The following is a 57,671-nucleotide window of genomic DNA, read 5'->3' as shown; positions in this document are numbered from 1 at the left end:
AATGAGCAGCGCATGAAACGTTGGGATAAAACGATTAAGGTTTCAGAAGAAGCTCAAGAAAAAATAAAGTCATACAAAGGAGATGTCACCTGGTTGGTGCTTACTGAAAGTTGGTGCGGTGATGCGGCACACGTAATTCCTGTTATCAATAAAATAGCAGAATTGAACGCCAATATCCATTTAAAATTAGTGTTACGTGATGAGAACGATGCACTTATGCAACAGTTTTTAACCAATGGCGGGAAATCAATTCCTAAGTTGATTATGATTGATAATACTTCTGGAGAGGTTCTCGGAACTTTTGGTCCAAGACCTGATGCAGCGACGCAATTGGTAAAAGATTACCTAGCTGAACATGGTACGATTACTGAAGAATTTAAGGAAATCTTGCAAGGGTGGTACAATAAAGATAAAGGTCAAAATACCATTTCAGATTTATTGAAACTTGAGGGACTTTCCTAAAAAGTTGACATTGATAAATTCTGAGAGTGTATCATCATTAGAGCTTGGCTTCACTTTGAAAAGATCAGAATTATTACTTTAATATATTGAAGGGAGGGGCTAATTTTAGTTCTTCCCTTTAAAATGATAGGTGATAGAACCAATCTGCTTGGTTTTGGAAGCATCAGGGCTAAAACGCGCCTCATTGGCATATTGCAGTGCACTTTCAATCAGACAGGCGTTTTTTGAAGTGGAAGAGGTGTTGAGATAAGCATCAATGACTTCGCCCAAATTATTTACGGTAATATTAATCACTATTTTACCGCTTTCTTCACAGAGATATACCGGAGGTGGCAGATGTTTGTCTTTCCGATTAACCAAACTGTAAGAAACACTGCTATTGGTATTCCACGCAGAATTATTTGATAAGTTATTGGTGGAATTGTTACCAGTTGATTTGGCTGATTGACGCTTTTCAGCAGAACGCATCGCGATCACGTTGTTGATCTTACTGTAAGATGACAGTTCGTTTTCATTGAGGGAATAATCTTCAGCCGTAGGTTTGTTTTCTACATCCGTAACCTCCTCAGGTGTTTCAGTGTCCTCGGTTTCTGTTTTTTTCGCATTCTTATCAAAATCGTCTGAATTGACCGTTTTGAAATTCTTCATAATCTCCTTAAACTCGTGTTCGGAGTTGTAAGCTTTGTTGGTTTCTGAAATATTAGGATCGCTCAATGCCAACTCCTCTAGTATTTTCTGCTCCTCTGGTGTTAGAGGTGGCGGCAACTCATAATAGCTTTCAGCCATTACTTCCGTTTGCTGTTTGATACCAAGCGCGAACATAGCAAGCACTAACGTACCACTGATTAAAGTGGTAATTATTAAAGCTTTATGTTTATCTATAAATTCCAAAAATTCGTTTTTTTAATGATTTCCAATTGTATTGTGCAACAATATATACGTCAAATTAAGTAAAAAAGTTTAAAAGACCATGAATTCAAGAAAAAGGGAGACACTTGAAAGTTTCTCTTGCTGTTTGTATCCGAAGCGTTTTCTATTAAAATCGAGACCTATCAACCATGAGTTTTTAAAATTCTCATCAAATGCTCTGTACCCAATTCCCACTTTATACATGGTTCCCTTCTCAAAACTTTCTCCAGCTTTAATGAATTTTCCATAACCACCTCGTATAAAAAGGACATCGTCAAAATCGAGAATATTATAATTAAATCCCAAATGAACGGGTAAAAAATTTAATTCTTGTCGCAAATAATAATCATATTCAATGTTGACGTCGATACTGGAGCGTCCATCAAATTGATAACCTAAAGAATTGTTGAGGAACAAACCATTCACCTCAATAAACGTATGTCCTTCATTATTGCCAATAGTGTACTCTTCATTATTTGTGAGGGTTGCTGCCACTGAAATTTTATAATAAAGACCACTGGATTTGATATCTTCCTGTGCAAATAGATCTAACAAAGAACAGCAGAACATACAAGTCAGTACAAGTGTTTTCATTAAGCGGTATTAGGAACTATTACTTAATCAAAAACTATTCCGAAGGCAGGGCTTTGATAAACTCTTCAACGCTTACCGCATTTTCAACATCAAAATCGCCAATTTTAGTCCGTCTTAAAGCCGATAAATGAGCGCCAGAATTAAGTGCTTTCCCAAAATCATTAGCTAATGACCGGATATAAGTGCCTTTACTGCAAATTACCCTGAATTCGACTTCTAAATTGTTGATCCGTGTGATTTCAAATTCTGAAATATGAACTTGTCTTGAAGGAATATCTACCGCTTCTCCAGCTCGTGCAAATTCATACAGGCGCTTGCCATCTTTTTTAAGCGCTGAAAACACCGGTGGGAATTGAGCAATCTCACCAATAAATTGTTGGGTAGCATTACGGATTAATTCCTCGGTTAAATGTTCAGTAAGATAGGTGTGGTCAATTTCAGTTTCTAAATCGTAAGATGGTGTTGAGCTTCCTAAAACAAAAGTGCCCGTATATTCTTTGATTTGTGCTTGGAAACTATCAATGTTTTTGGTCATTTTTCCGGTACAGATCACCAGTAAGCCTGTAGCCAAAGGATCCAAAGTTCCAGCATGACCTACTTTAATCTTTTTGATTTTGAAGGTGCGACGTATTTCCCAACGCAGTTTGTTCACCACTTGAAATGAGGTCCAATGCAAAGGTTTGTCAATTAATAGAACTTTTCCTTCCTGAAAATCTTCTACTTTAATCATTTGTAGACTGTTGTATCGCGGTTATTTCTGAAATATTTTCATTCTGAATTTCGTTGTTGGGAACATTCCAGAAATACACTAATAAAACGATCCCAATCACAATTCTGTACCAACCCCAAGCTTTAAAACCAAATTTAGTTAGCACAGCAATGAAGAATTTTATAGCAATCATAGCAACAACAAATGCAACAACATTACCAATTAAAAACAGCATGATGTGAAATTGATCTTGCAAAATCATTTCGTAGCCTTTCATTTCATTTATGGTTCCTTTTCCCCAGGTTTTTACAAATATTGAATATACGGTCACGGCTGCCATTGTTGGTACAGCTAAGAAAAACGAAAACTCGGCCGAAGCTTTTCTGCTCAATCCTTGCGACATTCCGCCAATAATTGATGCTGCAGAACGGCTTGTGCCAGGCATCATGGCTAAACATTGCCAAAAACCAATGATCAGTGCTTTTTTAATAGGGATATCTTTTTCGTCTAAAATTTTTGGATTTTGAAACCATTTATCTACAAAGATCAATACGAAGCCACCCAAGATCAATACGCTCGAAATGGCAATTTGATTTCCTAATACCGATTCGATTGCATCATCAAATAAATAACCTAAAACCAATGCAGGAAGCACTGCAACAACTAATTTGAGATAAAAATCGAGATTGGAAAAATCGAAAAACTTTTTCCAGTATAAAACAACCACTGATAAAATGGCGCCAAACTGAATGGAAACCTGAAACATTTTTAAAAACTCCCCTTCAGGTAAACCCATTAAAGCTGCTGTAAAGCCCATGTGTGCTGTTGAAGAAATAGGTAAATACTCAGTAAGACCTTCAATAATAGCTATAATTATAGCGTCAATTAAATTCATAGAATAATTAGTTATCAAAATTCAAACCTAAATCCCGAAGATGGAAATAGGCGTGACATTAGAATTTGGAATTTAAGATTTGGAGTTTTGATTTTTGTTTGGATCCAATAAAATGGCATATACTTGAACGCCAAATCCAATCAACACCAGAGTAGGTGCTAAACGAATGCGTCTCCAATTAAAAATTTCAGGGTTAAAAACATTCGGGTCGTCACTACCGCCACCAGACATTAGTATAAATCCCAATGCAATAATGCCCAATCCAATGAGCATAAATTTATAGTTTTTCTTGCCGAAAATAAAATTGTTATTAGCGCTTTCTTTGTGTTTTTTTTCTTTCATGACGATTGCAATAATAATAGCCTGCAAATTAACGGTTTTATTTAAACCTTTTCGTTAATAGTATCTAAATACTTCGGGTTTGCTGAGGAATTTGAAAAAGCTTATAACTTTATGATGTAATTATTTCTCATGACTTTAAAGCCTATAGATGGTTGTTGAGACATCCATCCAAATTCATATAAAAACTAGCTGTGTATATTAATTATTAAGAATTCAGTCTTGATTCTTGAATCTAAAAGCGAAGCGGTCTTGCTTCTATATTAGTAATACAAGGCGTCCGTCTTCAAGTTCAAGAAACGTTGCGTAGCAATAAAAGTACTGATCCAAGTAATGAGAATTCCCAATAGGAAAATCGCTAAAAACAAACCACCAATCAATATCGGGTTGGAGAGTAGTTGTAATTCCACAAACGTTTCATTGAGGTAATAGAGCACGATGCCCATTCCAATTAAGGCAATAATGGCTCCAATAACTCCCAATTGTACACTTTTATAAACGAAAGGCCTGCGGATGAATGTTTTGGTCGCGCCCACCATCTGCATGGTTTTAATGATGAATCGCTTGGAGTACACTGCCAATCTGATGGAGCTGTTGATCAATAAAACCGCAATCAAAGTAAAAATCGCACTGATGACCAAAACCCAAAAGGTGATTTTCTTGACGTTGTCATTCATCAATTCCACCAAATCATTATCATACCGAATTTCTTCAATAAATTTCTTCGTGGACAATTCTTCGGTGATGGAAGCAAGAGTTTCTGTGGTAACGAAATCGGCTTTCAAATGGACGTCAATAGAATTCTGTAGCGGATTATAACCAACGAAATCCATAAAGTCCTCGCCAGTTTCTGCTTTCATCGATTCGGCAGCTGCTTCTTTAGAAACATACTCTGTGCTTTTGGTGTATTCTGCCATTGCCAGACTTTTTTCAAGCTGTTTCACTTCAACTTCTTTAGCAGAATCGTTTAGATAAATGGTCACGACCACTTGCTCTTTAAAATGGTCAGCAACTTTTTTGGCATTTAATACCAAAAGTCCCAAACAGCCCAATAAAAAAAGGACCAAGGCAATACTGATAACCACAGAAAAGTAAGACGAAATTAACTTCCGTTTTTGATATCTGTCAAAAGATGAACTCATAGGATTTTTAGTTGAAGTTGTAAAAATATGAAAGAAATCTAATCTGTTAAGGTTTACAACGTTTAAACTTTCAACATTGTTATAATAAGTTTAAATTTGCGGTCTGAATAATGCGAGAGATCAACGATACTACGATTTATGTACTACAATTTTAACGAGATAGAAAAAAAATGGCAAGACTTTTGGGCGAAAAACCAAACCTTCAAAGCCACAAATAACAGTGAGAAGCCAAAATATTATGTTTTGGACATGTTTCCTTACCCAAGTGGTGCGGGGCTTCATGTGGGACATCCGTTAGGGTATATTGCCAGCGATATTTATTCCCGTTACAAACGTCACAAAGGTTTTAATGTATTGCATCCTCAAGGTTACGACAGTTTTGGATTGCCAGCAGAGCAATATGCGATTCAAACTGGACAGCATCCTGCTGTAACTACTGAAGAAAACATCAAAACTTATCGTAGACAGTTGGATCAAATCGGATTTTCATTCGATTGGAGCAGGGAAGTACGAACTTCAGATCCGTCGTATTATAAATGGACGCAATGGATTTTTATCCAATTGTTTGAATCTTGGTATAATAACACATCCAATAAGGCAGAACCGATCGATACATTGATTGCGATTTTTGCTTCTGAAGGAAATGCCAATATTAATGCGGTTTGTGATGATCATATCGAAAAATTTTCAGCATCAGACTGGAACACTTTCTCGTCAGAAAAACAACAAGAAATTCTTTTAAAATACAGACTGACCTATTTGGCAGAAACTGAAGTCAATTGGTGTCCTGCTTTAGGAACTGTTTTGGCAAATGACGAAATTGTCAACGGCGTTTCAGAACGTGGTGGCCATTCTGTGGTCAGAAAGAAAATGACCCAATGGAGTATGCGAATTTCTGCCTATGCCGAACGCTTGCTGCAAGGTTTAAATGATATTGATTGGACGGAATCGTTAAAAGAAAGCCAGCGCAACTGGATTGGGAAGTCTATTGGAGCTACAGTAACATTCCCCATCCTATCCTTCCCCGAAGGGGAAGAGAAATCTGACGTGATAGCCAAGCCTGGTTATATGACTGGTGGAAATAACGCCCATCTTTTGCTGGAAAAGGCGAAAGCGATGAGAAATAATCCCACAGAAGCAGAGAAAATACTTTGGTCGCATTTAAGATCTAAAGGTACTGGTGACAAATTTAGGCAACAGCATCTCATAGATGATTTTATTGTTGATTTTGTCTGTCTGTCTAAAAAATTGGTTGTGGAGATTGATGGTGCAATTCATGATTCACAAATAGAAGAAGATGCCTTAAGAACACAACGATTAAATGATAAAGGTTTCAAAGTTATAAGATTCCGTAATGACGAAATTTTTGAAGACTGCGATTCAGTATTAAAAACGATAGAAAGTCATTTAAAAGCCTACTCTGTTCCCACTTCGGGGGTTAGGGGGATTCAGGTATTTACGACGCGTCCCGATACTATTTTTGGAGTTTCTTTTATGACACTTGCTCCAGAACACGATTTAGTTTCGCAGATTACCACTCCAGAACAAAAAAATGAAGTTGAAGCTTATATAAAGTCGACTGCCAAACGAAGCGAACGCGACCGTATGTCGGACGTCAAAACCATCACTGGTGCTTTTACAGGTGCTTATGCCGAACATCCCTTCTCAAAAGAACCCATTCCAATCTGGATTGGCGATTATGTATTGGCAGGTTACGGAACAGGGGCGGTAATGTCCGTACCTTGTGGCGACCAACGGGATTACGATTTTGCTAAACACTTCAATATTCCAATTCCGAATATTTTTGAAGGGATTGATATTTCTGAAGAAGCTTATGTGTCTAAGGACAATGTGGTGATTGCAAATTCTGATTTTCTTAACGGTTTATCACTTAAAGAAGCTACTAAAAAAGTCATTTCAGAACTTGAAAAATTAAATCAGGGTGAAGGGAAAATCAATTACCGATTGCGTGATGCGGTTTTCTCCCGTCAGCGCTATTGGGGTGAACCATTTCCTGTGTATTACGTGAACGGCATGCCACAAATGATTGATAAAAAACATTTGCCAATCCGTTTGCCAGAAGTAGAAAAATATTTACCAACTGAAACCGGAGAACCACCTTTAGGGCGTGCGGATATTTGGGCTTGGGACGTAGAACAAAGTGAAGTGGTCAGCAATCAACTGATTGATCATAAAACGGTTTTCCCTCTCGAATTGAACACCATGCCAGGTTGGGCGGGAAGTTCTTGGTATTTCTTCAGATATATGGACGCTCAGAATGATGAGGCATTTGCCAGTGAAGAAGCGTTAGCCTATTGGAAAGACGTCGATTTATACATTGGTGGCAGCGAGCATGCCACAGGTCATTTACTTTATTCTCGTTTCTGGGTGAAATTTATGAAGGACCGAGGTTTTGTAAGTATTGAAGAGCCCTTTAAAAAGTTGATCAACCAAGGAATGATTTTGGGGACGAGTGCTTTTGTAAGAAGAGTGGATGGTTTTATTTTTGAAAAAGGTAAGCTTGGTGTCACTGCATATCATGCCGGAGGTTATGATATTAATACTAATATTTTACTTTCGAATGGAAAAGCAACTGACCAAGAATATTTGAAAGAATTACTTCTTAAGTTTAAACCAAATGATGAAATAGCTTTAAAAGCATATAATCAAATTCTTGAAAATATTGAGGAATATAAAATTACTATTCGACCTGGTATTCATGCAGATGTTTCTTTTGTAAATTCTTCAGATGAATTGGATATCGAAGCCTTTATTAATTGGCGACCTGAGTTTAAAGATGCTGAATTTATAACAGAAGAAGATGGGTCATTCAAGGTTTCTCGCGAAGTCGAAAAAATGTCCAAATCCAAATACAACGTCGTCAATCCAGATGCCATTTGTGAGCAATATGGTGCCGATAGTTTGCGCATGTACGAAATGTTCCTAGGGCCATTAGAACAAGCAAAACCATGGAACACCGCAGGAATTTCAGGGGTTAATGGGTTTCTCAAAAAACTTTGGAAATTATACCACCAAGGGGAGAATGGCAGTTTTTACGTCAACAGTTCCCCTCCTTCGGAGGGGTTAGGGGAGGAATTAAAAACACTCCATAGAACCATTAAAAAAGTTGAGGAAGACATTGAAAGTTTCTCATTCAATACCTCAGTCTCCACATTTATGATTGCCGTGAATGAATTGACGGCTCTAAAATGTACCAGTAAAGAAATTTTGGAACCTCTGTTGATTTTATTATCACCTTATGCGCCACATATTTCAGAAGAATTATGGAGTCAGTTAGGACATAATGAATCTATTTCTACTGCAGCATTTCCAAAATTTGATGCAAAATATTTAGTGGAAAGCAGTAAGAAGTATCCAATTTCCTTCAATGGTAAAGTGAAATTCACGTTGGAGTTGCCAATGGACATGACTAAGGAAGATATTGAAAAAACAGTGATGGCACATGAGAAAACCATGGCACAACTGGAAGGACGCACGCCTAAAAAAGTGATTGTGGTTCCTGGAAAGATTGTAAATATTGTAGGATAGTAAATCATGAAAAATTCTCTTCCTTTTTAAGGAGGAGTGGCTTCTGTTTCAGAAAAAAGACAGAAGACGAGGTGGTATATCTCTCGTTGCAGGCTTTGGAAGTAGATACTTTTAATAAGTAGAATTATCAAAACAACTGACAAAATTTCCTATTGTCAAATTGGCTTGCTTTTTGTTATATTTAGATAGAATTTAAAATAAAAATCAACATGGGAGGAATAGGAATGGGCTATTGGATTTTAATTGGAGGCATCGCGCTAGTAAGCTGGCTTGTGAGCAATCAATTAAAACAAAAATTTAAAAAATACTCGCAAATCCATTTAAGAAATGGCATGAGCGGGAAAGAAATTGCTGAGAAAATGTTAGCCGATAATGGCATTACTGATGTAGAAGTTATTTCCGTAAAAGGACAATTAACTGACCATTACAATCCAGCAAATAAAACCGTTAACTTAAGTGAGTCTGTATATTCACAACGTAACGCTGCCGCTGCTGCAGTTGCTGCCCACGAATGTGGTCATGCGGTGCAACATGCACAAGCTTATAGTGCTTTGAAATTACGTTCGGCATTAGTTCCGGTGGTAAGTGTTACTTCAGGAATGTCACAGTGGTTAGTCATTGGGGGCTTGATTCTTGGTGCGGCTGCAGGAGCTGGATTTGGCTATTATATCGCTATCGCCGGATTGGTGTTTATGAGTTTTGCAACACTATTTAGTTTTATCACTTTACCAGTGGAATATGATGCGAGTAATAGAGCATTGGCTTGGTTAAAAGGAAAAAACATGCTGACTCCAGAGGAATACAAAGGATCTGAAGATGCGCTTAAATGGGCTGCAAGAACCTACTTGGTTGCTGCTATTGGAGCTTTGGCTTCGTTGTTATACTGGGCAATGCAAGTCTTTGGCGGAAGAGATTAAGTAGAATACTTTTCTAAAAATATAAAAACCGAATTTACCTTAATCAGGTAAAATTCGGTTTTTTGTTTTTAATAGATTAATGACTTTGGGCTTATTTCACAAATTCAAGATCATTAAAAGATCCCTTCATCGTTATGGAAGTTTTTCCATCGACGGTAGAGGCTACAATATTGAACTCTGCAGAAATCAAACTTTTTTGCGAATTTGAAGGGTGTTCTCTGTTGTTGGTAATTTTTAAGGAGCCACTTTGTGAAAAATACTGCGCTGATGGTTGGTTATCCTTAATTTCTACATAAGTTCTAAACTTGTCCGAATCAACATCTCCCATCTGTTTAACGGCGCCACTTTTAAATCCCCCGCTACTATTTAAAAATAAAGTAATCTGTTTGCCGTTTTTATCAGCCATGATAATTTTTAAGGTAGTGCCATTGGTACCCTTTACCACATCATAAACTCCAAGTTTGAAACTGTAATTAGAAAATGTTCCACCATTAATCGTGGCTTGGAATTCAGGGCCTTCAGAAGCATCGTTGTTAACATCATCACTGCTACAGGACATGATGATCATTGATAAAAATAGGGTGTAAATAAGGCGTAGGCTTTTCATAGTGTAGGTTTTAGGTTAGACAAAAACATAGGCCCTTATAGTAAGGACAAGATTTTCTATAGGTTGATTTGGGTGTGTTCTAAAACTTCAATGCTTCAGAATCGAGACCAAAGTAGGGAATTTTCCTAAATCTTTAACAATTGATGATTTTTTAGGTGTTTTTATTTTAATACCAGACTATAGGCAACCATTAGGAATGTTTTGATGATATCTATTGATCATAATTGTTTCAAGAACTTTGTGTTCAACAAATTATTACAATGCCAAATTGAGATGAATGTTTCATTCTTTATAAGACAAACTTATAAATAGTAACGCCGTTGTTTGGTATGTTATTTTTCCTATTTTTATCCTTTAATTTAACACTTCTACTTATGGAACAACCTACTGAAAGCCCTTTTAATAATTTTGATACTAAATTATTGGTACACACTTCTGATGCAGAGCGTGTAGATTTTTATAAGAAAACCTACGGGCACGTTGCTGGCGGCGTTTTGGTCTTTATCATTTTTGAATATTTATTATTGCAGAGTGAAACCATTGTCAATTTTGCCTTGTCAATGACCGAAGGTTATAAATGGTTGATCATGTTGGGAGGTTTTATGTTTATTACCAGTTATGCGGAAAGAATGACCATGAAATCACCAGATAAGAATAAGCAGTATTTGGCCTTCGGACTTTATGTTTTGGCACAAGCTTTTATTTTTGTGCCTTTAATTTATATTGCGGCCTTTTATATGGATTCCGGTCCTGAGATTCTGAATCAAGCGGCTATAGTAACCTTGGCATTGTTTACGGGTTTATCTGCCGTTGTGTTTTTAACCAAAAAGGATTTTTCATTTCTTAGAACGGGTTTGACCGTCGGCTTTTTTATAGCTATCGGATTGATTGTTGCCGGAATTTTATTCGGATTTAACTTAGGATTATGGTTCTCAGTGGGCATGTGCCTTTTGGCGGGTGGCTCTATTTTGTACCAAACATCCAATCTCGTGAACAAATATTCTACTGATGATTACATTCCTGCGGCATTGGGATTGTTCGCATCCTTAATGTTGTTGTTCTGGTATGTACTTCAAATTTTTATGTCTCGCGATTAATTTAATCCAAATCTCATAAAAAAACTCCTGATGATTTCAGGAGTTTTTTGTTTTGGAATAGAGCGTTTTTAAATTTGAATCTGTCTATCAATTTGCTGGTTTAAGGAAATAAAAGTTTCAGTTCTTGACACGCCGGCTATGGATTGTATTTCCTTATTAAGCAAATGCATCAAATGTTCATTGTCCTTACAAAGGATTTTTATCAAAATACTCCAGTTTCCAGTGGTGTAATGGCATTCCAATACTTCAGGGATTTTTTGGAGCTGCTTAACCGCTTCAGGGTTGCTCATGGCTTTGTCCAAATATATGCCCACAAAAGCCATGGTGGTATAGCCCAAAACCTTCGGATTAATAACAAATTTAGAACCCGATATCAATCCTGATTTTTCCAATTTCCGCAAACGTTGGTGTATGGCGGCACCAGAAATACCGACGTTTCTGGCAATTTCCAAAATAGGCGTTCGGGCATCGGCCATCAACGCACGGAGAATCTTTTTATCAATTCCATCAATTTGAATATTTTGATTGACTATTTTCATGTACACTTCCCACGAAAGTGGGAATCTTTTTAACTTATTTTTCGCGAAGCAAATCTCTAAATTCCGATTCGATAAGCTCATTAATTGGAGTTTTGAATTTTGAATTTAGAATTTCACCCTATACGTTTAATGGATTATACCCCAAATATGGCACTTCCTTTTCAGTAAATATAATATCAAAATCCTCAAGTTCTTTTAAAATAGGACCATAGACCTCTTTTGTTATTGGAATTTGAACCCCAGGCGTGGTGATTTTTTCATTTAAAATGGCCAAAGTTGCAATAGCTACCGGAAGTCCCACCGTTTTAGCCATGGCAGTGTAAGTTTGGTCCTCACCCATAGTAACCATGGTGGCGTCAATCTGATACATTTTGTCATTTAGCTTATAACCAAACTTATGGTACATGACAATCATGTCTTTCTCATGTTCTTCCAGCATCCAGCTGTCCATCAAGATCTTCTGAAGTATTTCGGCTGGTGTTGCTTTTTTGAGTTCTACCATTTTTTTGCTGTTGAAAAGATCAAGCTCTTCAAGTTTTTCCCAAACAATATCATCTTGATCAATTTTGAGTGACAACCTGAATTTAAGTTCCACCGAATCGGTATGGCTATAGGGTAAAAAAGCATTTACAAAATCGCGGTAGCTCATGTTTTCGCTATCTTCAATCGTATAACTGTCATCTGTCATCCCTAATTGAACAAAGATATTCCACGCACGGCTAAAACCAACACGACGCATGGTGCCTCGATACAGTGTTTTAATTTCATCCAAGCCATAAGCGCTTTGGTATTTTAGTGAATCTCTATTGGCATACGCCTCAAAGCGTCCATAGCCATCTACTTCTAAGAATTCAGTTCTTCTGAACAACCGATGATAAGGGATGTACTTATAGTTGCCTTCTTGAATGAATTTTGCAGCACTGCCTTGACCGGCAACTACCACATTTCTCGGATTCCAAGTAAATTTATAATTCCACAGATTATTATCGCTTTCTGGAGCAACCAATCCGCCAGCAAAAGATTCAAAAAGTACCATTTTACCCCCTTTTGCCCTTATTTTGTCTATAACTTTCATTGCGCTCATATGGTCGAGACCTGGATCTACTCCAATCTCATTCATAAAGACCAAGCCTTTGTTTTTTGCTGCAGTATCAAGATCTTCCATTTCCTTGCTCACATAAGAAGCAGTCACCAGGTTCTTGCCAAGTGTGATACAGTCTCTGGCCACTTCAATATGATATCTGGCGGGAAGCATGGACACGACAATGTCAGCATTTTCTATAGCCTGTTTACGAGATTGATGGTTGAAGACATCTAAGGTAATCGCATGGCCATGTTCGTGGTCATTAATGAGCTTTTGAGCATTGCGAAGGTCTATATCACCAACAATAATGTGCAAATCCTCTTCCTCTGATTTGTCCAATAAATATTTAATTAAATAGGATGAAGATTTTCCTGAACCTATGACTAGAATCTTTCGCATAATGGGAATTGTTGAGTAATTTTGTTTTTTTGTAAGGACGAATTTACTAAATAACTCTCGGTTATTGAAACCAAAAATATAAATATAATGAACAGAACCATTTTGATTACCGCAGCAATCTTAGGAATTATTGCCATTGCACTAGGGGCTTTTGCCGCGCATGGTTTAAAGGAATTGCTCTCTATTGAAGCACAACAGACCTTTGAAACAGGGGTGCGGTACCAAATGTATCATGCCATTTTATTGTTGTTCATTGGAGGAACGACGTTTTTAAAAGAGAAGCCCAAGAAAATCATTTATTACCTAGTACTATTAGGTCTCCTGTTTTTTTCGGGTTCCATATATGGTCTATCAACCATGGACATCACCGGAATTAACTTTAAAACTATCGGTTTTATAACGCCGATTGGTGGGTTACTGCTTATTAGTGCATGGGCTTTGATGTTGATAAACTTTTTAAAACTAAAGCGGTATAATTCTTGAAAATAGGTGCCCACTTTAAAATAATGTTTAATTTTGCAGTACAAACAACACAATATTATTATGGCCAATTACACCCAATCAACGAAATCGATTTCGTTAGATGAGTACGGTATTAGAAATGCCGAAGTACATTACCAGCTCCCTCCAGAAAAACTTCATGAGATCGCCATCGCCAAAGGGCAGGGCGTAGAAACATCCTCTGGCGCCTTGGCGGTCAACACCGGGGAGTTCACAGGACGTTCTCCGTTGGACAGGTTCATTGTTAAAGATGAGGTTACTAAAGATCGCGTATGGTGGGGAAATGTCAACATTCCTTTTGACCCCAACGATTTTCAGAAATTATATGATAAAGTAACTGATTATCTTTCAGGAAAAGAAGTATTTGTAAGGGACAGCTATGCGTGTGCTGATAAAAATTACAAGCTGAATATTAGAGTGATTACGGAGTATGCTTGGAGCAATCAATTTGCCGACAACATGTTTCTCCGTCCAACAGATGAGGAATTAAAGAATTTTTCTCCGGAATGGACGATTGTTAACGCCCCCGGTTTTATGGCAGATCCAGCAGTCGATGCGACCCGCCAACACAACTTTGCTATTTTAGATTTTACCCGAAAAATCGCACTCATTGGCGGAACGGGGTACACAGGAGAAATTAAAAAAGGAATTTTTTCTGCTTTGAATTTTATCCTTCCAGTATTTAAGGACACGTTGCCAATGCATTGTAGTGCCAACATAGGAAAAGATGATGATACTGCTATTTTCTTCGGATTGTCGGGAACAGGAAAAACGACCTTATCTGCCGATCCTGAAAGACGATTGATAGGAGATGATGAGCATGGTTGGACCAAAGAAAACACGGTATTCAATTTTGAAGGCGGCTGTTATGCGAAAGTGATCAATCTTTGCCAAGAAAATGAGCCTGATATCTTTAAAGCCATTAAGAAAGGTGCCATTTTAGAAAATGTTATTTTGGATGCTAATGGGAATGTCGATTTTGATGATGTCTCCATCACACAAAATACACGTGTAAGTTATCCGATTGAGCATATCGATAATATCGCAGTGCCTTCGATTGGTAAAAATCCTAAAAATATTTTCTTTTTAACAGCAGATGCGTTTGGAGTTTTGCCTCCAATTTCAAAACTGACACCTAGCCAAGCAGCCTATCATTTTATTTCTGGTTATACCGCAAAAGTTGCCGGAACTGAAGCTGGTGTTGTTGAACCTACACCAAATTTCTCAGCGTGTTTCGGTGCGCCTTTTATGCCTTTGCATCCTGCTAAATATGCCGAGATGTTAAGTACTAAAATGAAGGAAACTGGCGTCAATGTATGGTTGGTGAATACCGGTTGGACTGGTGGTCCATACGGTGTTGGTACCCGAATGAAATTGAAATATACCAGAGCAATGATCAATGCAGTACTCAATGGTGATTTAGGACTTTATGACTATGACCATTACCACATTCATTCCGTATTTGGTGTGGCACAACCAAGATCTTGTCCTGGAGTACCTTCTGAAGTGTTAAGTCCAAGAACTACTTGGAACAATGATGAAGCCTATTATACGACGGCTTTTAAATTGACAAATGCCTTTAGAGAGAACTTTAAGAAATTTGAAAGTTTTGCGAGTGAAGAAATTAGAAGAGGTGGACCGCAGCGTTACACCTTCTAAATTAAAGATTATATAACAACAAAAAAGGCGATTCAAATTATTGAATCGCCTTTTTTATGTTTAAAGTAGAGTGTTTATTTTCCTCTATTTACTTTTTCAATATATTTTTCTAAAGCCATTGTCATTGATGGGGTTTCAGGAGTAGGCGCTAAAATGTCCACTCTCAAACCGTGATCTTCAACAGCTTTTGCAGTTGTGTTTCCAAAAACAGCAATACGTGTGGAGTTTTGCTTAAAGTCTGGGAAATTATGAAATAGTGATTCAATACCTGATGGACTGAAAAACACTAAAATATCATAGAAAACATCTGCAAGGTCAGATAAATCGCTAATAACCGTTTTGTAAAAAATAGCTTCCTTCCACTGAATATTTAAACTATTCAGGAGTTCAGGAACATCATCATTTAATTTGTCGGTAGTTGGCAACAAGAACGTTTCGTCTTTGTATTTCTTAATCAAAGGTGAGAGATCTTCAAAGTTACGTTTCCCAACATAAATCTTCCGTTTTCTATAGACTACATATTTTTGTAGATAGAAAGCTACGGCTTCGCTTTGACAAAAATATTTTAAAGTATCAGGCACTTTGAAGCGCATTTCATCTGCTACTCTAAAAAAGTGATCTACAGAGTTTCTACTGGTCAAAATGATAGCAGAATATTGTGTCAAGTCAACTTTTTGCTGTCTTACATCTTTGGCGGCAAGACCCTCAACATGTATGAAGGGACGGAAGTCAATTTTTACTTTTTGTTTTTCCTGGAGATCAAAGTAAGGCGAATTTTCGATTTTAGGTTCAGGTTGTGACACTAAAATTGTTTTCACTTTCATAGGCTTGCGGTTGTTTTAAGCTTTATACTCTACAATTATTTTATATAAAATCAGATAGGGCCCAATTTCAAGTGCGCAAAGATACAAAATAAAATAGAATATGTTGCTTAACAGAGTCTTTTGATGAATTTTAAACGAAGTTATAAATCCAATCAGGTTTATTAGTGCCAATACCAAAATTACTGCAAGAATACTGTTTTTGGATGGGTTAATAGTGTACAATAACAGGGCGTTAAGGGGTAAAAGTATAAAGCCACTATAGTTTTTATAACTTGTTTTTTGGAACAGGTAAGAATCGATCACTTTATCAATTTCAAACATGCTGCCTATCAACCGTTCTACAAAAATTTTTATCACTCCTAATGTGGCGATTCCGAAAATAATTTTCAAGAAAACATTAAGTTCAAAAGTTTGGTCCGGTTGTAGTGTGAGAAAAGAGAGGTATCCAAAAATGGACAGTGAGATGACTAAGTTGAAAAATAAGAGCCCGTCAAAAACATCAATGAATTTTTGATCCTTGGTATAAATTTTAAGGTATTTGGAGTTGCCAAAAACACCGATAAAATCCAAAAACCGATTTGTATATAATACCTTGGCAAGGGTAATGAAAACCAATCCTAAAACCATAAAAATGGTGAACCATTCATAAGATATTATCTCTCTTATCATGCCGCTAAATTATAAAGAAAATTTTATCTGTCCGTTTCAATAAAATTAATCTTTTAAAAAAACTTACTTTTGCTAAAATTTTTACCAATGAAAGACGCTATTGTCATCATTCCAACTTACAACGAAATTGAAAACATTGAGGCTGTTATCATTGCGGTTTTCGCCCAAGATAAAGCTTTTGATGTTCTTGTAGTGGATGACAACTCGCCAGATTTAACGGCAGAAAAAGTGAAGACCTTACAGGCTGAGTTTCCAGACCGTTTGTTTTTGCTCCAACGACAGAACAAGACTGGATTGGGAACTGCTTATATTGACGGATTTAAATGGTGCTTGGAAAGAAAATATGGTTATATTTTTGAAATGGATGCCGATTTTTCACATAATCCTGACGATTTAGTAAAACTTTATCGGGCCTGTGCCAAGGAAGGCGCTGATGTTGCCATTGGGTCACGATATATAACAGGTGTTAACGTGGTCAATTGGCCCATGAACAGAATACTATTGTCGTATTTTGCATCAAAATATGTGCGATTTATTACGAGAATGGACATTCAGGATACCACAGCTGGGTTTGTGTGTTATAAAAGAAAAGTATTGGAGACTATAAATTTAGATGCCATTAAATTTGTGGGGTATGCGTTTCAAATAGAAATGAAATTTAAAGCCCATTTAAAAGGATTTAAAATTGTGGAAGTCCCAGTAATATTTACAGATCGAGCAAAAGGAAAATCAAAAATGAGCGGAGGCATTATTTCTGAAGCTGTTTTTGGAGTTATAAACATGAAATTAAAAAGTCTATTTGGCAAATAATATGAAATGAGCATGCTAAAGTTTTTAACCCCCAAGAGGATGGTTAATTGCGAACAGCATGCCTGTGCTGAGCTAAGTCGAAGTATGTCCGTTTAAAAACAATAGAAATATACACATGAAAGTAAAGACCGTACTTATTAAAAATGCCAAGATTGTTAACGAAGGACGCATTTTTGAAGGTGATATCTTAATAGAAGGAGAATTCATAAAGGAAGTTGCTGATTCTATTAGCGCAAAAACCTCAGATGTGGTGGTGATTGATGTTGAAGGTAGCTACGTTTTTCCCGGAGTGATAGATGATCAGGTACATTTTAGAGAACCTGGGTTGACGCATAAGGGAACCATAGCATCAGAGTCTAAAGCTGCAGTTGCCGGTGGGATTACGTCGTTTATTGAAATGCCAAATACCTCGCCACAAACTACGACCATAGAAAAGCTGGAAGAGAAATTTGAAATTGCGGCAAATACATCATACGCCAATTATTCATTTATGTTTGGTGGCACCAATACCAATTTGGATGAAATATTAAAGGTAGATTCCAAAAATGTGGCGGGTTTGAAGTTGTTTTTAGGATCGTCTACTGGAGATATGTTGGTGGATAATACGGAGGTTTTGGAGAATATCTTTAAAAGTACAGATCTATTGATTTCTGTGCATTGTGAAGATGAGGCTACAATTAAACAAAACCTTGAAGCACATATCCAGAAATACGGAAATGATATTCCTATGGCTTGCCATCCCATTATCAGGAGTGAAGAGGCGTGTTATATTTCATCGTCCAAAGCTATCGAATTGGCCAAAAAAACTGGAGCTCGTTTACATGTGTTCCACGTGTCTACTGCCAAAGAGACCAAATTATTCACAAATAAAATTCCGCTAAAGGATAAGAAAATCACTGCAGAAGTGTGCATTCACCATTTGTGGTTCAGTGATGAAGATTATGAGAAAAAGGGAACACTTATCAAATGGAATCCCGCTGTAAAGACAGCAAATGATCGCGAAGAGTTATGGAAAGCACTTTTGGATGACCGCATTGATGTTATTGCTACAGACCATGCACCGCACACCTTAGAGGAAAAACAAAATATTTATACCGATGCACCTTCTGGAGGTCCTTTGGTACAACATGCCTTGGTAGCCATGATTGAAGCCTATCACAAGGATAAAATAAGTTTAGAAAAAATTGCTGAAAAAATGTGCCATAATCCTGCTATTTTATTTCAGATCGAGAAACGCGGTTATATCAAACCGGGATATTATGCGGATTTAGCCATTGTGGACATCAATAGCCCGTGGACAGTAAATAAAGATAATATCCTATACAAATGCGGATGGTCGCCTTTTGAAAATGTATCATTCAAGTCTAGAATAACCCATACGTTTGTGAATGGCACTTTAGTGTATAAGAACTTCAAGGTTTTGAATGTCAAAGCAGGAAAACGATTAACTTTTGACAGATGAAACACTTTTTTTACATCTTAATCCTTATTTCATTTGTTGGCTGCAACACTATTAATAGGCCTAAAAAGCCAAAAGATTTGATTTCCACAGATAAAATGTCAGCCATTATGTATGACTTATATATTCTTAATGCAGCAAAAGGGGTCAATAAAAAAGTGTTGGAACTCAACGGGATTATGCCGTTGGAGTATGTCTATAAAAAACATGGTATTGACAGTTTGCAATTTGCACAGAGCAATACCTATTATGCCTACGACACAAAAGTCTATGCTGAGCTTGTGGAAAAGGTGAAAGCCGACCTTGAAAAAGATAAAGTCCTTTACGAAAAACTGACTAAGGAAGATCAGCAAGCTAAAGACTCCATTAGAAAACTCAGTAAGAAAGTAATAGATACCATAAGGGTCTTAGAAATCGATTCCATAAATTAGGAGTCGTTGTTCAAATCTTCCAAAAACAATTTACAGCTTTCTTCAATGGAAATCTGCATGGGTTTAAATTCAAAATTCAAAGCGTTTTTTAATTTCGAGGCGTCATATTTTGTAATGCTCTTGGCGCTCTTGGTCATGTGCTTAGACAACCTTCTGCGTTTTCCTGTGAATAACCGATTTAGCCAATCCAATCGCCATCCTATCCCAAGAATTAGGGAAGTGGCTTCTTTTGATGCTGGTTTTACGCCTAGTGCTAAAGCTGTTTGATGCTGAAATTCCTTAAATGAGAGGTTTTCTGAGATGACGATAAACCGTTCGTTTTTAATAGGGCTCTGCATCAATAATAGCATCGCTCTCACCACGTCATCCACATCTACATAAGCGGTAACACCCGTGGTATAATAAGGGATCCCTTTATATATTTTCTTAATCAAACTACTGCTGCCGCCACTGTTCCATAATCCTGGACCAATAATAATTCCAGGGTTTAAAATAACAGCGTCGAGCCCTTCCTGAGTACCTCTCCAAACTTCAATTTCAGCGCCATATTTAGTAATGGCATACACACTATTGTCATCATCTTGATTCCAATTGGTGTCTTCTGTAATTAATTTCTGCGGATCTTGATGATGGCCTATCGTGGCAATAGAGCTTACATAGCATAGCTTTTTCACCTGATGCGAGATGCATAAATTGACCACATTAGCAGTGCCTTCAATATTGATTTTGCGCAATTGATGGTATTTGTCAGGTTCAAAACTCACAAACGCCGCACAATGGTAAACATAATTTACATTTTTAAAAGCAATCTGCAATGAAGGAACATCCGTAATATCGGCGTTTATCCATTCAATTTTTTGGTAAAGCGACTCAAAATCGGCAGAATAATAGGCAAAGACCTTTTTTACCAATTCCAATTTGTGTTCTCTTCGGTAAATTGCTTTAACCTTCTCGTTGTTTTTTAGTAGTTTATAGAGCAAATGGGAACCCACCAAACCTGTACCTCCTGTGACTAATATCATGTGACTAAAATAAAGAATTATTAGATATTAAACCCGAAATCTCCTTTGATGTTTATCTTTGCAGAAAATTTATAATTTTAATTTCAAAATTCATGACAAACCCTTTTGTAGAAGATTTACGTTGGAGAGGAATGGTCCACGATATCATGCCTGGCACTGAAGAACAACTCAGTAAAGAAATGACCAGTGCTTATATTGGCTTTGACCCTACATCAGATTCGTTACATATTGGCAGTTTGGTGCCTATCATCCTTTTGGTCCATTTGGAAAAAGCTGGTCACAAACCTTATGCTTTGGTAGGCGGTGCTACGGGAATGATTGGCGATCCTTCAGGCAAAAGTGATGAGCGCAATTTGTTGGATGAGGCTGCTTTAGCGAAGAATGTGGCGGGCATAAAATCAGTATTGTCCCGATTTTTGGATTTCAATTCGACTGCCAAAAATGCTCCTGTTTTGGTAAATAACTACGATTGGATGAAAGATTTCTCATTCATCGATTTTGCAAGGGATGTGGGCAAGCGTATTACGGTCAATTATATGATGTCCAAAGATTCTGTAAAGAAACGTTTTTCAGGTGAAGAAGGCAGCGTTGGCATGTCCTTTACTGAATTTACCTACCAATTGATTCAAGGTTACGATTTTTATCATCTGCACAAACACCACAACATTCTTTTGCAAATGGGAGGCAGTGACCAATGGGGAAATATTACTACAGGGACAGAGTTGGTAAGACGTATGAATGTTGGCCAAGAGGCAAAAGCTTACGCGATGACCTGCCCACTGATTACCAAAGCAGACGGCACTAAGTTTGGCAAGAGTGAAGGTGGAAATATTTGGCTGGATACTGATAAAACTTCAGTCTATAAATTTTACCAATATTGGTTAAACACAAGTGATGAGGATGCCGTTAGATATATTAAAATCTTTACTTTTTTAGATCGAGAAACTATTGAAAAATTAATTGTTGAACACCAAGAAGCACCACATTTAAGAATTTTACAAAAGCGATTGGCTGAGGAAGTCACCACTTTTGTGCATTCTAAAGAGGATTTTGAAAATGCTGAGAGAGCTTCAAATATACTGTTCAGTGATAGTTTTAAACAGGATATAAGAACCTTAAATGAAGCGATGTTTTTAGAAGTTTTTGAAGGAGTACCACTGGCAGAAATCTCTAAAACTGAGTTTGACGAAGGTGTAGATATGATTGCTGCACTTGCAGCCAAGACCAATTTTTTAAGTTCAAATGGTGAGGCTCGTCGTGCACTAAAAGAAAATTCTATTTCTGTGAATAAGGAGAAAGTATCCGAAGATTATGTCTTGACTTCAGAGGATTTGATCAATGATAAATACATCATTTTAAATAGAGGTAAGAAAAACACCTATATCCTAAAAGTGAATTCTTAAATTAAGAGTGAACCTATTGATGTAAAAATGCCATGCCGTAAGTGTATGGCATTTTTTTTAGGTAACCACTTAGGAAGAATCTCCAGTGCTCAAATCTCTGATATAATTACTTTGTTAGTTTGCCTACTTTTCCAGTAAGAAGTAATGCAGTTCCGCCACCAATTAAAAGTCCGGTAAGAAAATCGATTCCGTCATTTTCAAATGAAAAGTGTAAAATGACTCCGATTATTAAGATAATTAAACCAAAAATTCTTATTCTATTCATAATTTATTTTTTCAATTAGAGTGCGATTTATAATGAATGCCAACTATGCGATAAACGTATTAATTATTCAATTTTTCGGTATAAAAGCCAAAGGTTCAAATGTTTTTTAAATTCCGAAAAAGCACTGATATAGGCCAATATAAAACCCTCTTTTCCATCAAGAACCGCCAGTTCGAATAGGTATTTATGCCAAAATCGAAAATTTGGTTTGAAGAGAAAATCATAAAGATTAGGTTTCTTTCCTTTCTCGTAAAGTGCATTGGCTTCAAGTTCACTTTTCAGGTGAAGCTCTCCAGTATATTCATCTAAACTTTTGTAGTGGAAGTACGGCAAGTTGTGGGTTAATGTTGAGGTTTTATCTTTGGAATCAATTGCTTGAATGTTGGCATCTGCGTTAACTTGACACCGATTTTTATTGAAGAAACGAATGACATAATCGTTTTGAAAGCCGCTATACTTTAATCTTTTCCCCATAAAGTAATGGCTCCGTTTTATAGAATAAGCAATTGCTTCTGGATTTGTGAAAACGCTTAAAATCTCATTCGCCACGGCTTCCGTGACCTCTTCATCCAGATCAAAAAAGGTTACCCAATCATTTTTTGATTTTGAAATTGCAAAGCTTTTTTGAGCGGAAACATCATCGAAGTCACGTTGATATACGGTGACTTTTTCGTTTTTGGAAGCTAAAGCTGCTGTTTGATCGCTACTAAAGGCATCCACGATTATAATCTCATCCACAAACCAAAGCCTTTCTAAATAAGGTTCAAAGTTTTGAGCTTTATTAATCGTTACAGCAAGAGCGGAGATTTTATAAGGAGTTTTCAAAAATGGGTAGTATTTAGGACGAAAATAGTGATTTTATCAATATAAAAATTGAACTTTTATGGCGAAGCTCTCAATACTAATGTCCTATGATGTTGATCTGGTACATGGAGAAAGTTTGAGTATTTCAATAAATATACTTGAAAAGGTGTGTAATCATACAACTGAAAGTGATTACAAAAGCTGTTTTCTAAAATAATATTATCGGATTCCTTTATCCAGAAGTATGAGTTTTGCGTAGCGTTGAAAAACGCCGTAGGCATCTACAGTAGCGACCGCTAATCCTGGAATGCCATCACGATAGCCGCCTTTCAAAACGATAGTACTGAAAAATCGATACCAGGGTTTGAAAAATAAATGGATCCAAGTTGTTCTTTTGTTTTTGGCAAAAAGATTTTCAGCCTGAAACCAAGCATAGCTTTCTTTTTTAGTGATATAGTTGTCCAAACCTTTGTAGGTAAAATGCAGCATCTTATTTTTTAACTTGCCAACGCTTCCAACACAATGCAGTTTTTCATGTACGGTACCCGTAAAATGGGCGCCTTCTCGTTTTACAAGACGCAAGACATTATCACTGTGATGATATAGAAAACGATTCATATAAAAATGCGGAAAATTTATTTTATATCCTGCGTGCTTTGGATTGTTAATGGTTGTCAGGATTTCTGCTTCTAAGGAATGCGTCACACGTTCATCAGCATCAAGAAATAAAACCCAATCGTGAGTAGCGTATTGAAGTGCATAGTTTTTCTGATTTGAAAAATTGTCAAATTGCCGATTTAGAAGTTTGGTAGCACCTGCTTGGGCTATCAATGGTGTTTTGTCGGTGCTAAAAGAATCAACTACAATGATTTCATGGGCAAAAGCAACGGAAAAGAGGGCATCTCCCAAATAGGCTTCTTCATTATAGGTGGGGATGATGACTGTTAGTTTTGGCATAATTATCGGCAACGAATTTAGGGATGTTTTTAAATTGAATTTTTTGTAAAGGTGATTTTTTTTATGATGGTGTTACTACTATTCATTTCGAAATTACAACTTTTTTAAATCCGAGACAACTCCGAAAATAATTTTATATTTGTAGCAATGAAACACCTAGATACTTCCATAATTATCAGTACTTATAATTCTCCGGAATGGCTAGAAAAAGTATTGTACGGTTATAATAATCAAACCTATAGACAGTTTGAAGTTATAATTGCTGATGATGGATCTACCGATGAAACGCGGCAGTTGCTCAAAAAAATGCAAGAACAGGTTTTTTATCCCATAATTCATGTTTGGCATGAAGACGACGGTTTTCAAAAAACTAAAATCCTCAATAAAGCCCTATTGAAATGTAACACGGAATATATTATAATGAGCGATGGGGATTGTATTCCGCGTAAGGATTTTGTGGAACAACATGTGAAATATAGAGAAGAGGGGTATTATTTGTCCGGAGGTTATTTTATGTTGTCCATGGTTATTTCAAAAGCCATAACAAAGACTGATATCTATACGGAAAACTGTTTTAATCTTTCCTGGTTAAAAAATCTGGGGTTAAAAACTTCTTTTAAAAACAATAAAATAGATTCTGGATTTATAAACCCAAAATACTTGAACTTTTTAACGACCACCAATGCGAGCTGGAATGGCCATAACTCATCAGGTTGGAAGAAAGATATTATAGATGTCAATGGTTTTGACGAACGTATGCAATACGGCGGAGAAGATCGTGAACTGGGAGAACGCTTGGTAAATAACGGAATTAAAGGCAAGCAAATTAGATATAGCGCGGTGGTTATACATCTTGATCATTCTCGTGGTTATGTAAATCAAGAAGCTCTGGATATAAATTTGGCTATTCGTAAACAAACCCAAGAACAGAAGAAGACGTGGACGGACTTCGGGATTGTAAAAGACTAAACCCTTAGCTGAAAGATTTGTTTTCAATTTGAAGACTTATAGTTGTTCTTCTGAAGTTTAATAGCATCTGTTTAGTAGCATTGCGATAAGTTACTATCCGAAAGCTATTTTGAAATCATAAAGTCAGAATCGATCTTTATATGAAGACCCGCGAAAAATCGGGAGGACGCCTTCATTAAAAAAACGCCTGAAGAAGTAAACTTCCCCAGACGTTAAAAACCAACCAATCAACTTAAAAACTTCTCTTTTTCAATTATAGAATACTTTTTTTTGGTTTCCCAAAAGTCAGTTTTTTAGAGTATGTATTTGGTCGTATAAAATGCTGTTTGATTACATGGATTCTATACTTTAACAAAAATTTACAATACCATTAGGTTGCAACCTCTAAGGTCGGAATTATCAAAACGTCCGATGATTTCGAAACGGTTATCAGATAAGGTCTTTCCTAAGTCTTGGGTAGCAATAAATGCACAGGAATTGATATTGGCCAGATCTATAACATTGATGCCGCCCGTTCTATATTTTGGAAGTATGGTTAACGCGTCTTCGGGATCTCTGGTAAGAACTTGCATCCACTTAGGACATTCAAAAATTCCCTGACCCTGGGAGTAGGCTTGGCTCAACAACTCGGTCATCCCATATTCGCTATGAATACTGTTCACTCCAAAACCTTGTTTGAGAATCTGATGCAGTTCTTCTCTCACCAACTCTTTTCGTCTGCCTTTCATGCCCCCAGTTTCCATGATAATGGTGTTTTTTAGTTCGAATTGATAAGACTCGACTAAATCCAATAAGGCGAAGGAAACGCCAATGAGCAGCACCTTTTTACCTTGATTATCCAAGGTTATTAAAATATCTTTTAATTCTGAAAGGTTGTGCAGGTAAAACCCACTTTCTACATGTCGTGATTGTTTAATCATGTCCTCCACCATATATATGAGTGAAGAACCTTCACGTTCTAAATAAGACGGTAATAGTGCCAAAACAACATAATCTTCAATGGCCCCGTAAAAATGGTTGAATGTCCGTCTGAAACTTTCCTCATAAATATTTATATCCGTAACAAGATGTTTGCTCGTTAAAGCGCCAGTAGTTCCTGAACTGGTAAACACCTGTTCTACGGGATGGGAATTGATCAAAACCTCATGGGATTTAAAGAACTGAATGGGAAAAAACGGGATGTCCTCAATGCGTTTAACGTCACTTGAATGGATATATAGCAAATCGCAAAAGGAACGATACACCCGATTGTTCTCAAATTGAAATTTAAAAACCTCTAAACTTGCAGATTCAAATTCGGCTTGGGTTTGAATGTTGAAAATAGTGTTCATCCTAATCATATTACAAAAATATAGAAAATAAAAAAAGCCTTACCCAAATACGATAAGGCTTTTCCAGTATTTTAAAAGGTTTGGTTCTTTAATCTTTAAGTTCTCAATTGATCTGGTGTAATCTCGACCAAAAACAATCGCTTTTGAACACTATATTTAGTTGCATAGTCAACCATGCCTCCTTGGGAATTAGATTGGAAAATTATATGGTATAACTAATAGAACCTAAATGACCAATTTGAGTTAAGAAAATGAATAAGGAAAGTATTGAGTTAGTGAGTATGAACTACCTTACAACCAGTTTTCTGGTGGCAGAATTGTTGCCTTCTTTGATCTTTAATATATAGATGCCAACAGTCAGTTTAGAAATGTTTAATTCTTTTCCAAAAAGTGATTCAGAAAGAATTTTTTTGCCCAAAACATCATAAATTTCAACGATTTTGGTCAAATTTTCTTTTGTAGTGATATAGATTTTACCATTGCTTACAGGATTTGGGTAGATTGATAAATCCACAATGCCTTCTGATGCAGACATGATTGTTTTAGTGGAATTCGTTTGTGCATACCCAGTCGTTACGCCCATGCCAAGTCCGAAGAATAATAAAAGAATGTAAATGTAGTTTTTCATCATGCAACAATAGTTTTTCATCAAATGAAATCAGTATTAAAGATACTAAATATTATGGCAAATCCCATACCAAAGGTATGTTAAACAATTAAAGTTTTCTTCAAAAGGTTAAAAGATTGTTTTCTGCAGGTTATCATAGTGTTATCAATGCCTAGCTTTTTTATAAGTTTCTGCTTATAACCTTATCTTTACATTATAATACTTGAATGAACCCTAATGAAAAAAAAGGATATAAAAATTCTATTGGTTGATGACGAACCAGACATATTGGAAATAATTGGTTACAATCTTTCCGAGGAAGGCTATCAAATCATCACGGCCGATAATGGTCTTAGAGCTATAAAAAAAGCGAGAAAGGAACGCCCGCAGCTTATCATTATGGATGTGATGATGCCAGAAATGGATGGTATTGAAGCCTGTGAGCAAATCCGTAAGATTCCCGAGCTAAGCAATACCATCATCACTTTTTTGACTGCGCGTGGGGAGGATTATTCCCAAATGGCTGGATTTGATGCTGGAGCCGATGATTATATTACAAAACCCATAAAACCCAAAGTGCTGACCAGTAAAGTCAAAGCGTTGCTCAGGCGATTAAACGAAGAGCGCCCTTCACAAAAAATACTTAAAATTGGTGGGCTGATCATCAATAGGGAAGAGTATAAAATATCGCATCATGGCAAAGAAATCATTCTGCCTAGAAAGGAATTCGAATTGCTATCTTTGTTAGCCACCAAGCCTAATAAAGTATTTGAACGCGAAGAGATTTTAAATAAAGTATGGGGTAACGACGTTGTTGTGGGCGGCCGCACCATTGACGTCCACATAAGAAAACTGCGCGAAAAAATTGGTGATGAGTCCTTTAAGACCGTAAAAGGGGTAGGCTATAAGTTTGTTGATTAATGCAAAAAAAAGAAATCAGAAAGTCCTATAAATTTGCTATTAAAACCGCACTATATATTACTATGGTTTTAACGGTTTTGATTATTGTATTTTCTTTGCTCACCAAATCTTTTAATATTTGGGCGATTTTAGGCTTTTCTGTCATTTCTTACATCATTTCATTTTTTATTATCCAATATCGTGTCGAGCGATTTATTTATAGGAGAGTCAAGAAAATCTATGACGATTTGACGTTATTGGAATCTGCCTCTTTACGTACACAGCCCATAACTACTGATATGGCAACCCTGACTCAGGAAATCGGGAAATTTGCCCAGGATAAAAAATTGGAGATAGAAACCCTAAAAGTTAGGGAAGAGTATCGCAAGGAATTTTTGGGGAATATCTCTCACGAATTAAAAACACCATTATTTACCGTTCAAGGTTATGTGTTGACCTTACTGGATGGCGCCATGGATAATGAAAATCTTAGAGAAAAATATCTTGAAAGAGCCAATAAAGGTGTAGAGCGCTTGATTTACATTGTGCAGGATCTGGATATGATTACCAAATTGGAGGTTGGCGATTTAAGTCTAAATATAGAACCATTTGACATTGTGGCAGTGGTGGAAAGTGTGTTTGATTTGCTCGAAATGAAATCTGCAAAGAAAAAAATCACCTTGACTTTTGATATGCAGTATCCCAACCCAATTATGGTAAAGGCCGATAAAGAACGGATCAGACAGGTGCTGACAAACCTGGTCGTCAATTCCATCAAATATGGAAGGATTAAGGGAACTACTGAAATCAGCATCGAGAATTTGATAAAAAACAAGGTTATTGTGCGCGTTACTGATAATGGCGAAGGCATTGCAAAAGCTAATATTCCCCGGCTCTTTGAACGTTTTTATAGAATTGATAAGAGCGGTTCACGTAAGGAAGGTGGTTCTGGACTGGGATTATCCATCGTAAAACATATCATTGAAGCTCACGATGAGAAAATTTATATTGAAAGTGAATTGAGCGTTGGCAGCGAATTCTCATTTACCCTCGAAAAGGTGAAATAGTTCTTTAAAATTGGATGCGTCATCAAAAGCTTCCAAGCCTTTAAAATTATCAATATCCTTAAGTTTTTCTAAACTGAAATCGTCCTGTTTGCAGAACGGCGCCAAATGGTTTTCTTGCATTCTTTTTGCTAAATAGCCTTGCTCAAATTGACCAGGCGTCGGAATGAAGAAGGCTTTTTTGCCCAATTTAGCCAAATCCATTATCGTGGTATATCCAGAACGTGCTATAATTAAGCGACTGGAATTTAATGACTTCTCCAATAAATCAGTAGTCATGAAATTATTAATAGTAAGATTTCCAGATTCCTGAACTGTTTGTTCGTCTTCTACAACTCCTTTTACAAATAGCACTTTTCCTTTATAATCTTTAAATTCCTCTAATAATTTTTTTTCTAGAATCTCCCGCTGTGGCTCTGGACCAGACAATAACACCATAATATCATAAGCTGATTTACTTGAGGTTTTTTGAAATCTACTTAAGGGACCGATGTATTTAATATTAAGCATTGGATTTTCAATATGCCCCATCCTTCCGCTTAAATTGGGTTGTCCAAAATTGTCAGGAACCCAGCACTCATCAAATCGTTTTATGGTTTTTTGATGAAGTTTTGTACTGAGCCAAGTTGTGTTTCCACTTAAAACCTTTAATTGATGGGTTATAAAAACCGAAGGCAAGTCTTTATGGTAAACCCCAAATCGGTTGTCTGAAATAATGCCGTCAATAGTATGCGTCTTTACGATAGATTTTATCTCATTTTGTTCGTCGCGTATCGTCTTCATAATTCTTGGTGAATCTTTCAAAAGCTTAAGCTTTAAAAAGTATCCTTTTTTGGAATAGGTAATATTGTATGAAGGCAACTCAAGCGCTTCCAAATCTGGAAATTCTTTTCTCAATAGTGAAAGCGCAGCACCATCACTGGCAAGAACGGGGATGAAATTGTGTTGTATTAAAGCGTTGATGATCGGGATGCAACGCGTGGCATGACCCAATCCCCAATTTAAAGGTGCAATTAATATCTTTTTTTTCATATTGATTTAGAGTGCGACCACTCCTTTTGACAAGCGCAAGGCAAATGGTCGGGTTTTCCGTTGTACCTACCCGTCCGGGTCTTTTTTTTCCAAACAAACATGAGGCTGTTATAAGTTTTTGGAGAGGCAAAAAAAGGATGCCGCTTCAACCCCTCGAGCAAATTTAGCAAACATTCAAAAAGAATCTTTTAACATTCAAAGATAAGGAACTAATGGCTTTCATATATTTGATTAATTTTGCCAATTATTAAAAGATTAGCGTGTTTATAGGCACGTAAACTTGAAACAACAAACAAGACTGCCCGTCAATAGCTTTGGCGGAGGTGGGAAAACAGAAACAATAAAAGTGGGAAGTAAAAATAAACTCAAAAGATTTAGGGAAAATGAAACCTTTTCAAACGTTTATCAACCAACGCGTGAAGAATTGGTGAGTGACAATTTTGATTTGAAAGGTCATTGGAATGCGGAGGTCTTTAAAAATGATCATCCTTTGGTTTTAGAATTGGGCTGTGGAAAGGGAGAATATACCCTTGGGTTGGCGGAAAGATATCCAAATAAAAATTTCATTGGCATTGATATTAAAGGCGCCCGATTTTGGAGAGGTGCGAAAACAGCCGTAGAAGATGGTGTCCCAAATGTGGCATTTTTACGAACACAAATAGAGCTTATTGACCACGCTTTCGGGAAAAATGAAGTTGATGAAATCTGGATCACATTCCCTGATCCTCAGATAAAATATAAACGCACCAAGCATCGAATGACGAATGCTGTCTTTTTGGAGCGCTATAAATCCATACTGAAACCAGAAGGAGTTGTTCACCTAAAAACGGATAGTGAATTTATGCATGGATACACTTTAGGCTTGCTTCATGGAGCCGGTCATGACGTGCTTTATGCCAACCATAACGTTTACAAACAAGAAGGAAGTCCTGCAGAAGTCACAGAAATTCAGACGTATTATGAAGGTCAGTATTTAGAAAAGAACAAAGCAATTACCTATATTAGATTTAAAATTAAATAAACTTGAACATTACCGTCATATTTTTACTTGGAATGGTTATCGCCCTTGTTGGCGTTATTCCTCCTGGATTATTGAATATGACAGCTGCCAAAATAAGCCTTAAAGAAGGCCATGTAAGAGGCATAATGTTTTCGATTGGGGTTTGTGTAGTCGTGTTTTTACAAACTTATATTGCGGCCATGTTTGCTCGATATTTATCTAATCATCTTGATGTGGTTAAAGTATTGCAACGTGTGGCCTTCGTTATATTTGTTTTGATCACTGTTTATTATCTCCTTATCGCAAAAGCGACTTCCAAAACTGAAGTGGAACCACAATCAAGAAGTAAACACAGTCGCTTCTTTCATGGCATGTTCTTATCTGCCATCAATGTGTTTCCAATTCCTTATCAAGCTTATATGACCGTTACGTTGGCTTCCTTTGGCTGGCTGGAATTTAATAGACCCATGATTATTTCCTATGTTGGCGGTGCGGTAATGGGCACTTTTGTTATGTTGTATATGTACATTTTCTTTTTTGATAAGATCAAGAACAAAAATCTCACCTCTCAAAAAAACATGAATTATACTATTGGTACTATAACAGGGATAATTGCCATAGTCACATTATTCAATATTGTAAGAGCGTTATGAAACCAGAAACGCTTAATTTTTTTGAAAAGGTATACGAGGTTGCAAAGCAAATTCCCTATGGTCGCGTGACCAGCTTTGGCGCCATTGCAAATTTTTTGGGCGCAGCACGAAGTGCAAGAATGGTAGGTTATGCATTAAATGGATCGGTGGGTAAAGATGTTCCCGCACATCGTGTGGTCAATAGAAATGGATTGCTTAGTGGCAAACATCATTTTGAAGGCACCAACTTAATGCAGCAACTCTTGGAAAGTGAAGGCGTTCTTGTAAAGGATAATCAAGTCCAGAACTTTGATAAGATATTTTGGGATCCACTTAAAGAGCTTTAGATCTCTGTCATCAAAGTTAAATTCAATCGAAAACTATACGAAAGAAGTTGATCTCATTATTTCCTAATTTATGTAAAATTTACAAATAATCACATTAGAATTAGTGATAGACCACTTCAATCCAGCCATTGAAATCTTCATGCTTCCAGCTTCCTTCTTCCAGCAATATTAATTATATTTGCACTTTAGAATGATTCTTAATAAAAATAAGTGAAGAATAAAAGATGAACTCGTGTAATTGTCTTTATTCTTTTTCTTTTAGCATCTCAATATAATGAAATTACATAAACAAGACATCCTTAAAGCGCTCGAGAGTATTACTGTTCCTGGTGAAGGTAAAAACATGGTGGAAAGTGGTGCAGTGAAAAACGTCGTTACTTTTGCTGACGAAGTCATCGTAGATATCACCATTTCTAATCCGACGCTTCAGGCGAAAAAGAAGACTGAAGTAGAAATTATGAAAGCCATTCATGATCAGGTTTACGAAAAAGCAAAAATCACCGTTAATATAAAAGTGGATGCACCGCCAAAAGCGTCGGCAAATACCATTAAAGGGAAAGCCATTCCTGGGATTCAGAATATTATAGCAGTCGCTTCGGGTAAAGGAGGAGTAGGTAAATCTACAGTTACAGCAAACCTAGCGGTTACTTTAGCTAAAATGGGTTTTAAAGTGGGTATTCTAGATGCTGATATTTATGGGCCATCTATTCCGATCATGTTTGATGTGGAGTTAGAAAAGCCGATAGCCGTTAACATCGATGGTAAATCCAAAATGAAACCGATAGAGAGTTATGGCGTTAAGATATTGTCCATCGGATTTTTCACCCAACCAAATCAAGCTGTGGTATGGCGTGGTCCAATGGCAGCAAAGGCATTAAATCAAATGATTTTTGATGCGCATTGGGGTGAGTTGGATTTCATGCTCATCGATTTGCCTCCAGGAACTGGAGATATCCATTTAAGTATCATGCAATCTTTACCTATCACAGGTGCTGTTATTGTAAGTACGCCACAAAACGTAGCTTTAGCTGATGCCAAGAAAGGTGTTTCCATGTTTCAACAAGAAAGCATAAACGTACCGGTGTTAGGAATTATTGAAAATATGGCCTATTTTACACCTGCTGAATTGCCGGAAAACAAGTACTATATTTTCGGAAAAGAAGGGGCTAGACACTTGGCTCAAGATTTAGATGTTCCATTTTTAGGCGAAATTCCATTGATACAAAGCATCCGTGAAGCCGGAGATGTGGGACGTCCTGCAGCTTTGCAAACCGCCACGCCTTTAGAAAAAGCCTTCGAAAAACTCACCCAGAACGTTGTGGAAGAAGTGGTAAGACGTAATGACGATTTACCGCCTACAGAAGCTATCAAAATTACAACGATGGCTGGATGTTCAGCAGTTAAAAAATAAATAACAATGCCTTTAAATGGAATTGAAAACACCCTTAAATAAGTAATATGACAACTGAAGAACTTAGATTAAATGTTGAGAAAGCACTTGATGAAATCCGTCCATTTCTACAAAGTGATGGTGGAGATATTGCTTTATTGTCCATAGAAAATGACAATTTGGTAAGAGTACAGCTTGAAGGTGCTTGTGTAGGATGTTCAGTCAATCAAATGACCTTAAAGTCAGGTGTTGAAATGACCATTAAGAAATATGCACCTCAAATTGAGCATGTCATCAATGTAGAGGGAGAAATAAAGTAGAGAATTGGTTAGGAATCGGAATGCTATACATAGGGTTCTATGCAGATATCTTAGCGATGAAATCTCCGAACGCCAGAACCGCATTCTTCGCGCAAATGACAAATGTCATAAAATTTAAGTTTTATTATTTGGATTTTTGCGTTATAAAATAAAGTTGAATTAAAGGAAATACCACTTCAGCCTGTCGTAAGACAGGATCGTGGCCATTATATGATTAAAACAGATATACTTATCATTGGCGCAGGACCAACAGGACTTTTTGCTGTGTTCGAAGCCGGATTATTAAAAATGAAATGCCACCTAATTGATGCCTTGCCACAGCCTGGCGGTCAATGCACAGAGCTTTATCCTAAAAAACCCATCTATGATATCCCTGGTTTTCCTGAGATATTAGCGGGCGATTTAACCAAAAATCTCTTGGAGCAGTGTAAGCAGTTCGAACCTGGATTTACTTTGGGCGAGCGGGCAGATACCATTGAAAAACAAGAGGACGGCACGTTCATTGTCACCACAAATAAAGGCACCCAACATCAAGCGCCAATAGTTGCAATTGCTGGAGGTTTAGGTAGTTTTGAACCACGTAAACCTTTGATTCCTAATATTAGCTACTTTGAAGATAAAGGGGTGGAGTACTTTATAAAAGACCCGGAAATTTATAGAAATAAACGTGTGGTCATTTCAGGTGGAGGAGACTCTGCTTTAGATTGGAGTATTTTTCTTTCCGACATCGCTTCTGAGGTTACTTTGATTCATAGACGTAATGAATTTAGAGGTGCTTTGGATTCTGTGGATAAAGTTCAAGAATTAAAGAATTCAGGAAAAATAAATCTGGTGACACCGGCTGAGGTCATCAATATTGTTGGTGATCATAAAGTTGAGGCGGTAGTGGTTTCTCAGGCTCTAAATATCGAAAAGGAATTTGAGATTGAGTGCGATCATTTTATTCCATTGTTTGGATTATCTCCTAAACTTGGACCTATTGCCAAATGGGGACTTGAAATCGAGAAAAACGCGATAGTGGTCAACAATGCTTTGGACTATCAAACCAATATCCCTGGCATTTTTGCCATAGGTGATGTGAATACCTATCCGGGTAAATTGAAACTTATCCTGTGTGGCTTCCATGAAGCAACCTTGATGTGCCAAGCTGCATATCAAATCATAAATCCTGGAAAGCGTTATGTTTTAAAATATACAACGGTTAGTGGTGTGGATGGTTTTGATGGTACGCGTAAGGAAGCTCCAAAACAAGTGGTAAAAGCGATAGATTAATAAATTGTATTAGACCTGTCAGGTTTTCAAAACCTGACAGGTTTGAATAAGAATAATAAATGGAACAAGATATCACCATAAAAATAACAGATAGAGAAGGTGTTACTCATGAGGTCATGGCACCTACAGATATGGCCATGAACTTAATGGAAGTGGTTAGAAGCTATGAGCTTGCGCCAGAAGGTACCATTGGCACCTGTGGCGGAATGGCCATGTGTGCCTCTTGTCAATGTTATGTCATAAATGGCACTCAGCTTCCAGAAATGCAAGACGAAGAAGAGGCCATGCTATCTGAAGCTTTTTATGTGAAAGATAACTCTCGATTGAGTTGCCAGATTCCTATTACCATTGAATTGGAAGGCTTGGAGGTGGAATTGGCGCCCGAGTCTTAATTAACGGGAGACCTCACAGGTATCTAAAACCTGTGAGGTCTAGCAATCTTTAAAATTTTCTTTATTTTTTTACTTAAAAACACAAAAAAATGCTTCTGTTAAAAGAAGCATTTTTTGTTTTGTAAATCGATTGAACGAAAATATCAACCAATCTCAAGGTTAACTAGGTTTCCTGCCTAGGCAGGAATTTTATTTGAAGGCGTTCAATCCTGTGATGTCCAATCCTGTAATCAGTAAGTGGATGTCGTGGGTACCTTCATAAGTGATGACACTTTCAAGGTTCATTGAGTGGCGCATGATGCTGTATTCGCCAGTTATTCCCATACCTCCTAAAATTTGACGTGCTTCACGAGCAATAGTAATGGCCATTTCCACATTATTGCGTTTTGCCATCGATATTTGTGCTGAGGTTGCCGTTCCGTTTTCTCTCATGACCCCAAGTCTCCAGGCTAATAGTTGAGCCTTGGTGATTTCAGTAATCATTTCAGCCAATTTCTTTTGCTGCAATTGGAATTGTCCGATAGGTTTTCCAAACTGCATGCGCTCTTTGCTATAGCGTAAGGCGGTGTCATAACAATCCATGGCAGCACCAATAGCGCCCCAAGCAATGCCGTAACGCGCAGAATCCAAACAGCCTAATGGCGCGCCTAACCCAGATTTATTGGGCAATAGGTGTTCTTTAGGAACTTTAACATTATCAAAAATAAGTTCTCCGGTAGCAGAAGCTCTCAAAGACCATTTGTTATGTGTTTCAGGGGTAGAGAATCCTTCCATTCCGCGCTCTACAATCAATCCGTGGATGCGGCCTTCTTCGTTTTTGGCCCAAACTACGGCTACTTGACAAAAAGGTGCATTTGAAATCCACATTTTGGCTCCATTTAAAAGATAATGATCACCCTTATCCTTGAAATTTGTGGTCATACCTGCCGGGTCGCTACCATGGTCAGGTTCCGTAAGTCCGAAACTTCCCATCCATTCGCCACTGGCAAGTTTGGGTAGAAATCTTTGACGTTGCTCTTCGTTCCCGTATTTCCATATAGGATACATCACTAATGAAGATTGTACAGAAGCTGTACTTCTCACGCCAGAATCACCACGTTCAATTTCTTGCATGATCAGACCATAAGAAATCTGATCTAGACCAGCACCGCCATATTCGGCAGGAATGTAAGGTCCAAAAGCACCAATTTCGGCTAGTCCGTTGATGATCTGTTTAGGAAACTCAGCTCTTTGGGCATAGTCTTCAATGATAGGAGAAACTTCACGTTTTACCCATTCTCTTGCGGCATCACGTACCAAACGATGTTCGTCATTTAATAACTCATCAATATTATAATAATCAGGGGCTTGAAACAAATCTGGCTTCATTCTTTTGGATTTAAATTATTGAAACACAAAAGTAACGAAAACGTTATCAGGGAACAATTTTAAACTACATTTTGAGATAGAAATCTTTGGTCAGCGCAATATAGTCATCGGTGTACTGATGTCTTGAGGTTTCGATAATAAGTTCCTTTGGATTTACTATAGTTTCCTGAAAAGAGAATTGGAGTAAACTTCGCTTGATTTCTGACGGTGGTGATCCTTTAACTCTTAGAATTCGGTTTGGAAAAAGATGTTCTTTGGAAGCTAACACGATAAACTCTTTTTCTTCCGAAAAAGGAATGACCACAGAAAATGTTCCTTGTGGAGATAGTAATTTTGATACACCTTCAATAAGCTGTCTAAACGGCATCGCATCCATAAATCGGGCTAAATCCCGTTGCTCATTGTCACTTTTGTAAGTGTTTAAATAAAATGGCGGATTTGAGATAATTAAGTCATATTTCTCATCGGTTTCTACTTCATCATCAGAGAGCTCTTCAACAAATTCCTCTAAAGAAGCATGGTAACAGAAAAGACGATCTCCCCAAGGTGAACTTTCGAAATTCTCTACACATTGTTCATAGGCTGCATCATCAATTTCAATGGCATCAATAAGTTGGGCATCGCTGCGTTGTGCTAATATCAAAGCTAGAACACCAGTGCCCGCGCCAATATCTAAAATAGAATACGGATTTGAATCTATCGAGGTCCAAGCACCTAGCAATACCGAATCCGTGCCAATTTTCATGGCGCAACGGTCTTGGTTAATTGTGAAGTGTTTGAATTCAAAAGGTTTCATATAAAGTACCAAGTTTTTAAAATTCCAAATTCCAAAGTGAAAACAATAAATTAGGTTTTGTTTATGATTGCAGATAGGATTTTCCTTAGTTCTTCTGCCTCATTTATAAGATGAGTTAATTCCAATTCAAACGATTCATTTAAATCTCTTAAAAGTTTCAGCCATAGTACTGAAAGTCCTTCCCTTTGGGAAGGATTTAGGATGGGATTACAGGTACAAATCAATCAATCCTTCCGGAGTGTCAACAATAATCAATTTCTTCTTTTTGTCGACTTTCTTAATAAACGCATCATTCATCGGAATCAGGATTTCAATCCCATCACGATCAATCTCAAAAAGCGCTTGGGCTGTGGAATCATTGATTGATTTGACAATGCCGACCATTCCAAAATTGACATCTTCAACCGTAAAACCGATGATCTCGTGAAAATAGAATTTATCGTCATCAAGTTTGGGAAGAAATTCTAAAGGAAGATAGAGGTCAGATTTTAACAAGGCATCCGCATCTTGCTCAGAGTCTACGTCTTCAAATTTTATGCGCAACAATTCTGACTTATGCAATTGAGACGATTCAATAAAAAACGGGACCAAATTATTGCGTAGATCTATGAAAACGGATTCCATATCTTCGAACATTTCGGGTTCATCCGTGTCTAATTTTATCAATAATTCACCTTTAAAACTGTATTTCTTTACAATTTTCCCAACGAAGAAGCAGTCTTTTTTTAGCATCGGTTCTTTTTTTATTTAATCTATAATTTAATCAATATAATAAGATCCTTCATCACAGATAAAATGTGCCCGGTGTATATAAGATCTCGTCAAAGGTAAAGTTTTACATGTAACCTGAGATTCCCTTTTGCAAGGGAATGTGCAAATATATGTGGGATCCCGCCAAAAAGCGAGATTTGTTCAATAACGCATTCTTTTTTCTGTAAAAAAGAACGCTATTTCACAAAAAAACTCCGATAGGTCATATCGGAGTTTAAAAGTATAAAAAATAAATTCTTTATTCTTCTGTTTTTGTTTCAGCATCTTCAGCAGGAGCTTCTTCAGTAGATGCTTCAACTTCGGCAGCTTCTTCTGCAGGCGCATTTGCAGCCGCTTCAGCAGCCTCTGCATCGGCGATAACCTGTGCAGCTTCAGCTTCACGCTTCGCATTTGTTTCTTTTTCAGCTTCAAGAGCTTTTGCTTTAGCATCAGCACCAGCTTTTGCTAAACCTTCTTTTTTGGCGTCAACTTTACCTGCTTTTTCTTCTAACCAGGCAGCGAATTTCTCTTCTGCTTGCTCTTCTGTTAAAGCACCTTTTCTAACACCACCTGCAAGATGATTTTTCAACATGGCACCTTTGTAAGACAAAATTCCTCTTGCCGTATCAGTAGGTTGTGCGCCATTTTGAAGCCAACTTACAGCCAAATCAACGTCTAATTCAATAGTTGCTGGATTGGTTGTTGGATTGTAAGCACCGATTTTCTCTAAGTACTTACCATCTCTTTTTGATCGTGCATCAGCTGCAACAATCCAGAAATAAGGTTTCCCTTTTTTTCCACGTCTTTGTAATCTAATTTTAACTGACATAAATAATTAATTAGTGAGGTTCGCGACCTCTATTATTAATAAGTCTGCAAAGATACCATAAATATTTTTTTATTGTCAAATTATTTCAAGTAAATAAAGTCAAGTCAAATAGATATGGCGTTTTAAGCCACAACCAGTTACTAGTTTTTCTAATATTTAGGTGATTTTCGTTTCTTATGAATGGATATGGATGCTAATTGACTCATTTTATATTAGTTGTGTTAGTGTTATTCGAGCGAATTGGTGAAATTAATGGCCAAGAAAATGTAATTTTGACTTTAATTGGTTTGCCCTTCAAATTAATACAGGTTTTAAATATCCTTTTTGATACTGCCAAAACCGTTATTTGTTGTTTATTTAGTTTCTAATACGTTGGTTAAATTTAATACAATGAGGAAAATTGTCTTGCTTATAATTACCATAACCGCATTCTATGGCTGTAGCGATGAGGTGAAATTCAATTCGCCTGCGCTTCAAGGAAATAAAAACTATCAACTTTGGAGCGCCACTTATTTTGATGCCGTGCTCGCTGAAAATGGCAGACTGACGATCAATGCTGGTGATAAATTCGAAAAAATGACCTTTAGGTTATCTTCACTTCAGGAAGGCACCTATGTTTTATCTGAAATGAGCGATTCGAGAATCGATTTTTTAGATCTTGAAAACATTTCTTATTCTACTATAAATCCACCAAGTCAGGAAGGTGCGTTGTATCCAGAAATAGGGCAGGTGGTAATTACTGAATTTGATGGAAAAACAGTTACTGGTACTTTTAGGTTTATTGCTTTTTCATCAGATGGTCTATATTCCGTAGGATTCAATCAAGGCGTGCTCTACAAAATACCTGTGAGATAAGATGAAATGCACATATAGATTTTAGAGGTGTTCTTCTTGACCTGCTTTTTCTTTGGTAACTTTTCATGACTTTCCCTTTAAAAAAACGTTATTAATGTGTAATTTTAAAAACTTATATTTCAAAGAACAAACCCAACAATTTCAACAGCCTTAAGCTCAAATATTCGTGAATTCGTAGTCAAAAACGACGTCATGACAAACAACTCTACACTACATGTATTTAATATTCGACACCGAAACTACAGGATTACCAAAACGTTGGGATGCGCCCATCAGTGATACTGACAACTGGCCGAGATGCATCCAAATTGCATGGCAATTGCACGATGGCATGGGGAATTGTATTGAACATGAGGATTATCTGGTGCAACCTGACGGATTTAATATCCCGTATGATGCCGAGAAAATCCACGGTATTTCAACTGAATTAGCCCAACAACAAGGTATTCCATTGGCTGAGGTATTGGAGAAGTTCAATGCAGCTTTGGCAAAAGCCAAATTTGTTGTGGGTCAGAATGTCGCCTTCGACTTGAATATTATGGGTGCGGAGTTCCACCGTGAAAGTGTTTTAAATAATTTGCAGGAACTTCCTGTTTTGGATACCTGTACCGAACATACCGCTACTTTATGTCAACTTCCTGGAGGACGTTATGGCAGATTCAAATTGCCAACTTTAACGGAGTTGCATGAGTTTCTATTTAACACGCCTTTTTCGGAAGCGCATAATGCTACTGCCGACGTTGAAGCAACAACACGTTGCTTTTTGGAGTTGATAAGACGTGAAGAATACACCCAGGAACAGTTGGATGTGCCTTCAGATTATTTCGAAAATTTTAAAGAGGCAAATCCGGCAACGATACAGCTTATCGGCTTAAAGCATATCAATCTGAAGGCTGAAAGTGCAAAAATTAAAAAACAGATTGAAGCTCTCCAAGAATCTGACGAGCCTACAAAAAAGGAGATTGCCCAAAATATAGAAGAACTTAAAGAGGTTGAGTTTGTGCATTTACACAACCACTCTCAATTTTCAGTATTGCAATCTACTATCAGCATCCCTCAGTTGGTGGCGGCAGCAGCGGAACAAAATATGTCTGCGGTGGCGCTTACGGATCATGCCAATATGATGGGTGCCTTTCACTTTATAAGAGCAGTAGGAAATCATAATAGAAACGTTGAAGCGAAGAACAAAGCCGCAGAAGTGCGCGGTGAAATGCCTACTGAAAAAATAATCAAACCCATTCTTGGATGTGAGTTTTTTGTATGTGAAGACCATAAAGATAAGTCGCGAAAGGATAACGGCTATCAGATTGTCATGTTGGCGAAAAATAAAAACGGTTACCATAATTTATCCAAATTATCATCACACGCCTTTGTGGATGGCTTTTATTATCTCCCACGAATTGATAAGAAGTTGATCCAACAGTACAAGGAAGATTTAATTGTATTGACGGGGAATCTTTATGGAGAAGTTCCGAGTAAAATCTTGAATATTGGTGAAAACCAAGCAGAGGAGGCCTTGCTTTGGTGGAAAGAAGAGTTTGGCGACGATCTTTATATTGAACTAATGCGCCATAATCAGGAAGATGAAAATCGTGTGAATCCTGTTCTGATAGATTTTGCCAGAAAACATGACATCAAGTTAGTGGCAACCAACAATACTTATTATTGTAAGAAGGAAGATGCCAATGCGCATGATATTTTGTTGTGTGTTAAAGATGGAGAAAAACAGGCAACACCTATAGGTCGCGGCAGAGGGTATCGTTTTGGGATGCCTAACCAAGAATATTATTTTAAGTCTTCAGAAGAGATGAAAAAGCTCTTTAAGGACATTCCGGAAGCCATATCCAATATTCAGGAAGTGGTGGATAAAGTTGAAGCTTTTGAATTGGCAAGAGATGTGCTTTTGCCTGCATTTGGAATTCCTGACGAATTCAAACATGAAGAGGATCTTATAGATAAAGGAAAGCGCGGCGAAAATGCTTATCTACGTTATATAACTTATGAAGGTGCCAAAAAACGGTATCCGGAACTCACAGATGAAATCAAGGAGCGGATAGACTTTGAGTTGAGCGTTATTGAAAATACGGGATATCCAGGCTATTTCTTGATTGTTGAAGATTTTATACGAGAGGCGCGGAATATGGATGTTTCCGTAGGTCCAGGTCGTGGATCTGCGGCAGGATCAGTGGTGGCTTATTGTTTGAAGATTACCAATATCGATCCGTTAAAGTACAACTTGCTTTTTGAGCGTTTCTTGAATCCGGATCGTGTTAGTATGCCAGATATTGATATTGATTTTGATGATGAAGGTCGGAGCAAGGTAATGGATTATGTCATCAATAAATATGGCAGCAATCAGGTGGCGCAAATTATTACTTATGGTACGATGGCGGCGAAATCTTCCATTAGAGATACCGCAAGAGTTTTAGATCTGCCGCTTTTTGATGCCGACAGGATTTCGAAACTCATCCCAACCATGTCAAAATTGAGTAAAATATTTGGTTATGATGAAAAACAACTCAGTAAAGCGTTCCGATCTGACGATTTAGAAAAGGTTAATGAGCTGCTTAATATCGCAGAAGGTTCAGGCTTGGAGGCAGAAACCCTTAATTTGGCACGAATTCTTGAAGGATCTGTCAGAAATACGGGAATCCACGCTTGTGGGGTGATTATTACACCTGATGATATTACAAAATTTGTCCCAGTGGCAACCGCTAAGGATTCTGATTTGTATGTGACCCAGTTTGACAACTCCGTGGTTGAGGATGCCGGATTGCTGAAAATGGATTTCTTGGGATTGAAAACCTTGACCTTAATAAAGGATACAGTGAAAATCGTGAAGGCGAAACACGATATTTTGCTCGATCCTGATAGTTTTCCTTTGGATGACGAATTGACTTACGAGCTGTTTCAAAAGGGTGAAACCGTTGGGGTGTTTCAGTATGAGTCGCCAGGGATGCAGAAACATCTTAAGGAATTGAAACCAACCGTTTTTGAGGATTTGATTGCAATGAATGCCTTGTACCGACCGGGACCAATGGAGTACATTCCGAGTTTTACCCGAAGAAAACATGGCGAAGAGGAAATAGACTATGACCTTCCTGCGATGGAAGAATACTTGAAGGAAACTTACGGGATTACCGTTTACCAGGAGCAGGTGATGTTGCTGTCTCAAAAACTAGCCGATTTCACCAAGGGTGAAGCCGACGTTTTACGTAAGGCAATGGGTAAAAAGCAGATCGCGGTTTTGGACAAAATGAAACCAAAATTTATTGCCCAAGCAGAAGCAAAAGGTCATGATGCTAAAAAACTGGAAAAAATTTGGAAGGACTGGGAAGCCTTTGCAAGTTATGCGTTTAACAAATCGCATTCTACCTGTTACGCGTGGATTGCTTACCAAACCGCCTATTTAAAAGCGCATTACCCTGCAGAGTATATGGCATCGGTATTAAGTAATAATATGAATGACATCAAACAGGTGACATTCTTTATGGAAGAATGCAAGCGCATGAAATTAAATGTACTTGGACCAGATGTCAATGAATCCTTTTACAAGTTCTCTGTAAATAAAGATTATGCCGTTCGGTTTGGAATGGGTGCCATCAAGGGCGTAGGACGAGGTGCGGTAATGACCATTGTAGAGCAGCGTAGAAAAGACGGGCAATATAAATCTATTTTCGATTTTGCAAAACGTGTGGATCTAAGAGCAGCCAACAAAAAAGCATTTGAAAATCTAGCACTGGCTGGCGGATTTGATTGCTTTACCGATACCCATAGGGCGCAATATTTTCAAGATGAGGGCGACGGGATCACCTTTTTGGAAAAGGCTATAAAGTATGGCAGTAAGCATCAGGAAAATGAAAATTCAGCACAAGTGAGTTTGTTTGGAGATGCCAGTGATGTCCAAATAGCAGAGCCATTGGTGCCGCCTTGTGAAGAATGGGGCACTATGGAAAAATTAGCGCAAGAGCGAGAAGTTGTCGGGATTTACATTTCCGGACATCCTCTTGATGATTTTAAGGTAGAAATGAAAACCTTTTGCAACGCTACTCTAGCACATTTTGCAGATCTGGAACCATTTGTTAACCGAGAAATGACTTTTGGTGGGGTCGTTACCGATGTTGAACACCGTGTGAGCAAACAAGGTAAAGGTTGGGCCATGTTTACCATTGAAGATTATACGGACAGTTTTGAATTCCGAATTTTTGGAGAAGAGTATCTAAGGTTTAGACACTTTTTGGTAAGAAGTTCATTTGTTTATATCAGGGTGTATGTCAAGGAGGGCTGGGTCAACAAAGAGACAGGTAAGAAAAGCGAGCCAAGGTTGCAGTTTTCCAGTTTTCAATTGTTGCATGATGTGATGGATACCTATGCTAAAAAATTGTCCATTCAATTGGAAATAAAGGATTTGAAAGAGAGCAAAATTAAGGCACTAGAGGATATTTTAAAAATGCACGAAGGTAATCACGCGTTAAATTTCTTGGTTTATGATACCGAAGAAAAGATGAAGTTGCACATGCCAAGTAGAAAGCAAAAGGTGAGAATTTCTCAAGAATTGCTTGACGAATTGAACAACCAAGATGTATATTATAAATTAAACTAATTAATGTTTGCGACTGTAGGCATCTCATGAAAAGAAGACGACGGTTATATGTTTTGTGTGTAGTTCAATACTATAATCGTTGAAAATAGTTTCGATTCTAGAAGCAATTCCATTTAAATAGCCCGAGTTTGCGCAAGGGATTGCAGTGGCATCCTTTTTATGCGGTGACTGAGCTGAGCGAAGCCACCGCATAAAAAGATATAACGAAAAGCCCGGTTTATGCGCCCTATAAATCGTTATAACAATCACGAATCCAGCTATAAGCAAAACAAATGTTAAGCGTATAAGGATTGGCGAAAATTTTGACTAATTTTGTTTCTTTAAGTTAAATAAAACAATTAAAGCATAGAAAATATGGCATTAGAAATAACAGATGCAAACTTTGAAGAAACGGTTTTGAAAAGTGATAAGCCGGTAGTAGTAGATTTTTGGGCCGCTTGGTGTGGACCATGTAGAATGGTTGGACCTATCATTGATCAAATTAGTGAAGAGTACGCAGGTAAGGCTGTAGTTGGTAAAGTGGACGTTGATGCAAATCAGGAGTTTGCTGCTAAATATGGTGTCCGTAACATTCCAACGGTATTAGTGTTCCAAAACGGAGAAGTTGTTGGAAGACAAGTTGGTGTGGCTCCAAAAAACGCATACACTGACGCTATCGATGCACTTTTGTAATCGATAAAAATAAGATAGGCATCTGCGTTTAAGTTGGAATTTAAATTTCAAAAGTGATGGTGTGATGTGCTATCTGTCAGGAATAAAACACAATATTCAGATAAATTGATAAAAGGTTTGCTTTAATGGTGAACCTTTTTTTATTTTAGATAAAAATTTAAGAAATGAGTGATAAAATAAAAATTCAAGATGCGATTGATCGCAAATTCATAGAAGAACGTAAAGTGTTCCTTTGGGGACAAGTGGATGATAAATCGGCAAAACATGTCATTGACCGCTTGATGTATTTGGACGCTTTGGAGACCAAGGATATCCAGTTATATATCAATAGTCCTGGAGGTTATGTGACTTCTGGATTTGCTGTTTATGATTGCATGAAATCTTTAAAAAGTGAGGTGTCAACAATTTGTACAGGATTCGCCGCTTCTATGGGATCCATTCTATTGTCAGCAGGAGAAAAAGGAAAGCGTTTTATCCAGCCTCACGCTCGTGTGATGATCCACCAACCAAGTGGCGGTGCACGCGGACCGGCAAGTGATATTGAAATTACTGCAATGGAAATTTTGAAAACCAAGGAATTGAGTGCAAGATTGTTGGCTGAGAATTGTGGCCAGACGATTGAAAAGGTAATGAAAGATTTTAACCGCGACCATTGGATGGGTGCAGAGGAATCTGTGGCTTATGGGATTGTGGATAAAATTGTGAAATAAGATCCCTCTAGGCCCCCGAAGGGGGAATTCTAACTGATGTGAATACTGCGTTTATGGGAAAAAAAAATACGATTAATTGCTCTGAAGGGGTTGGACTCTTCTAATACTGACGAAAATCATTTCAATTATTAACCAAGCTATTCCTCCCCTTTGGGGAGGTTAGGAGGGGATTAGATTATGAACTTACAAGCACAACTCAATAAAACAGGAGGTTTTAAAAACCTCGAACTCCTCGCCAAACAAGTGGTTGAGGGTTTTATTGCTGGGATGCATAAGAGTCCGTTTCATGGATTTTCGGCAGAATTTGCTGAGCATAAAATTTACAATCAAGGTGAAAGCACAAAACATATCGATTGGAAATTATATGCCAAAACAGATAAGCTTTTTACCAAACGCTATGATGAGGAAACCAATTTGCGTTGCCATTTGATTATTGATAACAGTAGCTCCATGCATTATCCAGAAATGACTGATTTCTCAATCAACAATCTGAATAAAATCGCATTTTCCGCATTGGCTTCAGCCAGTTTGATGCATATTCTTAAAAAACAGCGTGACGCGGTAGGCATGAGTATATACAGTGATGCTTACGATTATTACGCGCCCGAAAAAGGCAGTGAACGGCATCACCAAATGTTGTTGAGCGAGTTGAGCAAAACGGTGGTTTCAAAACCTGTTAACAAACAGACAGAAACTTATACCTATCTCCATCAAATTGCGGAAAAAATCCATCGGAGATCCTTGATTTTCTTTTTTACGGATATGTTTCAAACCACTACGGATCAAGAGAAATTGTTTGAAGCCTTACGGCATTTAAAACATAAAAAACACGAAGTGGTATTATTTCATGTATTCGATAGGGAAAAGGAACTGACTTTTGATTTTGAGAATACGCCAAAGCGTTTTATAGATGTTGAAACAGGCGAGCACATCAATTTGTACCCGGAAACTATTAAAGAAGCTTATGAACAGGCTGTAGGTTCCTATTTTGAGGAATTGCGGCTTAAATGTGGCCAATATCAAATTAAATATGTGGAGGCAGACATCACAAAAGATTTCGATAAAATCCTGACAACATACATGGTAGAGCGTGGGAAATTTAAGTAAATAATAATTTTGCAAAAAATGACCTAAATTGTTTGCGATATTGAAAATGCAGTGTATATTTGCACTCGCATTAACGCAACGGTCTGGTAGTTCAGTTGGTTAGAATGCCGCCCTGTCACGGCGGAGGTCGCGGGTTCGAGTCCCGTCCAGACCGCAATAATGCTAAGAAGCTCTAAAGGAATTTGGAGCTTTTTTTATTGCTTTAAAGAGGTTGTGTTGTTTCCGAAGCAATTCGGAACGTAGTGATACCAAAGTAATTTGGTATTCCAATGAGAAGCTTTCCTTTTCTGTTTTTAACAGAATCGGGATGCTTTTTTGTTTTGGGGTGGTTTGTGAATTCTTCGAGAATTCGGGGATTAAGTCAGAAAGTTGTGGGATTCTAGTATTAAGCATAAATTGTTGTCTTCTATATAGGAAGAATTATAAATACACAAAATCAAAACGATTGCAACAATTAAATGTTTCATGTCGTGCAATTTAATTGAATAATCAATTCAAGCTTAAATGCCATACAAGCAGATACACCATGGTGTATATCTCCCTTATACGTACACTGAATTTCGCTTTTTCCTCGGGACTTATTTGTTTTGTTGCCTTTAGTTTTTATACGTTTTGAAGGGATCAAAATCATGATGAAATCAGTGACCAGCACTATGTATTTCTTTAAATCAGGCTGTCTGCCCCACATTGAGATGTCCATCCGTAATTCCTTTCATCTTAGACCTTTTTAAATTCCTTTTCACAATTAAAAGGGTTAGTAAATCGCCATTAGGGGATTGCGCAGGCCTTGATAAATTGATAGGTCAGAGCTATTTTTACATATAAAAAGCGAAACGTGCACTTTAACGAATTAATTTTAAGGAAATCCAAAAATATTTATCTTTATAAAACCCTTATTGATTTTGTAACCAGGGTTATAGATGTTAGTCTGACCACTGATACTTAAACACTCAGGGGTTATGCGGTTTATTTGGGTGTGGTCTGTAAGCTTTTTAATAGTCCAAATAAACATGGGAAAAAAGTACGTAACCCTTCTGTTGTGCATAATAGTTACTATATATTCATATGGTCAATGTGCTCCTGATGTTACGCCGCCAACAATTACCTGCACAAATGTCGTGGCCGATTGCCAGCGCGGTGTGGGTTCGCTAGTGCCTACAACCTCCGATGGTTGCGGCTCCATTGTGTTGCAAACTTTTACCTTATCTGGCGCTACGGTAGGGTCAAGTACCAATACGGGTATCAATGATGCCAGTACGGTCAACTTTTTAGCTGGCATAACTACCGTTACCTATACTATTGAAGATGCCGCAGGCAATTCAGCAAGTTGTAGTTTTACGGTAACCCTTAATGATTACACGCAGCCTATAGTAATTTGCCCAGAGGATGTAGAAGTCAGCAATGACCCTGGGCAATGTAACGCCTACGTAGATCTGTATGCCTTAGGGATGTTCCCAACAGCTTTTGATAATTGTTCTGGGGTCTCAACGGTCCCTGTAGGGGTGCCTCCAGGAAGTCTTTTTCCTGTGGGTACCACTACCGTCATTTGGGTGATTACAGACTTGGCAGGCAACTTTGTGACCTGTACACAAAAGGTTACGGTTATTGATGTTGAGCCGCCTACCATCAGCTGTCCGCCACCCATAACCGTCAGCGCTACTTCGGGCCAATGTACTGCCAATGTGAATGTACCGCTTCCCATTACTACAGATAACTGCACGATAACTTCCATAACCAACAATTTTAATGGCGGCGGTGCCGATGCGAGCGGGGTGTATCCGTTAGGGACCACGACGGTCACGTTTCAGGCTACGGCCTCTGATGGCATCACCGTGAGCTGTTCTATTGATGTGATTGTGATCAATACCCAAGATCCTGAAATTACTTTGAATGGTGCCAACCCCATGACCATGGAAGCCTGCGGCACCTATACTGAATTTGGTGCGACCGGCTTTGATGCTTGCGCCGGGGATATTACCGGGAGGATTGTGATTGATGCTACTGCCGTTTTGACCAACGTGGTAGGAAGCTATGATGTGATCTACACCGTGACCAATGCTGCGGGTCAAAGCGCTACTCAAATCCGTACGGTCAATGTTGTAGATACCCAAGCGCCGTCCTTAAGCCTTAATGGTCCTAATCCGTTAACCGTTGGCGATTGTTCGCCCTATATTGAATTGGGGGCCCTAGCAATGGATCCCTGTTTTGGGGATATCTCTGGAACTGTGGTGATCGATAATTCAAATGTGGATACCAGTACTTTAGGGTTTTATGTGGTGACTTATACGCTTATGGATGCCTCAGGGAATGCCGCAACCCCAATAACACGAACGGTTGAGGTGATTGACACCAACGGTCCGGACATTGTGCTGCAAGGCCCCAATCCGCAAATTATTGAATTGTGTGCGCCTTATGCCGAATTGGGGGCCACAGCAATAGACTCTTGTTTTGATATAGATTATACAGGTGATATAGTCATAGATGCCTCTGCGGTTAACTTTGGCCTTGTGGGCAGCTATCCAGTAACCTATAATGTGATGGATAACTTTGGCAATTCGGGTGTTGAAGTGATTAGAACCATTGAGATTGTAGATACTGTAATGCCTACAATAACCTGCCCTGAAGATATGGTGCTGGAGACCGAGGTAGGTAGTTGTTCGGTAATTGTGAATTATGAGCTTATGGTTATAGACAATTGCACAGGCGAAATTATAGTGCAAACTTCTGGTTTGCCATCAGGAGCTGCTTTTCCGATTGGGATAACCACCAATACCTTTGAACTTACCGATGCCGAAGGCAATGTCGCCAGCTGTTCGTTTGAGGTTACTGTAAATGATTCGGAACTTCCGGTGGCACGCTGTCAGGATATCACAAGAGCCCTAGACCCTATAACGGGTTTGGTAACGATATCCGCTGCGGATATGGACAATGGGTCGAGTGATCATTGTAGTTTCACCTTGAGTATATCGCCGTCGATATTTGACTGTAGTGCTCTAGGCGAAAATGAAGTGACCTTAATCATTACTGATGCTTCTGGTAATATTGGTTCATGCACCAGCATCATCACGATAACAGATGTGAGTGAGAGCGCTCAGGTAAGCATTACCAGTACAGCAACCACCATTTGTCAGAGCGAACAGGTGATCTTCACAGCCACCCCAATTGATGGCGGTGCAACACCAACCTATCAATGGCAAATCAACGGCAGTGATGTGGTTGGGGAAACGGGTGAGGCCTTTACAACAACCCTCTTATCAGATGCCGATGTGGTTACTGTGGTCATGACCTCTAGTTTGTCTATTTGTGCCACAGCGCAACTAAGTAATGAGGTTGTTATTTCTGTTAATGATTATAATGCACCGGCCAATGCGGGTCCCGATATGATTAACATCATTTGCACTGAAACTACCGTTACTTTGGCAGGAAGTGCAGTCACTGGAAGTGGCGAAACAGGGTTATGGACGGTAACTTCGGGTCAGATTTCTGGCTTTTCGTTTTCGGATGTCACAAGTCCCACGTCAACCTTTAGTGGCGATATAGGTGAGGTTTATACCCTGACCTGGACCATTGATAATCCTGCACCTTGTTTGGATACCAGCGCCAGTACCACCATCACTTTTATCGGTTGTAATGCTTTAGATTTTGATGGGGTGGATGATAATATCAGCTTTAGGGATCATTATAATTTTGGGGGCGATTTTACCATTGAAATATGGATGAAATCGGATGTCACTACGGGCAATATCCAAACAATTTTATCCAAACGTGAAGCGAATAATATGGTAGATGGCTATGATTTGAGACTGGTAAATAACATTCTTTCTTTTAATTGGGATGATGACGCAGCGTTGGCATCACCCTTTCCAATAGCAATAAACCGATGGTACCATGTGGCACTGACCTTTGAGGGGGGCACTTACACCTTGTATGTGGATGGTGTGGTTGTTAATAGCAGTACAGGTACTTTGCCATTGCCTAATACGGTAGATTTTATTGTGGGTGCCATGGATCAGACTTTGGTATCGCCATTTAGGCCTTTACATTATTTCGATGGTGGTACAGATGAACTGCGTATTTGGAACCGCGCCTTATCCACAGAGCATATCCGTAGGATGATGAATCAAGAGATAGCGGATAACTTGGGCAACGTAAGGGGCACCGTGATGCAAATGGATATTGCTGGGTTGGCATGGACTGATTTGGAAGGGTATTACCAAATGAACCAAATTTCTGATATCGTATCCGGCAGTTTAACCTCCAGTAATGGTTCTGGAATTGATGGTGTGTTGAAGTATATGACCACCTTTCAACCAGATACGGCACCCATTCCGTATCAAACTACTGCCGACGGGTTCTGGGCGGATACCAACGTTTGGCTGCATGGCGCCTTTCAGACCATTCCGAACAGCCTAGGTATTGATGGGATCACGCCTATTGACTGGAATATTGTTAGAACTTCACATCATATCGCATCAGGAGATATTAATATTACGGTTGCAGGTTTAGATGTCGCAAGCCGTACACTGACCATTGCCAATGCTGATGCCAATGATGGACAGAGCCTTCGGGTGATGGACTATCTAATTCTCAATGGTGACTTACGTTTGGTGGGGGAGTCACAGTTGTTGCAAGATACCGGAAGTATTGTGGATTATGCTGGAGCAGGTGTGTTGAGACGCGACCAACAAGGCAGTGCCAATTTATTTAATTACAATTATTGGGGGTCTCCAGTAAGTTTTGATGGCGCTGCCTATGCCATAGGAAACGTGCTTTATGACGGAGCCGTGCCTGTACAATGGACTACTGGACATAGTGCTATTCCAAATACCACCCCAATAACGCTAAGTAGCCGATGGCTGTACTTGTATGAAAACTATCCTGAGAATACTTATGCCGCTTGGAATCGGATTAATGCGGCTTATCCAATTGCTGTGGGCTTGGGTTATATCATGAAAGGAAGTGGGGCTGCAGGTGCTACGCAGAACTACACCTTTGTGGGCAAACCAAACAATGGGGTCATAAGCACGCCAATTACAGTAGGTAATGAATCATTGGTGGGCAATCCGTACCCGTCAGCAATTGATGCAGATACGTTTATAAATGATAATTCAGGCAGCATTCAAGGGGCGCTTTACTTTTGGGAACATTACACCTCAAATGCCACGCACGTATTGGCCGATTACCAAGGGGGGTATTCATCCTATAATTTAGTTGGAGGCAACCCTGCAGTATCCCCACCGGAAGTCAGTGGCTTGGGCACCCCATCCAAACTCCCGGAAAGGTATGTTCCGGTTGCACAGGGGTTTATGGTAGTGGCCAATGCATTTGGTGGGAGTGTTGTTTTTGAAAATGATCAGCGTGTTTTTGTAAAGGAAGGCGTTACTGGTACATTAAACAATGGCTCGGTATTTATGAGATCTGCCACGGGCGATAGGCCAGCGGCTAAAAATAAGACTGCTGTTATTAAAAGAATACGGTTGGCATTTAAAACCCCACATGGAGCTACCAGACCATTGCTTTTAGGATTCGTACCCAACCATTTGGCAACTGACGGATTTGATTATGGCTATGACGCAATAAATACTGAGACACTACCCAATGATATGTCTTGGTTGATCGCCGACGAAAGGTACGTGATTCAAGGCATTGGTGATTTTGATGTTACTAAAAAAATACCCTTGGGAATCTTCTTAAAGCACGCAGGTAACATTGAGATTAAGCTCACTGCACTTGAAAATTTTGATTCTGATATTCCTGTTTTTATATATGATGCCCTAATGGACACTTATATGAAAATCAACAATACAGACTATCATATCAATTTGAAGGCAGACAGTTATGTAAATAGGTTCTATTTGGCATTTCAGCCTTCAGAAACCTTATCAGTCATTGAGGATCTTTTCAAAAGCATGACCGTCCAATATTTAAATAAAACACAAGAGATTTATATAGAAACCCCAAGCGCTATGGATATTGAGGGTATTGATTTGATCTCTGTCTTAGGGCAAAAAGTGAAATCTTGGGAGCTTGAAGGACAGCTGGAACAACGGATCATTAGAGTTCCTGTAAAGGGTGTTTCATCAGGGAATTATGTCCTAAAAATCAGGACGTCCACTGGGGTGTTCAGTAAAAAGATTATTGTTAATATCAATTAGTTAGGATTGGATTATTTGTATTTTTTTAATCACTTTAGCTATGATTTCTATCATAAGGACGAGTATTATTAAATAATTGTTATTTTATTAACAATTTAATTTATATTAGAACTCACAAGGTTAATAGCAAAGTTTTTAAGGACCTTTTTTTTGTTTTTAGAATATTCTTAATAATTAATATCTACATACATTTTGCTGTTATGACTATACACCTTGTTTTTTAAAATTACAATTTCTATATAAGTTTATCATACCCTTTTCTTAGTGTTGACCTACAACTAGATTGAAAACCCCGCTGCAGCACTGACCTGTTGTGGTTTTATTTAACTAAAATCCAACCTTATGAAAAAAGCATTACTTATTGCCGTTTTGGCATTCTCGTTTCACACTTTTTTTGCTCAAACTACCATTTGGTCTGAGAATTTTAATTCTTATTCCAACGGCACAATAGTAGGTTCTGGTACTCCACCTAAATGGACGAGAACCACAGCTAGTCAGTCAGGTCATTTTCTTGTACAATCTTACCAAATGGAAGGTTACAACTTGAAAGTTGAAAATGTCTGGGCATCACAGATCATAAATATCACTCAATTTTCAAATGTAAAATTGTCTTTAAATTATTCAGGTATAAGTACGACAGGTGATTATATTAACGTTTACTATAAGCTTGATAATGGATCAGAAATTCCATTTAGTTCTAACGGCATCACTACAGGGTCGGCTGGGACATTTACGAATAGAATTGCTTCACAGGTGGGTTTAAATGGTAATAACGTACAAATAATTATTAGATTAAAAAACGATAAAAAAGGAAATGCTGATGCGTACTACAGCTTTGACAATGTTCTTGTTGAAGGCATTATCCCTCCTTGCGCCAAGGTGTCTTCTTTCCCTTATCATCAGAACTTTGATAGTTGGACTGTAAGTAATACTGGTAGTAGATGTACAGCGGATGGTACTGTAGATCTGCAACAATGTTGGACAAACGCAACAGGAGATGATATTGATTGGGACATCAATAGTGGCACAACACCAACTAGTGGTACGGGGCCAAGTGGTGACCATACCACAGGTGGGGGCAAATACTTATATACCGAAGCCTCCGGTGGAGGAGTTTGTAATAATAGCTTAGGTATTGTGACAACGCCAATATTTGATTTTTCTGGGGTAGTCAATCCAGAACTAAGCTTTTGGTACCATATGAATGGGACGGACATGGGGACGCTTAATGTTCAAGTGTCAGCAAATGGTGGTGCTACCTGGTCTGGTAACCTTTGGAGCCTTAGTGGCAACCAGCCAAATGCTTGGCGGGAAGCCGCGGCAATATCCTTACTGTCCTATGCAGGCAATTCTAACGTACAAATAAGGTTTAGCGGACGGACCGGAAACGGATTCTCGTCAGATATAGCTTTAGATGATTTTTCTATAGTTGATGCGCCAATTCCATCGGTATTAACAGTGAGTGACTTGAATGATTTTGGGATGCATTGTGCAAATACAACTGCGGGCCCAGAGAGTTTTACAATAACTGGTTCACAACTCACCACGCAAAACGTAACTGTGGCTGCGCTAACAGGTTTCACTTATAGCACGACGGCAGGAGGTCCTTATGCAGCTTCATTAAGTCTGTCACAAATTGGTGGTACTTTTAGTCGGGTTATATACGTTAGGTTTAATCCTGTGGTCGCGGGGTCTCATAATGGTAACATCAGCGTCGGGGGCGGTGGTGCTCCTTCAGTTAATGTCGCTGCAACAGCTGGTGCTAATGCGGCGCCGAGTGCCGCAAGCTCTGCGTTTCCTTTAAACGGTGCCACCGGGGTTTGTTATGCAGGTGGGGGAGCGGTTTCTTCTATGGCCTGGGATGCGGTGCCGGGTGCCACCTCTTATGATGTTTATTTTAGCCCTGGCTCCATGCCAACTTCTGTAACGCAGAATGTAACAGGTACAGCCTACACAGCCATTCCGCTTGCTGCCAGTACAACTTATTACTGGAAAGTAGTTCCTAAAAACAGCTGTGGGGATGCCACAGGTGTTGCAAACTGGAGCTTTACAACAGCCAGTACCTCGTGTTCTGATAATTATTGTCCAATCACCTTTGCTGAGGTGCGCTCCATTACCCGTGTTGCGATTGGAACCATTGATAATTATAGCTCGCCTTTAACGGGTAGTCCATCTTATGAGAACTATACCTCATTAAGTACAGACCTATCAGCTGGTGGGGCTCAAACTATTACTTTGGAAGGCTTTACAAATGGGAATAATCAGTTTTATTATACGGTATTTTTTGATTGGAATCAGGATGGCGATTTTAACGATCCTGGTGAATCTTATAATATAGGAACCATCACCAATTCAACGGGAACTGATGGTAAAGTCACAACGGCTGTCATCAATGTGCCAACAAATGCGGTTGCAGGCCCTACAATAATGCGAGTAATAGGGAGCTATAACAGTTTTAATTCAGATCCTTGTGTTGCTTATAGCGCACAGGGGCAGATAGAGGATTATTCGGTTAATGTGATTCCGTGTGTGGCGGGCAATCCCTCTGTATTTGGTGACAACCAGTGGAATGTCTATGCTTATAATGGTAATAATCTTGACCTTTCTGGAATAATTTATGCAGGCTATTATACGGAACCCAATCTGACCTTCGATTCTAAAGATCGCTGGGGGGAGATGCTTTCACCTTCAAGTGCCTCTGGGTATCAGGGTTGTATCGTGGCTAATGACAATCATACGGTTGTGTACAAGCGCAGTAATTTTATTTGTGGTATTTATCAAATAGATGTGACATCGCATGAAGATGCAGCAAGATTATATATTGATGGGGTTCAGGTTTTTGAACATATTGGAGGGAGTGATTTCCATGATAACATTTGGACGGGAAAATTGGATGCTAATTCTACGGTAGAATTCCGGGTTGTAGAGCAAAGTGGTGCTTCTAATGGAGCCTTGACCTTTACTTTAATTCCTGCAATAGCTGAGTTTTCTTCAAACACCCAAGTAGTACAAAATGGAGGAGTGGTCAATTTTACCAATACTTCTTATGGGCAAAATGCTCCCTACCTATGGACTTTTACGCCATCAACCGTGACATTTCTTAATGGGACCAATGCAAGTTCATCAAATCCGCAGGTCCAGTTTAATGGTTTAGGCGCATATAATGTGGCGCTCCTTATTACAGACACTTGTGGTGCAACGTTTACTAAAAGTAGTCCCAATTATATATTGGTAAGCAATGAAACGGTGTTTGATGCTGATGGGACTTTTATTGTGCCTTGCGGAATCACCAGTATCAATGTGAAGGCATGGGGTGGTGGTGGAGCCGGTGGCGGCTCTAGAAGTACCGGGAATAGTTCGAATATAAATTCCGGTGCTGGTGGTAGTGGCGGTGCGTATGCAAGTAACTCAATAGCAGTGACACCTGGTGCGATATTAACTATTGATGTTGCGGGTTCAGTTAGTGGCGTCAATGATGGCAATGGCGCAAATGGTAACCATTCAACAATCTTGGGTTTTGAATCGCAAATATGGGCTGCAGGTGGTTTAGGTGGACTCGCAAATGCCACTACAACAAGTCCATCTGGTGCGGGCTTTGCCGGTGCCAATGGAGGTGGTTCAGGGGGTACTGGCGTTGTGCCGATTAGTGATGGGAATAATGGTATCGTTCCTGGAGGTGGAGGAAGTGGTTCTAGTACCAAGGGAGGACCCGGTACGCCCCCTTCAAGAACTGGTGGCCGTGGTGCTGGAGGACGAATCATTCTCTCTTGGGATTTAGAAATCATACCACCAACTGTTGTTACTAAAGATTTTAGCGTCCAATTGGATGCTTCTGGAAACGCTACTATATCAACTAGCAATATTGATGATGGGTCTTTTGACTCCTGTAGTGCGGTCACTTTAACACTTGACAATACAAGTTTTAATTGTTCGAATGTTGGTGCCAATACAGTCACTTTAACGGCTACAGATGCTGTGGGTAATGTGGCTTCGGCAACGGCACAAGTAACAGTAAATGAGGTAATCCCTGCACAAGTTATCACTCAAAATATCAGTATTGATCTTGATGCCAATGGCGACGCCAGTATTATTGCTGCACAAGTGGACAATGGTTCCAATGATGCCTGCGGTATTGCAAGCATGACGGTTGTTCCAAACACATTTGATTGTTCAAACATTGGTGCCAACACGGTTACCTTAACGCTAACAGATGTAAATGGTAATGTGAGTTCAGCAACGGCAACGGTCACAGTAAATGATGTGACCCTTGCACAGGTCATCACCCAAGATATAAGTATTGATCTCGATGCCAATGGCGACGCCAGTATTATTGCTGCACAAGTGGACAACGGTTCCAACGATGCCTGTGGTATTGCAAGCATGACGGTTGTTCCAATCACATTTGATTGTTCCAATATCGGTGCCAACACGGTTACCTTAACGGTGGTGGATAACAATGGCAATAGCAGTTCCGCAACTGCAACGGTTACGGTAAATGATGTGACTGTGGCGCAAGTCGTCACT

49 protein-coding genes and 1 tRNA gene (1 of these 50 running past the window's edge) are annotated in these 57,671 nt (G+C 38.4%); 28 read left to right on the top strand and 22 right to left on the bottom strand.

Going from position 1 to position 57,671, the window contains the following annotated elements; genetic code table 11:
• Nucleotides 1–462: the 3' portion of a thioredoxin family protein gene (locus ESZ48_RS00245; protein WP_129015307.1), read on the top strand. It extends 162 nt beyond the left edge of the window; the window shows 462 of its 624 coding nt (coding positions 163–624); its start codon lies off the left edge, out of view; the stop codon is at nucleotides 460–462.
• Nucleotides 463–567: 105 nt separating this feature from the next.
• On the opposite strand, the gene ESZ48_RS00240 is transcribed toward ESZ48_RS00245, so the two are convergent.
• The 6 genes from ESZ48_RS00240 to ESZ48_RS00215 form a co-directional block, all read right to left on the bottom strand.
• Nucleotides 568–1,353: an energy transducer TonB family protein gene (locus ESZ48_RS00240; protein ID WP_129015306.1), complete on the bottom strand. Its 786-nt coding sequence runs from the start codon at nucleotides 1,351–1,353 to the stop codon at nucleotides 568–570.
• Between the two features lie 69 nt (nucleotides 1,354–1,422).
• Nucleotides 1,423–1,965, bottom strand: coding sequence for a hypothetical protein (locus ESZ48_RS00235; RefSeq protein ID WP_129015305.1), 543 nt, complete (start codon nucleotides 1,963–1,965; stop codon nucleotides 1,423–1,425).
• A gap of 34 nt (nucleotides 1,966–1,999) precedes the next feature.
• Nucleotides 2,000–2,695, bottom strand: coding sequence for a tRNA pseudouridine(55) synthase TruB (gene truB, locus ESZ48_RS00230; RefSeq protein WP_129015304.1), 696 nt, complete (start codon nucleotides 2,693–2,695; stop codon nucleotides 2,000–2,002).
• The gene (locus ESZ48_RS00225; RefSeq protein ID WP_129015303.1) at nucleotides 2,688–3,569 is read right to left on the bottom strand and encodes an undecaprenyl-diphosphate phosphatase; all 882 of its coding nucleotides are present in this window, start codon (nucleotides 3,567–3,569) and stop codon (nucleotides 2,688–2,690) included. The genes truB and ESZ48_RS00225 overlap by 8 nt, the downstream gene beginning before the upstream one ends.
• 72 nt (nucleotides 3,570–3,641) lie before the next feature.
• Nucleotides 3,642–3,911 carry a DUF3098 domain-containing protein gene (locus ESZ48_RS00220; protein WP_129015302.1) on the bottom strand — a complete coding sequence of 90 codons (270 nt, stop codon included), beginning with the start codon at nucleotides 3,909–3,911 and terminating at the stop codon, nucleotides 3,642–3,644.
• 260 nt (nucleotides 3,912–4,171) lie between these two features.
• The gene (locus tag ESZ48_RS00215; RefSeq protein WP_129015301.1) at nucleotides 4,172–5,050 is read right to left on the bottom strand and encodes a cell division protein FtsX; all 879 of its coding nucleotides are present in this window, start codon (nucleotides 5,048–5,050) and stop codon (nucleotides 4,172–4,174) included.
• 138 nt (nucleotides 5,051–5,188) lie between these two features.
• Between ESZ48_RS00215 and ESZ48_RS00210 the strand changes: the two genes are divergently transcribed.
• Together ESZ48_RS00210 and ESZ48_RS00205 are read left to right on the top strand one after the other, a co-directional pair.
• Complete coding sequence (locus ESZ48_RS00210; RefSeq protein WP_129015300.1) at nucleotides 5,189–8,599, top strand: leucine--tRNA ligase; 3,411 nt, start codon at nucleotides 5,189–5,191, stop codon at nucleotides 8,597–8,599.
• Nucleotides 8,600–8,808: 209 nt separating this feature from the next.
• Nucleotides 8,809–9,516, top strand: a complete 708-nt coding sequence (locus ESZ48_RS00205) for a zinc metallopeptidase (protein WP_223266320.1) — start codon at nucleotides 8,809–8,811, stop codon at nucleotides 9,514–9,516.
• A 91-nt stretch (nucleotides 9,517–9,607) separates the two neighbouring features.
• Here ESZ48_RS00205 and ESZ48_RS00200 read toward each other — a convergent pair whose 3' ends face one another.
• Nucleotides 9,608–10,123 carry a hypothetical protein gene (locus ESZ48_RS00200; RefSeq protein WP_129015299.1) on the bottom strand — a complete coding sequence of 172 codons (516 nt, stop codon included), beginning with the start codon at nucleotides 10,121–10,123 and terminating at the stop codon, nucleotides 9,608–9,610.
• Between the two features lie 374 nt (nucleotides 10,124–10,497).
• Between ESZ48_RS00200 and ESZ48_RS00195 the strand changes: the two genes are divergently transcribed.
• Nucleotides 10,498–11,220, top strand: a complete 723-nt coding sequence (locus ESZ48_RS00195) for a Bax inhibitor-1/YccA family protein (protein ID WP_129015298.1) — start codon at nucleotides 10,498–10,500, stop codon at nucleotides 11,218–11,220.
• A gap of 68 nt (nucleotides 11,221–11,288) precedes the next feature.
• Here ESZ48_RS00195 and ESZ48_RS00190 read toward each other — a convergent pair whose 3' ends face one another.
• Both ESZ48_RS00190 and ESZ48_RS00185 read right to left on the bottom strand, forming a co-directional pair.
• Complete coding sequence (locus ESZ48_RS00190) at nucleotides 11,289–11,759, bottom strand: Lrp/AsnC ligand binding domain-containing protein (RefSeq protein WP_129016022.1); 471 nt, start codon at nucleotides 11,757–11,759, stop codon at nucleotides 11,289–11,291.
• A 118-nt stretch (nucleotides 11,760–11,877) separates the two neighbouring features.
• Nucleotides 11,878–13,242 (bottom strand): saccharopine dehydrogenase family protein, encoded by a 1,365-nt coding sequence (locus ESZ48_RS00185; protein ID WP_129015297.1) that lies wholly within the window; start codon nucleotides 13,240–13,242, stop codon nucleotides 11,878–11,880.
• Between the two features lie 87 nt (nucleotides 13,243–13,329).
• Here ESZ48_RS00185 and ESZ48_RS00180 point away from each other — a divergent pair, with 87 nt between their 5' ends.
• Both ESZ48_RS00180 and pckA read left to right on the top strand, forming a co-directional pair.
• Entirely contained in the window at nucleotides 13,330–13,725 is a 396-nt protein-coding gene (locus ESZ48_RS00180) for a DUF423 domain-containing protein (protein WP_129015296.1), read from the top strand.
• 60 nt (nucleotides 13,726–13,785) lie between these two features.
• Complete coding sequence (gene pckA / locus ESZ48_RS00175; RefSeq protein WP_129016021.1) at nucleotides 13,786–15,402, top strand: phosphoenolpyruvate carboxykinase (ATP); 1,617 nt, start codon at nucleotides 13,786–13,788, stop codon at nucleotides 15,400–15,402.
• A gap of 74 nt (nucleotides 15,403–15,476) precedes the next feature.
• Here the strand turns inward: pckA and ESZ48_RS00170 are convergent, their stop codons facing one another.
• A complete protein-coding gene (locus ESZ48_RS00170; RefSeq protein ID WP_129015295.1) occupies nucleotides 15,477–16,226 on the bottom strand; it encodes a uroporphyrinogen-III synthase in 750 nt (249 codons plus the stop codon).
• A gap of 15 nt (nucleotides 16,227–16,241) precedes the next feature.
• Entirely contained in the window at nucleotides 16,242–16,895 is a 654-nt protein-coding gene (locus ESZ48_RS00165; protein WP_129015294.1) for a DUF4271 domain-containing protein, read from the bottom strand.
• An 87-nt stretch (nucleotides 16,896–16,982) separates the two neighbouring features.
• Here ESZ48_RS00165 and ESZ48_RS00160 point away from each other — a divergent pair, with 87 nt between their 5' ends.
• The 3 genes from ESZ48_RS00160 (at nucleotide 16,983) to ESZ48_RS00150 (ending at nucleotide 19,595) form a co-directional block, all read left to right on the top strand.
• Nucleotides 16,983–17,705 (top strand): polyprenol monophosphomannose synthase, encoded by a 723-nt coding sequence (locus tag ESZ48_RS00160; RefSeq protein WP_129015293.1) that lies wholly within the window; start codon nucleotides 16,983–16,985, stop codon nucleotides 17,703–17,705.
• Nucleotides 17,706–17,820: 115 nt separating this feature from the next.
• Nucleotides 17,821–19,167: a dihydroorotase gene (locus tag ESZ48_RS00155; RefSeq protein WP_129015292.1), complete on the top strand. Its 1,347-nt coding sequence runs from the start codon at nucleotides 17,821–17,823 to the stop codon at nucleotides 19,165–19,167.
• Nucleotides 19,164–19,595 carry a DUF4296 domain-containing protein gene (locus ESZ48_RS00150; protein WP_129015291.1) on the top strand — a complete coding sequence of 144 codons (432 nt, stop codon included), beginning with the start codon at nucleotides 19,164–19,166 and terminating at the stop codon, nucleotides 19,593–19,595. The genes ESZ48_RS00155 and ESZ48_RS00150 overlap by 4 nt, the downstream gene beginning before the upstream one ends.
• Here ESZ48_RS00150 and ESZ48_RS00145 read toward each other — a convergent pair.
• The gene (locus tag ESZ48_RS00145) at nucleotides 19,592–20,617 is read right to left on the bottom strand and encodes an NAD-dependent epimerase/dehydratase family protein (RefSeq protein WP_129015290.1); all 1,026 of its coding nucleotides are present in this window, start codon (nucleotides 20,615–20,617) and stop codon (nucleotides 19,592–19,594) included. The two genes, ESZ48_RS00150 and ESZ48_RS00145, sit on opposite strands and share 4 nt — an antisense overlap.
• Nucleotides 20,618–20,709: 92 nt before the next feature.
• Here ESZ48_RS00145 and tyrS point away from each other — a divergent pair, with 92 nt between their 5' ends.
• Complete coding sequence (gene tyrS / locus ESZ48_RS00140) at nucleotides 20,710–22,020, top strand: tyrosine--tRNA ligase (RefSeq protein ID WP_129015289.1); 1,311 nt, start codon at nucleotides 20,710–20,712, stop codon at nucleotides 22,018–22,020.
• A gap of 106 nt (nucleotides 22,021–22,126) precedes the next feature.
• Here tyrS and ESZ48_RS19200 read toward each other — a convergent pair whose 3' ends face one another.
• The 3 genes from ESZ48_RS19200 to ESZ48_RS00130 form a co-directional block, all read right to left on the bottom strand.
• A complete protein-coding gene (locus tag ESZ48_RS19200; RefSeq protein ID WP_190246173.1) occupies nucleotides 22,127–22,285 on the bottom strand; it encodes a hypothetical protein in 159 nt (52 codons plus the stop codon).
• Nucleotides 22,286–22,348: 63 nt separating this feature from the next.
• Nucleotides 22,349–23,110 carry a glycosyltransferase family 2 protein gene (locus ESZ48_RS00135; RefSeq protein ID WP_129015288.1) on the bottom strand — a complete coding sequence of 254 codons (762 nt, stop codon included), beginning with the start codon at nucleotides 23,108–23,110 and terminating at the stop codon, nucleotides 22,349–22,351.
• A 198-nt stretch (nucleotides 23,111–23,308) separates the two neighbouring features.
• Complete coding sequence (locus tag ESZ48_RS00130) at nucleotides 23,309–24,046, bottom strand: glycosyltransferase family 2 protein (protein ID WP_129015287.1); 738 nt, start codon at nucleotides 24,044–24,046, stop codon at nucleotides 23,309–23,311.
• Nucleotides 24,047–24,193: 147 nt separating this feature from the next.
• Between ESZ48_RS00130 and ESZ48_RS00125 the strand changes: the two genes are divergently transcribed.
• Nucleotides 24,194–25,015: a glycosyltransferase family 2 protein gene (locus ESZ48_RS00125; protein ID WP_129015286.1), complete on the top strand. Its 822-nt coding sequence runs from the start codon at nucleotides 24,194–24,196 to the stop codon at nucleotides 25,013–25,015.
• Between the two features lie 359 nt (nucleotides 25,016–25,374).
• Here the strand turns inward: ESZ48_RS00125 and ESZ48_RS00120 are convergent, their stop codons facing one another.
• Entirely contained in the window at nucleotides 25,375–26,355 is a 981-nt protein-coding gene (locus tag ESZ48_RS00120) for a LuxE/PaaK family acyltransferase (RefSeq protein WP_129015285.1), read from the bottom strand.
• Between the two features lie 277 nt (nucleotides 26,356–26,632).
• Nucleotides 26,633–26,977, bottom strand: a complete 345-nt coding sequence (locus ESZ48_RS00115; RefSeq protein ID WP_129015284.1) for a T9SS type A sorting domain-containing protein — start codon at nucleotides 26,975–26,977, stop codon at nucleotides 26,633–26,635.
• A 213-nt stretch (nucleotides 26,978–27,190) separates the two neighbouring features.
• On the opposite strand from ESZ48_RS00115, the gene ESZ48_RS00110 reads away from it, so the two are divergent.
• Together ESZ48_RS00110 and ESZ48_RS00105 are read left to right on the top strand one after the other, a co-directional pair.
• Nucleotides 27,191–27,874 (top strand): response regulator transcription factor, encoded by a 684-nt coding sequence (locus tag ESZ48_RS00110; protein ID WP_129015283.1) that lies wholly within the window; start codon nucleotides 27,191–27,193, stop codon nucleotides 27,872–27,874.
• Nucleotides 27,874–28,920, top strand: coding sequence for a sensor histidine kinase (locus ESZ48_RS00105; RefSeq protein WP_129015282.1), 1,047 nt, complete (start codon nucleotides 27,874–27,876; stop codon nucleotides 28,918–28,920). Before ESZ48_RS00110 ends, ESZ48_RS00105 begins: the two co-directional genes overlap by 1 nt.
• On the opposite strand, the gene ESZ48_RS00100 is transcribed toward ESZ48_RS00105, so the two are convergent.
• Entirely contained in the window at nucleotides 28,894–29,949 is a 1,056-nt protein-coding gene (locus ESZ48_RS00100; protein WP_129015281.1) for a glycosyltransferase family protein, read from the bottom strand. The genes ESZ48_RS00105 and ESZ48_RS00100 overlap by 27 nt on opposite strands.
• Nucleotides 29,950–30,295: 346 nt before the next feature.
• Here ESZ48_RS00100 and trmB point away from each other — a divergent pair, with 346 nt between their 5' ends.
• The 7 genes from trmB to ESZ48_RS00065 all read left to right on the top strand — a co-directional run bounded on the left by trmB (nucleotide 30,296) and on the right by ESZ48_RS00065 (nucleotide 35,302).
• On the top strand, nucleotides 30,296–30,970 hold the full coding sequence (gene trmB, locus ESZ48_RS00095; protein WP_129016020.1) for a tRNA (guanosine(46)-N7)-methyltransferase TrmB: 675 nt from the start codon (nucleotides 30,296–30,298) through the stop codon (nucleotides 30,968–30,970).
• Between the two features lie 2 nt (nucleotides 30,971–30,972).
• Nucleotides 30,973–31,602 (top strand): LysE family transporter, encoded by a 630-nt coding sequence (locus ESZ48_RS00090; protein WP_129015280.1) that lies wholly within the window; start codon nucleotides 30,973–30,975, stop codon nucleotides 31,600–31,602.
• Nucleotides 31,599–31,928 (top strand): MGMT family protein, encoded by a 330-nt coding sequence (locus ESZ48_RS00085; RefSeq protein ID WP_129015279.1) that lies wholly within the window; start codon nucleotides 31,599–31,601, stop codon nucleotides 31,926–31,928. Before ESZ48_RS00090 ends, ESZ48_RS00085 begins: the two co-directional genes overlap by 4 nt.
• Nucleotides 31,929–32,202: 274 nt before the next feature.
• A complete protein-coding gene (locus ESZ48_RS00080; RefSeq protein WP_129015278.1) occupies nucleotides 32,203–33,339 on the top strand; it encodes an Mrp/NBP35 family ATP-binding protein in 1,137 nt (378 codons plus the stop codon).
• A gap of 47 nt (nucleotides 33,340–33,386) precedes the next feature.
• Nucleotides 33,387–33,638 (top strand): NifU family protein, encoded by a 252-nt coding sequence (locus tag ESZ48_RS00075; RefSeq protein ID WP_129015277.1) that lies wholly within the window; start codon nucleotides 33,387–33,389, stop codon nucleotides 33,636–33,638.
• A 210-nt stretch (nucleotides 33,639–33,848) separates the two neighbouring features.
• The gene (locus ESZ48_RS00070) at nucleotides 33,849–34,910 is read left to right on the top strand and encodes an NAD(P)/FAD-dependent oxidoreductase (protein WP_129015276.1); all 1,062 of its coding nucleotides are present in this window, start codon (nucleotides 33,849–33,851) and stop codon (nucleotides 34,908–34,910) included.
• A 59-nt stretch (nucleotides 34,911–34,969) separates the two neighbouring features.
• Nucleotides 34,970–35,302, top strand: a complete 333-nt coding sequence (locus tag ESZ48_RS00065) for a 2Fe-2S iron-sulfur cluster-binding protein (RefSeq protein ID WP_129015275.1) — start codon at nucleotides 34,970–34,972, stop codon at nucleotides 35,300–35,302.
• Nucleotides 35,303–35,491: 189 nt separating this feature from the next.
• Here the strand turns inward: ESZ48_RS00065 and ESZ48_RS00060 are convergent, their stop codons facing one another.
• From ESZ48_RS00060 to ESZ48_RS00045, 4 genes are all read right to left on the bottom strand, one after another.
• Entirely contained in the window at nucleotides 35,492–36,670 is a 1,179-nt protein-coding gene (locus ESZ48_RS00060) for an acyl-CoA dehydrogenase family protein (protein ID WP_129015274.1), read from the bottom strand.
• A gap of 64 nt (nucleotides 36,671–36,734) precedes the next feature.
• Entirely contained in the window at nucleotides 36,735–37,466 is a 732-nt protein-coding gene (locus ESZ48_RS00055; protein WP_129015273.1) for a tRNA1(Val) (adenine(37)-N6)-methyltransferase, read from the bottom strand.
• 207 nt (nucleotides 37,467–37,673) lie between these two features.
• Nucleotides 37,674–38,198: a ribosome maturation factor RimM gene (rimM, locus tag ESZ48_RS00050; RefSeq protein ID WP_129015272.1), complete on the bottom strand. Its 525-nt coding sequence runs from the start codon at nucleotides 38,196–38,198 to the stop codon at nucleotides 37,674–37,676.
• A gap of 277 nt (nucleotides 38,199–38,475) precedes the next feature.
• Entirely contained in the window at nucleotides 38,476–39,045 is a 570-nt protein-coding gene (locus ESZ48_RS00045) for a 30S ribosomal protein S16 (protein ID WP_129015271.1), read from the bottom strand.
• A 390-nt stretch (nucleotides 39,046–39,435) separates the two neighbouring features.
• On the opposite strand from ESZ48_RS00045, the gene ESZ48_RS00040 reads away from it, so the two are divergent.
• From ESZ48_RS00040 to ESZ48_RS00005, 8 genes are all read left to right on the top strand, one after another.
• On the top strand, nucleotides 39,436–39,900 hold the full coding sequence (locus ESZ48_RS00040; protein ID WP_129015270.1) for a DUF6252 family protein: 465 nt from the start codon (nucleotides 39,436–39,438) through the stop codon (nucleotides 39,898–39,900).
• 214 nt (nucleotides 39,901–40,114) lie between these two features.
• On the top strand, nucleotides 40,115–44,503 hold the full coding sequence (gene dnaE / locus ESZ48_RS00035; protein ID WP_129015269.1) for a DNA polymerase III subunit alpha: 4,389 nt from the start codon (nucleotides 40,115–40,117) through the stop codon (nucleotides 44,501–44,503).
• A gap of 354 nt (nucleotides 44,504–44,857) precedes the next feature.
• Nucleotides 44,858–45,175, top strand: a complete 318-nt coding sequence (gene trxA, locus ESZ48_RS00030) for a thioredoxin (protein ID WP_129015268.1) — start codon at nucleotides 44,858–44,860, stop codon at nucleotides 45,173–45,175.
• Nucleotides 45,176–45,339: 164 nt separating this feature from the next.
• Entirely contained in the window at nucleotides 45,340–45,885 is a 546-nt protein-coding gene (locus tag ESZ48_RS00025; RefSeq protein WP_129015267.1) for a ClpP family protease, read from the top strand.
• 177 nt (nucleotides 45,886–46,062) lie between these two features.
• Nucleotides 46,063–46,992 carry a DUF58 domain-containing protein gene (locus tag ESZ48_RS00020; RefSeq protein ID WP_129015266.1) on the top strand — a complete coding sequence of 310 codons (930 nt, stop codon included), beginning with the start codon at nucleotides 46,063–46,065 and terminating at the stop codon, nucleotides 46,990–46,992.
• Nucleotides 46,993–47,072: 80 nt separating this feature from the next.
• Nucleotides 47,073–47,146: transfer RNA gene (locus ESZ48_RS00015), tRNA-Asp, on the top strand.
• Between the two features lie 856 nt (nucleotides 47,147–48,002).
• Complete coding sequence (locus ESZ48_RS00010) at nucleotides 48,003–53,147, top strand: immunoglobulin-like domain-containing protein (RefSeq protein WP_190246172.1); 5,145 nt, start codon at nucleotides 48,003–48,005, stop codon at nucleotides 53,145–53,147.
• A gap of 342 nt (nucleotides 53,148–53,489) precedes the next feature.
• Nucleotides 53,490–57,671: GEVED domain-containing protein (locus ESZ48_RS00005; protein WP_223266319.1), on the top strand; the 4,182-nt coding region annotated here is incomplete at its 3' end.

The sequence above is a fragment of the Gelidibacter gilvus genome, assembly GCF_004115975.1.
GTDB classification, from domain to species: domain Bacteria; phylum Bacteroidota; class Bacteroidia; order Flavobacteriales; family Flavobacteriaceae; genus Gelidibacter; species Gelidibacter gilvus.
The sequence above is the reverse complement of the archived record's forward strand: the minus strand, read 5'-3'. Positions and strand labels throughout refer to the sequence as shown.

Excerpts from the sequence above, each read along its gene's own strand:
- ESZ48_RS00190 (WP_129016022.1), bottom strand. The coding sequence starts at position 11,759 with ATGAAAATAGTCAATCAAAATATTCAAATTGATGGAATTGATAAAAAG.
- ESZ48_RS00040 (WP_129015270.1), top strand. The coding sequence starts at position 39,436 with ATGAGGAAAATTGTCTTGCTTATAATTACCATAACCGCATTCTATGGC.
- ESZ48_RS00155 (WP_129015292.1), top strand. The coding sequence starts at position 17,821 with ATGAAAGTAAAGACCGTACTTATTAAAAATGCCAAGATTGTTAACGAA.
- ESZ48_RS00045 (WP_129015271.1), bottom strand. The coding sequence starts at position 39,045 with ATGTCAGTTAAAATTAGATTACAAAGACGTGGAAAAAAAGGGAAACCT.
- ESZ48_RS00070 (WP_129015276.1), top strand. The coding sequence starts at position 33,849 with ATGATTAAAACAGATATACTTATCATTGGCGCAGGACCAACAGGACTT.
- ESZ48_RS00085 (WP_129015279.1), top strand. The coding sequence starts at position 31,599 with ATGAAACCAGAAACGCTTAATTTTTTTGAAAAGGTATACGAGGTTGCA.
- ESZ48_RS00065 (WP_129015275.1), top strand. The coding sequence starts at position 34,970 with ATGGAACAAGATATCACCATAAAAATAACAGATAGAGAAGGTGTTACT.
- ESZ48_RS00205 (WP_223266320.1), top strand. The coding sequence starts at position 8,809 with ATGGGAGGAATAGGAATGGGCTATTGGATTTTAATTGGAGGCATCGCG.
- ESZ48_RS00145 (WP_129015290.1), bottom strand. The coding sequence starts at position 20,617 with ATGATATTAGTCACAGGAGGTACAGGTTTGGTGGGTTCCCATTTGCTC.
- ESZ48_RS00180 (WP_129015296.1), top strand. The coding sequence starts at position 13,330 with ATGAACAGAACCATTTTGATTACCGCAGCAATCTTAGGAATTATTGCC.
- ESZ48_RS00130 (WP_129015287.1), bottom strand. The coding sequence starts at position 24,046 with ATGCCAAAACTAACAGTCATCATCCCCACCTATAATGAAGAAGCCTAT.
- tyrS (WP_129015289.1), top strand. The coding sequence starts at position 20,710 with ATGACAAACCCTTTTGTAGAAGATTTACGTTGGAGAGGAATGGTCCAC.
- ESZ48_RS00170 (WP_129015295.1), bottom strand. The coding sequence starts at position 16,226 with ATGAAAGTGAAAACAATTTTAGTGTCACAACCTGAACCTAAAATCGAA.
- ESZ48_RS00010 (WP_190246172.1), top strand. The coding sequence starts at position 48,003 with ATGGGAAAAAAGTACGTAACCCTTCTGTTGTGCATAATAGTTACTATA.
- ESZ48_RS00025 (WP_129015267.1), top strand. The coding sequence starts at position 45,340 with ATGAGTGATAAAATAAAAATTCAAGATGCGATTGATCGCAAATTCATA.
- ESZ48_RS00225 (WP_129015303.1), bottom strand. The coding sequence starts at position 3,569 with ATGAATTTAATTGACGCTATAATTATAGCTATTATTGAAGGTCTTACT.
- ESZ48_RS00150 (WP_129015291.1), top strand. The coding sequence starts at position 19,164 with ATGAAACACTTTTTTTACATCTTAATCCTTATTTCATTTGTTGGCTGC.
- ESZ48_RS00160 (WP_129015293.1), top strand. The coding sequence starts at position 16,983 with ATGAAAGACGCTATTGTCATCATTCCAACTTACAACGAAATTGAAAAC.
- ESZ48_RS00220 (WP_129015302.1), bottom strand. The coding sequence starts at position 3,911 with ATGAAAGAAAAAAAACACAAAGAAAGCGCTAATAACAATTTTATTTTC.
- ESZ48_RS00235 (WP_129015305.1), bottom strand. The coding sequence starts at position 1,965 with ATGAAAACACTTGTACTGACTTGTATGTTCTGCTGTTCTTTGTTAGAT.
- rimM (WP_129015272.1), bottom strand. The coding sequence starts at position 38,198 with ATGCTAAAAAAAGACTGCTTCTTCGTTGGGAAAATTGTAAAGAAATAC.
- ESZ48_RS00060 (WP_129015274.1), bottom strand. The coding sequence starts at position 36,670 with ATGAAGCCAGATTTGTTTCAAGCCCCTGATTATTATAATATTGATGAG.
- ESZ48_RS00080 (WP_129015278.1), top strand. The coding sequence starts at position 32,203 with ATGAAATTACATAAACAAGACATCCTTAAAGCGCTCGAGAGTATTACT.
- trxA (WP_129015268.1), top strand. The coding sequence starts at position 44,858 with ATGGCATTAGAAATAACAGATGCAAACTTTGAAGAAACGGTTTTGAAA.
- ESZ48_RS00210 (WP_129015300.1), top strand. The coding sequence starts at position 5,189 with ATGTACTACAATTTTAACGAGATAGAAAAAAAATGGCAAGACTTTTGG.
- ESZ48_RS00200 (WP_129015299.1), bottom strand. The coding sequence starts at position 10,123 with ATGAAAAGCCTACGCCTTATTTACACCCTATTTTTATCAATGATCATC.
- ESZ48_RS00185 (WP_129015297.1), bottom strand. The coding sequence starts at position 13,242 with ATGCGAAAGATTCTAGTCATAGGTTCAGGAAAATCTTCATCCTATTTA.
- ESZ48_RS00020 (WP_129015266.1), top strand. The coding sequence starts at position 46,063 with ATGAACTTACAAGCACAACTCAATAAAACAGGAGGTTTTAAAAACCTC.
- ESZ48_RS00105 (WP_129015282.1), top strand. The coding sequence starts at position 27,874 with ATGCAAAAAAAAGAAATCAGAAAGTCCTATAAATTTGCTATTAAAACC.
- truB (WP_129015304.1), bottom strand. The coding sequence starts at position 2,695 with ATGATTAAAGTAGAAGATTTTCAGGAAGGAAAAGTTCTATTAATTGAC.
- ESZ48_RS00195 (WP_129015298.1), top strand. The coding sequence starts at position 10,498 with ATGGAACAACCTACTGAAAGCCCTTTTAATAATTTTGATACTAAATTA.
- ESZ48_RS00165 (WP_129015294.1), bottom strand. The coding sequence starts at position 16,895 with ATGATAAGAGAGATAATATCTTATGAATGGTTCACCATTTTTATGGTT.
- ESZ48_RS00115 (WP_129015284.1), bottom strand. The coding sequence starts at position 26,977 with ATGATGAAAAACTACATTTACATTCTTTTATTATTCTTCGGACTTGGC.
- pckA (WP_129016021.1), top strand. The coding sequence starts at position 13,786 with ATGGCCAATTACACCCAATCAACGAAATCGATTTCGTTAGATGAGTAC.
- ESZ48_RS00055 (WP_129015273.1), bottom strand. The coding sequence starts at position 37,466 with ATGAAACCTTTTGAATTCAAACACTTCACAATTAACCAAGACCGTTGC.
- ESZ48_RS00100 (WP_129015281.1), bottom strand. The coding sequence starts at position 29,949 with ATGAAAAAAAAGATATTAATTGCACCTTTAAATTGGGGATTGGGTCAT.
- ESZ48_RS00125 (WP_129015286.1), top strand. The coding sequence starts at position 24,194 with ATGAAACACCTAGATACTTCCATAATTATCAGTACTTATAATTCTCCG.
- dnaE (WP_129015269.1), top strand. The coding sequence starts at position 40,115 with ATGTATTTAATATTCGACACCGAAACTACAGGATTACCAAAACGTTGG.
- ESZ48_RS00110 (WP_129015283.1), top strand. The coding sequence starts at position 27,191 with ATGAAAAAAAAGGATATAAAAATTCTATTGGTTGATGACGAACCAGAC.
- ESZ48_RS00215 (WP_129015301.1), bottom strand. The coding sequence starts at position 5,050 with ATGAGTTCATCTTTTGACAGATATCAAAAACGGAAGTTAATTTCGTCT.
- ESZ48_RS00075 (WP_129015277.1), top strand. The coding sequence starts at position 33,387 with ATGACAACTGAAGAACTTAGATTAAATGTTGAGAAAGCACTTGATGAA.
- ESZ48_RS00120 (WP_129015285.1), bottom strand. The coding sequence starts at position 26,355 with ATGATTAGGATGAACACTATTTTCAACATTCAAACCCAAGCCGAATTT.
- ESZ48_RS19200 (WP_190246173.1), bottom strand. The coding sequence starts at position 22,285 with ATGAATAGAATAAGAATTTTTGGTTTAATTATCTTAATAATCGGAGTC.